Origin of the sequence: Vampirovibrio chlorellavorus (assembly GCF_003149375.1) — a bacterium.
GTDB classification, from domain to species: Bacteria; Cyanobacteriota; Vampirovibrionia; order Vampirovibrionales; family Vampirovibrionaceae; genus Vampirovibrio; species Vampirovibrio chlorellavorus_B.
In genome coordinates this window covers 57,672-115,342 of the sequence record NZ_QFWH01000005.1, presented here as the reverse complement: position 1 = coordinate 115,342, position 57,671 = coordinate 57,672, and the positions used below count along the sequence as shown (strand labels likewise).

Sequence of the window (57,671 nt, the reverse complement as noted above, 5' to 3'; positions counted from 1 at the left end):
TGATGGTCTGGCAAAACGCTTTGAGACTGAGTTTCTGGATGTGCCGCACCGACTTCGCCCAATCCGTGGGCCACTGCATGGCCGCCAGCCAACTGTGGGGCATGGACAAGGGGAAGTCCATGGCCGCCACCCAGGGGCCATCGGTGCTTAAAAACTGCTCAAATTGCTCGAAATCGGTCAATTTCAGGCATTGCCGCAGGGTCAGGGTTTGATGGTGAAAGGCACAGTCGGCCACCACAATGGGTTTTTTGGGGCTGGGGGCGCTGGTGAAGTCCACCCCGTAAATGGTCATGGGTTCGCTGGGTTTGCTCATGCTGACATTGAAGCACTTCCAGCTTGGTGCGCATAGTCCTGACTGGGGCGAGTTGACCTTATTGGGCCAGCGCTTTGTGTATAATAATGCGGCGGTCAGGTTGGAGAATGCCCCCTCATCTGTCCCTTGCCGCTTTCCGTTGCTTGTGTGTGTGAGAGCTTGAATTCATGAATGACGCCCTGATCAGTCGCCAAATTGCCCGGGAATTACAAGTGCAGGAGCGTCAGGTCAGCGCGGTGCTGAAGCTGCTGGAAGAAGGGGCCACCATTCCCTTTATCGCCCGTTACCGCAAGGAGGCCACCGGCGGGCTGGATGACGCGCAACTGCGCACCCTGGATGAGCGTTTGCAGTACTTACGGGATTTATCCAAGCGCCGGGAAGCCATTTTAGAGAGCGTGGCGGAGCAGGGCAAGCTGACCGATGAATTAAAGCAGGCTTTTGAAGCGGCCCAAACCAAGGCCCAGCTGGAAGATTTGTACCTACCCTTCAAACCCAAGCGTCGCACCAAGGCCCAAATGGCCCGAGAGGCGGGCTTGGCCCCCCTGGCCGAGCGGTTGTTTCAAAACCCCAACCAAGAGCCAGAAGCGGCCGCAAAATCTTTCGTGAACCCGGAAGCGGGCATCCCCGATGTGAAAGCCGCTCTGGAAGGGGCTTCTCATATTCTGGTGGAGCAGTTTTCAGAGTCTCCGCCTCTAATCGGGGCCTTGCGGGAATTGTTGTGGAACAGCGGGGTGGTGATTTCCACGGTGGTCAAAGCCAAACAGGCCGAAGCAGCCAAGTTCAGCGATTATTTCGATTACGTGGAACCCATTCGGGCCATTCCCTCCCATCGGGCCTTGGCCCTGTTTCGGGGCAAGCAGGAAGGCTTCTTGCGGGTCGCTTTAAAACCAGCCGCTCAAAAAGCGGATGTAGAACGAGCCACCGAGCAAATCGTGGGCCGCATTGCCCGGCATTTTAACTGGCGGCCGCAAAACCGCCTGGCCGACGACTGGCTGGCAGACTGTTTTCAAGCGGCCTGGAGTGATAAGTTGCTCCCCCATCTGGAAAGCGATTTAATGGCCCAACTGCGGGAGCAGGCGGAAGCGGAAGCCATTCAGGTATTTACCCGAAATCTGCGGGATCTGTTGCTGGCTGCGCCGGCGGGGCATCAGGTGGCCTTGGGGCTGGACCCGGGCTTGCGGACCGGGGTGAAAGTGGCCGTGGTGGACGCTACCGGCAAAGTGCTGGCCACGTCGGTGATTTATCCGCATCCGCCTCAAAATCAGGAGCAGGCCAGCATAGACGCGCTGGTGGCCTTAATCCGCCAGCATGCGGTGACCTTGGTCAGCATCGGCAACGGTACCGGCTCTCGGGAAACCGATCGGCTGGTGAGTACCCTGATGAAGCGGCACCCGGAGCTGAAACTGACCAAGGCCCTGGTCTCGGAAGCGGGGGCCTCGGTCTATTCCGCCTCGGCCTTGGCCTCTCAGGAACTGCCTGACATGGATGTTTCCCTGCGGGGGGCGGTGTCCATCGCCCGCCGTTTGCAAGATCCCTTGGCCGAGTTGGTCAAAATCGAGCCCAAGGCCATTGGGGTGGGCCAGTATCAGCACGATGTCAACCAAACTCGCCTGGAGCGGGGGCTGGATGCCGTGGTGCAGGATTGCGTGAACGCCGTGGGCGTGGATGTGAATACAGCCTCACCCGCCTTGCTGCGCTATGTGGCGGGCTTGTCTCCCAGTTTGGCCCAGTCCATTGTGGACTATCGCAATCAGAAAGGCGCTTTTGCCAACCGGGCGGCCCTTAAAAAAGTACCCCGACTGGGGCCCAAGGCCTTTGAGCAGGCCGCTGGCTTTTTGCGCGTCACCAATGGGGACAATCCGCTGGACGCCTCGGCGGTACACCCGGAGGCCTATCCGGTGGTGCAGAAAATCCTGAAGCAATCCGGGCGGGAGTTGCGGGCTGTGATTGGGGATAAGGCCTTTTTATCCAGCCTGAAGCCCACTGAGTTTACCGATGATCAATTTGGGTTGCCCACGGTGCGGGACATTCTGGCGGAACTGGAAAAGCCGGGCCGAGACCCCCGGCCAGCCTTTCAAACGGCCATTTTTGCCGAGGGTGTGGAAACCCTGAACGATTTAAAGCCGGGCATGCAGCTGGAAGGCGTGGTGACCAACGTGACCAACTTTGGGGCGTTTGTGGACATCGGGGTGCATCAGGATGGGCTGGTGCATATCTCCATGCTGGCCGATCGCTTTGTGAAAGACCCGCACAGCGTGGTGAAAGCGGGCGATGTGGTTAAGGTCAGCGTGGTGGAAGTGGACATTCCCAGAAAGCGCATTGCCCTGTCCATGCGGCAATCGTCATAAGCGCAGGTCTAGCGGCAAAGGTTGACAGCTTTGTGCTGACTAATCCTGATCGTGATTGAGCAGCAAGCCCAGCATGGCCCCGTGAATGGCGGCTAGCGTCCCCAGAATGGGGATGAGAAACACTTTTTCGCTTTGCCCGTTAATGGCCGAAATGGTGACCGGAATGGCCGTCAGCGCAGCGGTCAACATGGCCGAGAAACAAGAGGTTTTGGCCACAGAGACCCGTTTTTTTTCTTTCAGGTGCAGGAAGCGAGAAGAGGCCATGGTGGTCTGGAAGTCAATAAAATCCGATAAAGCGGAAGAGACGGTCGGGGTGTAGGGCTGGGGCATGGATTTTGCCGTGGAAACTGGCAGGCCCCGACTGGCGACGGGTAAAGGAGCGACTGAGAAAGGGGCTCCGGGTGACGACGACCGATAAGTCCCCGCAGGCAGTGGCGCTACCGGGGATGGCAAGGTATTGGGCAAGGGAAGCATCGGCAGGGGGCCCATCGGGAAACCTCGTGACCAGCACAAAAAAATCGGAAGTACTCATACTAACGCCGGGCAATATCTTTTTTTGCCCCTGCCTGATTAATGGCTTGACTAACCGATTGGCAGGCAGCGTGGTGGAAAGCCTGCCTCAGGCGGGGGCTTGTGTCCTTTCCGGCAAGCGATCCCGGAAGGTGAGTTCCGAAACGCCCGATTTGTCCAGATCGCCCAGCCCCAGCGCCATCATGCGCTCGTACTGCTGTTTGGTGGCCGCCGCCAAGGGGAGATTCAAGCCGTAAGCCTGTCCCAGAGCCAGGGCAATGCCGCTGTCCTTGGCCGCATGGGCCGCGGAAAAATACGTGTCATGCTCCCGGTTTTGCATGTCTTCCCCGTCGGTTTCCAGCACCCGGGAATTGGCCCCGGTTTGGGAAAAGACCTGACGCACCAGATTGAGATCCAGCCCCAGCGCATGGGCCAGACCCAAGCCTTCCGCCAGCCCTGCCGTGTTGATGTTCATGACCATATTGACCAGGGCTTTGAGTTGGGCCGCCGTGCCGGGCGGGCCGGTGTAAATGCTGGAGGCGCTCAGGGCCTTCAGGATGGGTTGAGCCTCCTGATAGACGCTTTCATCGCCCGCGCACATCAGGTACAGGGTACCTGTGCGGGCCTGACTGATGCTGGAGGCCATGGGACATTCCAGGGTATTGGCGCCCACTTTCAGGGCTTGAGCATGCAGGGCAATATGCACTTCCGGGCTGATGGTGGCGCAGTTGATAAACAGTTTGCCCGCAGCGTTCATGAACAGATGATCATCCGGGTTGTGGAAAATAAAGCGCATGGCGGCGTCATCGGTGACCACGGTGATGATGACATCCGACCGATGGGTCACTTCCGAGAGACTTTGGCAGGCCGTGGCGGAAAGCTCCCGGGCCATTTCTTGGGCCAAAGCGGTGTGCGCATCGTACACGGCGACGATGGAAAAGCCTTGCTCTCTCAGACGTCGGGCCATGTTGGAGCCCATTCGGCCCACCCCCACGATGCCAATCTTTTGAAACGTCATCAGCGTGATCTCCCCTGCTGCAATACGGTTAATGCTAAACGCCCGGCTTATTTGGTTTCCGGGAAAAACGGGTTGTGGGCTTTTTCCTCACCCACCGTGGTCATGGGGCCATGGCCGGGACAAATAAGGGTTCGCTCCGGCAAGGTCAGTATTTTGGTCAGATTGTTGCGGCGGGCCTCCTGATAGGCGTAAGGGGCCCCGCCCATGGAACTGGCAAACAGGGCATCGCCCACCACCACCACCGGCTGGCTCAGGCCTTCCACCCAGTAACTCAGGCCGCCGGGGGTGTGCCCGGAGGTGCCCAGTACCCGGATGCTGAGGCTGCCCACCATCAACCCATCGCCTTCAATCAGGGGCTTGAGGCCCAGGGGGTTGTCCACCGCAGAGCCGTAACAGACGGCGGCGGGATGCTCTCCAGACAGCCGGGCCAGATCGGCCAGATGATCCATGTGGGTGTGGGTGATAAAGATTTTTTTCAGGGAGAGTCCGTTACTTTCTATAAAATCCAGCATTTGCTGGCAGTTGGCCCCCGTATCGAAGGAGGCCGCCTCGTTGCTTTGCGCGTCCCACAGCAGGTAGGCGTTGACGGTCATATCTCCGTACCAGGTGGTGAATTGCCGCAAGCCTGTCATCTGCGGCAAGGGTTCGGGTTGCCATTGGTTCTGGGCCATGGTCAGCAGGGACGGCCCGTGCAAATTCAGGGTGAAGGCCAGTTTCAGCAGCGTCGATTCGTCTACTTGTCCTTGAAAAGCGGCTTCCACCTGTTCGGTGGGTAGGCCGGTGCGTTCGGCCAACGTCTCCGTAGAGAGCTTGAGGCCTTTGCGGGCTTTGCCCAACACATCCGTAAATCCGTCTTCCAGGGGTAAAACGGCGGGAATGGTTTCGGTCATGCTCATGGGCGACTGGCTCCTCTGACACTGCGCCGCCATTGTACTATTCTTGCCCTGAGGGCTCAATGGTGTGAGTCCCTGAATTACCAGCTAAACCAGGGCGGATCAAAACTGCCCGGCCCATAAGGCCCACCCAGTGAGGTATAGCTGTTGGGGCGGGCGAAAGCCCGGGAGGTGATAAAGCCATCGTAATACAGCACCATCTGAACCGCCCTCACGGGGTTGGTGGTGCCGGAATAGCCGGGTTCCGGGTCTACAAAAAAATTAAGCATGTTGGTGGTAGCGGTGCCTCCAAATTGTGAGGGCGCATTGAATAGTATCGTTGTCCCATTCGCCAGCTTTGCGCAGGGGTATGTCGTGTTACAAGCCTGGGAGGTTGACCCCTGTACATGGTCGATGAGCGTTCCACTGGTATCCCAGGCCAGATAATTCAGGTATGGGGAAAGATCTGACACATCGGAATTACTGTTGATGCTCCCATCCAGTTTGGCTTGCTGGTAGGCTGCTGCCAGCGTTGCTGCGGCCTCTTTGACTTTAGCCACATTGGCGCTGTTTTGGGTACTGCTCAACACTTTGGGAATGGTAAAGGTGGCAATCAGCCCCAAAATGGCCAGCGAAATAAGCAACTCAGCCAGTGTAAAGCCGAATGAAGGCGGTTTGTCGCGCTTCAGGGTGCTGTGCATCAGGGATGTCCTTTTAGACAGAAGAGGGTGTTTCCCCTACAGACGATTCGTGGACGAACGCTCGCTTCCATTCGCTTATCGGCAGATGGAGGCAGGTCTTGAGAAATTACAAAAGGTCGCTTTTACATTTCTTAATACTACTCATCAACCTTATCACTCGTTTGTACCCAGCTGACATTCTGCCCGTCATAGCGGGGTTCCGAGTATTTGAGGATCAGCCAAAGCGCTACAAACAGACCGGCTGCGGACCGCCTTGACCCAGTGTCCTGCCCAAAACGGGCCGAGGAATCTGCTTCCCCAGCCCGTTCACTGCTTTTGACAAAAGTTTTCCCTAGTTACTGGCCGTGCTTTGTTGTGGCCCGTAAGGTTTTCCATCAACCTGATTGTTAAAGTAGCTGACATTACTGGAGGCTGAACTGTAGCCAATGTATTTTTTATTGGCGATGTTGCTGAGCTTGTTGCCGGTAATGGTCAGCCCCTTGATGGCCCCGTTGACCTGGGCGATGGCTGGCAGGCCACTGGTATCGCTGACCTTATCCAGGCTGTTGTTGGTAAAAGTAACGTTACTGGGGGTGAGCAGGGTGCCATCGGCGTAAGGCTCGGTGCTAAAACGAATGCCCCGACCCACCGTGTTAATCAGGTTATCGGCGATGATGAAATTATTGCCCCAGTTAAAGGACTGGCTGGCCCGGGGGTTGTTGTAGATGTTGATGGCAAATTCCTTCAGGTTTTGCAGGCTGTTACCCCGAATTTCCATATCATCGTAATTGTTGATTTCAAAAGCGTAGTGATCGCCGCCGTTGACCTTGTTGTTCAGGATCTTCACGTTTTTGGCCCCGGCGGTGCGAGAGGCGAATTTAATGGAGCCCCGCAGGTTGTAGAACACGTTGTTTTGCAAAACGTAATTGCTGCTGCCGCCATGAATTTCATCGTTGGGGGTGGTGGAAATCTGGTAGATGTTGTTGAACAGGTTATTGGTCACCACGGTGTTGAAGCTGTTCACCCCGGGCACGGGATCCCGTTCAGTGGTGGTGACCCGCAGGGCGGCGTTGCCAAAGTTATAAAAGCCATTATTCTGAACCGTTACCCCGTTGCAGGAGCCAAAATAAACCCCCTGATCCGGCCAGACCGGATCCAGACTGGCGGTAAAGGGGGTTTGTCCGTAAAACTGCATTCCACTGACCGAAAGGTTTTTGCCAAACTGAAAGTTCAGTAAATACTCTCCGGCGGTGGCGCTGTTGAAGGTTTTGTCCTTAATCAGCTTGGCCGGTTTGTTCATATCGCTCTGCAGGGCGGTATTTTCCAGGTTGCGAATGGGAATTTGACTGACCACATAGTAGTTACCGGGGGCGAATTTGACCGTCCACTGGCTGGTTTTATCACTGCGATTGATCAGGTAATTGAAGACGCCTTTGAGATCGTTGGTGGTTTCGGCAGGACTGGCCCCGGGGGTTACGTTAAGGGTTCGGTTGGGGGCATCCACCTGGTAGGCATGGGCGGGCGTCGCGGACAAGGCCATGACCGACACGGCGCAAGCCGTCAGAACGGGCAAGGAATTGGGGTGAAAAAGAGGGTTCCGAAGCATTGTTGAATTCTCTCCCTATCGTGCTGAGTGTATGGTTGAGGGCGGTTGTAAAGTCTATTGCCCGGACGGGCGCCAGATTTCAGATTGCGATGTTCAAAATAGTGGTGTTCAAACAGACGCTGGCGAGTCTTGGGCAGGCCTTGCCGGAGTGACCTTCCGGGCAAGGACAGAGCAAGCCCCCCGGCTTTGCGGAAGGAGGCTGCGCTGAAACCGTCCACGCTTTTAATCCAGAACAGCACAGATTCAAAACCGGTTTAAAAATGGATCGTGTTGAGGGCTTGTGATTTATGAGGCTTTCATCCTATCACCGCTTTTAACAGGGGGCAAACTCAACCATAGCAAGGGTTGGCGCTCAATGCGGGATTCCACTTCCGCCAAGCGGTCTGGAATCTCGTATAATGAAATGGGCGTCGGCAAGTCGTTCAGGAGAGCGCAGGAAGAATTTCAATGAGTCAACAGGCGAGTCAATCGATTAAGGGCGTCGGCATCCAGTGGGACTGGTTCCCCACAGGGACGGCATTACAAGGCATCGGGTTGGCCATCATGGCCGGTGGTATGCTGGCGCTGGGTGCTTTTACCGCTCCCACCGTGTTTCACACCCTGCCCCGTGAGGAAGCCGCTCCCCTGATGGCCCAGATTTTTACCCGCTTTGATACGGTATTGCAAATGGCCCTGGGCCTGGCTCTACTGGGAGAAGCCCTGCGTCGGGCTGCCCGGCCATCGCTGTGGATTCAGGGCCTTGGGGGCAGGTTGCGCTTGGTAATTCTGGCCTTGTTGACGGTTACTTTGCTGTACGCCACAGTGGTGGTCAATCCGCAAATTACGGAGCTGAACCGGGCCGGGGTCCAGCGAAATTTGACCACAGCCCAAGGCCAGCGGTTTGAGCGGGTTCATCGGCTTTCGGAAAATTTGTACAAGCTAGACCTGTTGCTGGTGTTACTGCTCTTGATCCTGACCCCCTTTGTGGACGCCCGCCCTCAGGAAAAATCAGACTCGAAAAAATCAGACACAAACAATTCAGACCCATCCTTACAGCCCACGGATGCCGGGTAAGATATGTTTTATCGCGTCATCAGTTTTTTGTTGTTTTTGGGGATTGTGGCTACGGTGGCCTTCAACTTTAAGGCCCTGTTGAGCTACGGTCGGGCCAACGAAATTGAGCGGGCGGCCCAAAAGGCTTTGGCGGCCCACAACTGGGAACAAGGCATCGAACTGTACGAGGCTGGTCACAAGCAATACCCGGATAACGTGGAAATTAGCATGCGACTGGCATGGTGGTACCTGAAAAACAATCAGCCCGCTCCGGCGGAAGCACTGTATCGAGGGATTTTGCGGCAGGACCCCGAACATCTGGAGGCCCGGATTGGGTTGGCCAATTTACTCAAGCAGCAGCCCAGTCGGGTTAATGAGAGTATTACCGAATTGCGTCAATCTTTGAAGCGCTATCCCCATAACCCCCGTCTGCTGGCCACTCTGGGGGGCGTTTACAAAACGGCGGCGGAAAATCCTCAGGAAACTCGGGAGTCGGTGCGAAAGTGGCTTCATACCCAAGCCCGTTATTATTTTCAGGAGTCACTAAAGTTGGATGCTGGGCAATTCCAGACTCAGTTTAATTTAGGTGTGGCCTATCAAAATCTGGGGGATGGCACCGCTGCGGCCAAAACATACTGTAAGGCCCTTCAGTTGCGCCCCGATAGCTACCAGAGCCGTTACAACCTGGGGCTGGTTCTCAGTGAGTTGAACTTTCAGGATGAGGCTTATCGTCAACTGGCCCGGGCGGTGCAAATTCTCAGTGAGCGCAACGAAATGGCCGCCGCCCAGAAGCTGGCCTTGCAGGTTCAGGCGGTGAAAAATACGGTCTTTAACAGTAATCGCCGCACCTTGAGCGACCCGGGGGTGCCCCCTTTCCTGGAAAAAGACTGCCTGTTGCAGTCCGTCTCCCCGCCGGAATAGCGGCCCAGGAGCCTGCCGCTGTCCACCGCCGGGAGCGCTGTTAGCCAAGGCCAACGCTTTGGGTTAAGGGGACGGGTTGGGGTAGCGGGTGTGAATGGCCTCGATCTCGGCCAGCAACGCAGGCGATAAGGTCAGTTCAGCGCTGTCGATGTTCTCCTGCAACTGGGCCAGACTGGTGGCTCCGATGATGTTGCTGGTCACAAAGGGCTGCTGATTGACGAAGGCCAGACACATCCGGGCCGGACTCAGGCCGTGTTTCTCAGCCAGCTCAATGTAGGCATCGGCGGCGGACAGGGCTTGCGGGTTGGAATAACGATCAAAGTAATCGCCAAACAGGGCCATGCGGGAACCAGCCGGTGTTTGCCCGTTTCGATACTTCCCGCTAAGCAGGCCAAAGGCCATGGGAGAATAGGCCAACAGACCCACCTGCTCCCGAATGGCCATTTCCGCCAGACCGATTTCAAAGGTGCGGTTCAACAAGCTGTAAGGGTTCTGGATGCTGACCACCCGGGGCAGATTCAACTGCTCGGCCACTTTTAAAAACTGGGCCACGCCCCAGGGGGTTTCGTTGGACAAACCGATTGCCCGCACTTTGCCCGCCTGCACAAATTCCTGCAGCACAGACAAGGTTTCCGCCACCGGGGTGAAGGTTTCGTCCGGTTGATGTTTATAGCCCAATTGCCCGAAAAAGTTGGTGCTGCGCTCCGGCCAGTGGAGTTGATACAGATCCAGGTAATCCGTCTGCAGACGCTTCAGGCTATCATGCAGGGCTTTTTCCATATTCTTTCGATCAAAGCGCAGGTTGCCATCCCGAATATAGGTCAGCCGCTGGGTGGGGCCGGCCACTTTGGAGGCCAACACGATTTTATCCCGGCAGCGGCGGGAGGCCAGCCAGGTGCCAATACAGGTTTCGGTAATGCCGTAGGTTTCCCCCCGAATGGGCACCGGGTACACTTCCGCCGTATCCCAGAAGTTCACCCCCCGCTCCAGGGCGAAATCCATTTGGGCGTGGGCTTCCGCTTCCGTGTTCTGCTGACCCCAGGTCATGGTGCCCAGGGCAATCACGCTGACCTTCACATCGGTGTTTCCCAATACGCGCATTTCCATGGCACAGTCCCTCGCCAGTCAACAGAATTGGGCCTATTTTATCAGGCTTGCCAGCCATTCCCTATGAGAAAAAGAAAAAGCCATGCCCGCAAACAAGAGGCATGGCAGTTCAAAACCTTGAACTAAATTGTTAAAGTCATAGTGTATATTACGCAATCCATTCAAATAATTGATAAAAATTGAAAAAACTGTAAATAATCGTTACATTTTTCAGACTGCTTTAATAAATCGCATTCCGGCAGTCTCAGGGGAATGTACAGAAAAACAGTCCCATCCCCCGTTTCAGCCCTCGGCTCTTTTTCTTGCGTTTTGGAAATCAGTATTTAAAAACCAGCACCCGCCCCTGTATGGGTGGAGCCACCTTCCACCCTCAACAGCGCTCTGAATAATTTGTCTGAATGGCTGCGCTGAAGTGAATGAATCCTCCCCCCAAGCCCAGGAATTTCCGCTACAATCAAAATCAGCCTGAAAAATTCAGCCCGAATCATTGAGTTACTGTAACCACAACCGGAACAAAGAGAGTCCAGATGAACGTCCCGACGCATGGGTGCAGCCAGCGCTGCCCAAAGCCGATTCATCTATTGGGACTGCTGGCTTTGGCAGTCATCCTTTGCGGAGAGGCTCAGGCGACCCCCCCACCGGTGCCTGCCCAGCTTCCCGATGCCAGCCCGGCCATTCAGGCATTGCAGGGACCGCCCATGCAGGCGTTACCGGGAAATACTCAACCCTCCCCACCACCCAACACCATTGCCAGCGTGCAGCTGGTGAACGACGAATTACGGCTAATCAGCCCGCCCGGCACTCAGCTACTGGTTAAAAACCGTTTTGTACTGGCCAGTCCCACCCGGCTGGTGGTGGATATCGATCAAAGCCTGCTCCCGGAGAAAGCCATTCAACTGCCCAGTGGCAATTTAGGCCCCATGCCCTACACCACCATCCGGCTGGGGCAGTTTGATGCCACCACCGTGCGACTGGTCATTGAGTCGCCGCAGGCGGATAAACTGAATATCAGCCTGGGACGAGGCACCAACCACGTCCTGCGGGTTTATGCCCCGGAAGCGCCCGGACGGGCCAGTCGTTTTTTTCATCGCATGTTTGGCCGCCCGGCGTCTCCACCGCCCCAGTTGGCCTATACCGGCCCCATCAGCCCCTACAGCCCCAGACCAGACGTCCCCCCCACCTTTGGCCCGCCTCCGGTTTCCTATCAGGCCACCCCGCTTAACCGCATGAAAATTGTGGACGTGGCCCGCTCCCAGTTGGGCATCAGCAAGGCGGAAGCCAGGGATTACGTCAACAACACCTACAGTATGGGGAAAGATCAGGCCTGGTGCGCCGATTTCGTATCCACCGTGCTGAACTGGGCCGGGGGCTCTCCCTGGGGGCACACCTCGCTGGTGCGAGATATTTATGACTGGGGGCTGACCCACCAACGCCTCAAGCCGTTCCCGGAACCGGGCGACATCGCCATCTTTCGCTTTGGCGTATCCGGTTTTGATCACACCGCCATTGTGGAAAGCCTTCTGCCAGACCAGAGTTTCACCACCATTGGCGGCAACGAGGGCACCCGATCCGGGAACGCCCCCGGCGGCATGGTGCAGCGCAACCGTTACCCGGTGGGCGATCCCCGCATCATCGGCTATATCGCCCCCCTTTAGTATTGTCTTCAGTAGTTTGCAAACCGCTTTGCCCGGCGCCACAGTGCATTGAGACAGCCGAACCCCTCAGGGCGTATAATAAAATCTGTAGAGGCAGGTGAGGGCCGTTTGCGCTGGCAGGCAAATACCGCTCTCGCCCTGTGGCATTTTGCCTTCGTCGTAGTGGTTACCGGCCTGGAAAGCACCATAAAGGAAAGCACCGCACAGATGTGGCCGTTTTTGGAAACCCTGACCGTGGGAAACCCTCACTTTAACGTACTGGCCTTTTACACGGCGCTGGTGCTATCCCTGTATGCCATTCTGGGGGCCTTCATCTGGTTAAAACCGCTGGAAGTGGCCAAAAAGCCCTACCTGACCTGGGCCATCATGATCCCTCTGCTGATGCTGCCCCTGTGGCTGGGCCCGGTGTTCTGGATTCTCACCGTGCTGCTGATTTCCATTTACGGCTTCAAGGAATTCGCCAAAGGCACCGGACTGTACGCACAAAAAGCGCATTGCCTGACCGTCTATGTTGTCATGATCGCCATGGCCGTCTGTGCCATGATCAACGATTACGGCCTGTTTATGGTGGCCCCCATCTGGGGGGTGGTGGCCCTGAGCACCATTCCCGTCTTCCAGAATCGTTTTGAAAACGCCATCCAGAATATGGCCCTGTCCGTGGTGGGGCTGGTTTATTTTGGGTGGTTTTTAGGGCATCTGGGCTTTCTGGTGCGTTCCGAATACGGGTTGGGCTATCTGCTGTTTGTGCTGATTTTTACCCAGTTCAACGACGCCATGTGCTTTTTGTGGGGCAAGCTCTTCGGCAAAACCCATTTTACGGCCATCTCCCCCAAAAAGACTATTGAAGGCTCCGTGCTGGCACTGCTCAGTAGTATGGTTATCGCCTTTTTGAACTGGCCCATCGCGTTTCCGCATTTTGAATGGTGGCTGGTGGCCATGGCCGGATTTGCGGTCAGTTTTGGCGGCCAGATGGGCGATTTGGTCATGTCCACCTTCAAACGGGATTTGGGAGTGAAGGACTTCGGCACCCTGTTACCCGGTCACGGGGGCATTCTGGATCGGGTGGACAGTCTGGTGTGGGTGTCGCCCCTGTTTTTCCACATGGCCCGTTACTTTCATTCCGGGTTTGGCTGCTAATGGGGAACGTTCGGGAAGCCAGCGTGACGGACCGCTATCGGGTGGAGACCCCCAATCCGGTCACCCACGCCGTGCGGCGGGTCATCCTGAAGCAAACCGAGCATGGCCCACCCCTGCGGCCCGAACCCCTCATCCACCGACCGGGGGCCCCGTTGTGAAATTTGAGTATCAGCGCACCCGGGACTTTGGGCAACCCCTGCGGCAACGGCTGGGGAACTATCCCCGCGTCCCCGATTTAAGCTGGGACTTTTTGCGCTGGCTGGGCAGCTGGCTGAGTGTATTGTTCATTCGTACCCAATTCCCCTTAAGCGTGGTGGGGCGCTTGCCAGACAGCGATCGGCTGGCCATTGTGGCCAACCATCAATCCCACCTGGATACGGCCACCCTGTTGGCCGCCCTGCCCTACGCCCGCAGACAACAAACCGTGGTGCTGGCCGCTCAGGATTACTTTTTCAACAACGCCCCCAAAGCCATGGCCGCTTCCCTGCTCTGTCAGGCCGTAGCCTTTGATCGACTTCACTGGACCGCCGTGCGGGCCTGGTATCAGCACCTCAAAAATCTGGAGCGGGGCTGGTTGCTGTTTTATCCCAGTGGCAGTCGGCATTCTACAAGCATACAGGCCGGATTATTGAAGATACTGCTGAAAGAAGGCTGGCAGATTCTGCCCGCCCGACTGGAAGGGGCCGATGCGGCCTGGCCCAGCCATGCCCCTCTGTGGCGTCCCTTTCGTCGTTTAAAAGTTACTTTTTATGAGCCTTTTCAAGGGCATGACATAGACTGTTTAATAGAGAAACTGGAACGAGAGTTGTACCCGCATGAGTAAGCAAGCCCCCGCCGATCCCGTCATCAAGCCCGATTTGGGCTTGTACCAGACCAAGTACCTGTTACGCAAGGTGCTACGCACCCTCCCGGGCATTGGCAAACTCTCCCCCAATTTGCTTTCCATCGCCGGGTTGGGACCGGGACTGCTGGCTGCCGTGTTTTTGTTTGAGGGCGAGTGGCTGGGGGCCCTGCTGAGCATTGCCGGACGCATGATCATCAATACCCTGGACGGGCTGGTGGCCGAAGAGTTCGATAAAAAAACGCACATCGGCGGCTACCTGAACCGCCTGCCCGGCGAGTTCACCGACGTCCTGATTGTATTGGCCCTGTACCCGCATGCCCCCATGCACTGGATACTGCCCCTGATCATCCTGACCGGCTGGGTGCAAGTATTCGGATTGCTAGGGCTGGCCGCCGGGGGCTCCACCCAGTCCGTGGGCCCCTGTGGGCAAACCGATCGCCTGGCCATTTTAATGCTGGGCTGCCTGCTGGCCCTTTTTAAGGTAAACGTCTGGCCGACATTGGTTCCCCTGATGTGCGCCGGGTGCGCCCTGACCATTGGCCTGCGGGTTTATCGTTCCATTCGGGAAATTTACGGTCTGGATCTGAGTGCGGCTTCCTCCCAAACAACGGGCTCTCCCCAATGATTTACATGAACTACGCGGGTATGGCCCCGTTACGCTTCGGCGCTTACCTGAACGGCCTGCTGGCCCCGGAACTGTTCGGTAATGTCCGCCTGCCCCAGTGGTTTGCCCAGGCGGAACGCTTGCGGGATAAAGTGGCCCACTGGCTGGGCTGCCACGCCGATCAGGTGGCCTTTGTGCCCTCTACCAGCATGGCCTTGTACAGCGCCGCTTACAGCCTGAACTGGCAACCGGGCGATGGGGTGCTTTACAACCCCCACGATTTTCCGGCCAACGTGCTGCCCTGGGAAAAACTGGCCCGCTTCGGGGTGAACCCGGTGGCCGTGGACAACTGGCAGGAGTCCTGGCCCAGCCGCACCCGCATGGTTAGCATCTCCAGCGTCAATTACGCCACCGGCATCGAGCAACCCTGGCGAGAGGTGATTCTGCAAGCGCAGGCCCGGAGCATCTGGACCTGCGTAGACGCCATTCAATCGGCGGGGGTGCTGCCCAGCTGGCACCCGGATATTGATTTCTGGTGCGCGGGCACCCAAAAATGGCTGGTCTCCGGCACCGGTCTGGCCATTTTGGTGCTGAGCCCCCGGGTGCTGAAGCAGTTACAGCCGCCGTTTCCCAACTGGCTGAGCCTGAAAGAAACGGGCAAAGTAGACTCGGGATTGCTGGAGACCGCCCGGGCCTGGGAATGCGGCTGGATCAGTCAGGCGGCCCTGGCCCGACTGGAGAGTAATCTGGATTATTTTTCCAAAGTCGGCTGGGAAAGCATTACGGAAAAAGTCAAACAGCGCCGCAACTACCTGCATGAGCGTCTGCTGGATATGGGCTGGCACGTGGTTTCCTGCCCCAAGCGCTGGTCCGGCATTGTGTCCATCGATCCGGGGCCGGGGCGGGCGGAACTACTGGTGAAAAACGCCCAAAGTCGCAAAATTATCGTCACCCAGCGGGGCGATTACGTGCGGCTGTCTCCCCATGTCTTTAACCCCATGGGACAGCTTAAAACCGTGACTCAATGGCTGGCAGAGAGTTATACGGCCCTCTAACGGCGGGGCCCCGATTCAGGAATTTTTTAAAAGATTTTTTCAGAGGACTAAACCTTGAAATATCGGCTCACCCGCATCCTGTTGCAAACCGTCGGTCGCCTGAGTGAAGGCATTCGGCTGGGCTGGCGCACCGGCTTTGACTCCGGGGTCATGCTGGAGTACATTTACGAAAACCAGCCCCGAGGCACCACGCCCCTGGGCGTTTGGGTGGATCGTCAATTCATTTCTCACCCGGTGTGGGACGGGGTGCGCTCCCGCCGGACTCTGCTGATTGGCCAACTGGAGGAGGCTTTAACCCGTTATGCTAACCCTGTTGTGTTTGATTTCGCTGCGGGCGTTGGCTCGTATCTGTTTGCCCTGCCGCCCAACCAAGCCCAAATCATCGCCGGAGATTTCGCCCCGGAAGCGGTAGCCCAGGGCCAGCAAAAGGCCCAAACACTGGGACGAACCGATATCAGCTTCCAGCAAAGCAATGCCTTTGAGGCGAACGAACTGGCCTGCCAGCAGGCTGATATTCTGGTCAGCTCCGGTTTTTTTGACATTCTGGTGAAAGAGGAAGAGATCCTGAAAGTGCTGGAAAACGGCTCCAGAATCACTCAGCCGGGGGCCCGCTGGGTATTCACCATTCAGGAGCATCACCCTGATTTGCGTCTGCTGAAGGAAACCATGGTCGATCTGCATCAGCAGCGCTGGGAACTGGTGCCTCGTCCCGCCGAGCAGTTGGCCGACTGGGCCAAAGCGCATGGCTGGACGCTGGAGAAACTGGAACGCAATGACTTTTTCGCCGTGGGCACCCTAGTACGCCAATAGTTAGTCCGCCAATAAATTCCTGATAACCCCAACATGAGTTTGCCTGTTTATGCCAACCAAGCCAAATCTTTATCACAATCCGGGAATCGCCTGGGTCAGCGGAGCCAGTGGATACTGGGGCCGCAAAACGGTTATGACTCTGCTGCGCCTGAACTGGCAGGTCATCGCCCTCAGTCGGCAGGAGCCCAAAGATCTGCCGGAGTGGGCCATGGCCCAGCAAAAAAGTCTGTTTTGGCAGCCCTTTGATCTGGAATCTGAGGACTGGCCCAGTATCCTGAGCGAGGTGCCAGCGCCGCAAGCGGTGTTTCATTGCGTGGGTATTTACGATGAGGACTTTGAGCGCATGTTGCGGGTCAACGTGGTGCAATCCACCCGGTTCCTGCAAGAAGCCTGCGCCCGAATGGAACAACAGGAGGCAGGCTGTGTGGGGGTCTATCTGGGGCAAAATGGGCGGCTCGGCTTGCCCGGATTGGGCCCCTTCAGCGCCAGTCAGGGGGCCCTGTGGACCTGGTGCGAAGCGCAGGCCCGAGCCTTCAAGCAACAGAAATCGGCTCTCTCTATGAGTCTGGTCTTTCCACAGCGGGCTCCCTCTCACCTGCAGGCGGAACTGGCCAAACGGCTGGATCGCAAAGTCAAGCTCAGCCCGCCGGAAACCGCCGATGATCTGGTGGCCGGGGTCTTAAAAGGGAAAAATCGGGTGGGTCGCTCCCCGTGGCTGGCCGGTTTATCCACATTGTTGACCTAGCGCCGGGGCAAAGGGCACCGCAAGCGTCGTTTTGACTTTTCCGAAGTGAGAAAACCATGCAAACAGCAGCACTGGCTGGGGAGCAAAATCCCCGGATCCGGCTTTCTTTGTAAAGAAATATAAAGCGCTGGCCAGACTCTGTAAAACAAAGCCCAAAAACAAACGTCATGCGCTTTAACGTCGTGTAACGGCTGAGACAAATCGTTTCCATTTTGGGGAAAAGCTGGGAGATTTCAATCTCAAACAGCAGAAGGCCTAAAGTTTTGGGGAAGGGGACCGACTAAACATGTTGGATTCATCTTTTTGGATTTTTGAAAACGGATGGCTGATGGGGCATGGGATGCCAGGACTCAGCCACGCCTGCCTCTCCAAAAACAAACGAGTCTTACGCCAAACCCGATTCAGCACACGACCTGACTAACATGAAAGTGGGAAGTGCCATCATGCCTAGCAATCTTTCGCCCATCCACGCCTTCTACAAACTGCTGGTGTACACGGTCATGGCCCCCCTGCGGGATCAGGCCTTTCAGGGCACCCGGAAGGCCAAGATCTCCGATACCGAAAAAGAGGCGCTGGCCTCCGGCTCCGTGGGCTTTGAGCGAGAAATCCTGAGTGGGCACCCGGACTGGCGCAAGCTGCTGGATCTGCCCAAACCGCACCTGAACGAAATCGAGCAGGCCTTTCTGGATGGGCCGGTGGAACAACTGTGCGCCCTGCTGGATGACTGGAAAATCAGGACGGAACTGTATGACTTACCGCCCGAGGCCTGGGCCTTTTTGAAAGAAAAAGGCTTCTTCGGCATGATCATTCCCAAGGAGTATGGCGGACTGGGTTTTTCCGCTCGGGCTCATTCGGAGGTGGTCTTGAAGCTGGCCAGCCGCAGCACCACCGCCTGTGTGACCACCATGGTGCCCAATTCGCTGGGCCCGGCGGAGTTGCTGATTCGGTATGGCACGGACGAACAAAAAAATCATTACCTGCCCCGTTTGGCCAAAGGGGAAGAGATCCCCTCCTTTGCCCTGACCGAACCCGAGGCCGGCTCCGACGCCTCCAGCATGACCGCCCACGGCATAGTCACGGAGCGGGATGGTCAACTGGGCATTGTGCTGAACTGGGACAAACGCTACATCACCCTTAGCCCCATTGCCACCCTGTTGGGGGTGGCCTTTAAACTGCGAGACCCAGACTGCCTACTGGGCCAGAAAAAAGAGCTGGGCATCACCCTGGCCCTCATCCCCACCCACGCCCCGGGCGTGGAAATTGGCCGCCGTCACAACCCGCTGGGCATTCCCTTTATGAACGGCCCCACCCACGGCAAAGACGTGTGGATCTCGCTGGATCAAATCATCGGGGGCCGGGAATACGCCGGGCAAGGCTGGCGCATGCTGATGGAGTGCCTCTCGGTGGGGCGCTGTATTTCCCTGCCCGCCCTGTCAGTGGGATCGGTCAAACTGGTCAGCCGCCTGACCGGGGCTTACAGCCGGGTTCGCAAGCAATTCAAGGTATCCATCAACCAGTTTGAAGGCGTGGAAGAGCTACTGGCCCGCATGGCAGGCACTACCTACCTCATGGAAGCCTGCCGCATCGCCACCCTGCAAATGCTGGATCGGGGGGAACATCCCACCATTTTGTCGGCCATCCTGAAGTACCACATGACCGAGTACGGGCGCAAAATCGTCAACGACGGCATGGACGTGCTGGGCGGAAAAGCCATTTGTGATGGGCCGGATAACCTGATCGCCCCCCTCTATCACGGCATTCCCATCGGCATTACCGTGGAAGGGGCCAATATTCTGACCCGCAACATGATCATCTTCGGGCAAGGCTCGGTGCGCTCGCATCCCTACCTGCTCAAGGAAATCGAGGCGGCCCGTCTGGAGAATGAACAGGAGGCCCGGGCCCAGTTCAGCGATCTGATGGCCCAACATGTGCGGCACAGCGTGGAAAACACGGTCCGCAGCCTGATTTTTGGTCTGACCAACGGACACGGCAGCGGGGTGCCCAACGCCGATCAAACCGAGGCCTATTACTTCCGGCACATCAACCGCCTCAGCGCCGCCTACGCCACGTTGGCCGATAACATCCTGATGCTGCTGGGTGATAGCGTCAAACGCAAGGAGCGCATTTCCGCCCTGCTGGGTGATGCCATGAGCTACCTGTTTATGGCCTCCGCCGTCTTACGGCACTATCAGGCTCACGGGCGCCTTCAGGATGAACGGCCGCTGGTGCATTGGGCTTGCCAGACTTTGCTGCACCAAGCGGAAGAGGCCATGGATCGCCTGTTGCAAAACTTCCCCAACCCGATACTGGGAGCCTTACTGCGACCCATCATTTTCCCGCTGGGTCGACGCATTCAGCTGCCCAGCCACCGTCAGGATCGCAAGCTGGCCCAAATGCTGGTCACCCCCGGCATGCTACGGGATCGACTCACTCAGGGCATTTACTTACCCACCAGCGAACACGAACCTCTGGCCCAACTGGAGCAGTGCATGGGCATGGCCGTGCAAGCCGACGTGCTGGAAGCCACCATTCGCCAAGCCAAAAAGGAAGGCCGCCTGAGCGCCCAAACGCCAGAGACCTTGCTGGAGGAAGCCGCCGCCCAGAAAATCATCAGCGCCCAGGAACGGGCCTTGCTCAAGCAGGTGGAAGTGTTACGAAAACAGGTCTTGGCCGTTGATGATTTTGACCTTCACTTCAACCTCCTGGAAAAAAAAACGGCATTTGTCGGCGGGAGCCAGCTAAAGACGGTGTATCCACTGGGAACCCGCTGGGATCTTGAGCTGCCCAACCAAAATCTGGTCGAATTATTTGAAGCCGCCGTGGATCGATACCGGCATTTGCCCTGCATGGATTCCCTGGGTAAAAAGTACGATTACGGGGAAATGGGCAGTCTGGTGAACCGGGCCGCCGCCGGGCTGCAAGGTCTGGGCATTCAAAAGGGCGATCGCATCGGCCTGTACATGCCCAACACCCCATATTATCCCATCCTGTTTTTTGCCGCCCTGAAAGTGGGAGCCGTGGTGGTGAACGTCTGCCCCATGCACACCCTGAGCGAATTGCGGGAGCAAGTGGCGGACAGCGGTACGAAAACCCTGATTACCCTGGATCTGAAGGATGCCTTCAACAAAACGGCCCAACTGCTGGATGAAGGTCTGCTGTCCCGAATGATCGTATGCAAAATGGAAGCGGTGCTGCCCTTCTTCAAGTCACACGCTTACCGGCTGTTCCGCAGTTCGCACATTGTCCGCGCGGACGCATGGGAAAAAAGCGGCAAAGCGGGCAAAGGCGATCAGGAAGTCGGAGCGGGAGTTTCCGCCTCCGGCCTGCGACTGGGCTTTCGGGATCTCATCCACAGCAAGCACAAGCTACAGCCCGTGCCTATTGATCCCCAGGATGTGGCCTTGTTGCAGTATACCGGCGGGACCACTGGCACGCCCAAAGGGGCCATGCTGACGCATGCCAATCTGGTAGCCAATATTTGCCAGATTGAGGAGTTCTTTGGCTTCTCCGCCAACAAACCCCAGTGTGAAGCCTTGCTCCGGCCGGGACAAGAGCGGGTGTTGGCCACCATCCCCTACTTCCATATTTTCGGGCTGACCGTGGCCATGCTCTCCAGCCTGAAAATGGGCGCGGAGCTGATCATCCTGCCTGATCCGCGTAACATTACGGAAACCCTGAAGACCATTCACGAGAAAAAGCCCACCCTGTTCCCGGCGGTTCCCCGGCTGCTTCAGGCCATTTGTGAGCATCCCAAACTGCGCCAATATGACCTCAGCAGTCTGCAAACGGTCATCTCCGGGGGGGCGGCCATTCCCCTGGCTGTCCATCAGGCCTTTGAGCAGGTGACCGGCAAGCCGGGACTGATTAAGCAGGGCTACGGACTCACGGAAACGGCCCCGGTGGCGGCGGCCAATCCGCCCTTTGGCATCAACAAACCGGAATCCATTGGACTGCCCCTGCCCCAAACCCGCATTCAAATCGTGGATCCCCAGGATCCGGATCGGGTGCTGGCCATGGGCGAAGTGGGAGAAATCTGCATCAGCGGCCCACAGGTGATGAAAGGCTACTATCAACGCCCGGAGGAAACCGAGCAGAGCCTGAGAAACGGCTGGTTCTTCACCGGTGATTTGGGGTATCTGGATGCTGATCATTATCTGCACATCGTGGACCGCAAAAAGCGCCTGATTCTGGTGAATGGCTTTAACGTCTACCCCACCCAGCTGGAGCAGGCCATTGCCCGGCATCCGGCGGTGGCCGAGTGTATGGTCATCAGTGTGCCCGATCCTCGATCCGGGGAGGCGGCCAAGGCTTTCGTCCGACTCAAGCACGGCCAGCACCTGAACGCCCAACAGCTGAAAGACTTTCTGGGCGAATACCTCAGCCGCATTGAGCTACCCCGGCACGTGGAATTTGTCCCGTTCGAACTTCCCAAAACCCCGGTGGGCAAGCCCGACTGGCGGGCCATGCAGGAACGGGAAAAGCTGACTGAATTTCCGCACGGAGAACACGTGATTACCGATATCAACGAAGGGCTGGATATGGAGCAGGCATCATGAAGCAGGCCGTCATTGTCGATTATTTGCGCACCCCCTTTGCCAAGGCCGTGGAACCCACCTCCGGCAGCCCCAAACAGGGAAAGTTCGCCAGTTTATTACCGGATGACATGGTGGCCGCCCTCATTGCCGAAAGCCTCAAACGCACCGGTATCAATCCCAATCATGTGGAAGCCCTGCTGCTGGGCTGTGTGCATCAGGAGGCCGAGCAAGGGCTGAATCTGGCCCGCATGATTGTGCTGAACCCGGAGGCCGGGTTGCCGCACAGCGTAGGCGGGATCAGTGTGGATCGTTTTTGTGGATCGTCCATGCACATTATCGCCGATGCCAAAAACGCCATCGGGGCCGGAGAAGCAGAAGTCATGCTGTGCGCCGGGGTGCAGTCCATCAGCCGCATTCCCATGGCCGGGTGGAACCCCATGCTCAACCCCAAAGTCTATGGGGGCAACGCCAAAGGCTTTATGAACATGGGCATCACCGCCGAGAATCTGGCCGCCCAATTCCAGATTGACCGGGCCGCTCAGGAAGCCTTTGCCTTGCAGTCCCATCAAAAAGCGGCCCAAGCCCAACAGCAAGGGCATTTTGACGATGAAATCATGCCTCTGGCAGGGTTGTCCTTGGATGACAGCGTGCGCCCCGATAGCTCGCTGGAGCAGTTGCAAAAGCTGAAACCGGCCTTTTTGCAGGATGGCACAGTGACCGCCGGAACCTCCTCTCCGCATACTGATGGGGCCTCGCTGGTGGTGCTGGCCTCTCAGGAATACGCCCAAGAACATCAACTGCCAATTTTGGCCCGCATCAAGGCCTTTGCCGGGTCTGGCTGCGAACCGGAAATTATGGGCATTGGCCCGGTCAATGCCATCCAGAAAGCGCTACAACGCGCCGGATTAAGCATGCAAGACATCGGCGTGGTGGAGTTGAACGAGGCCTTCGCCGTACAGACTCTGGCCGTCTTGCAGGAACTGGATCGGCTGGGTTTAGCGGTGGATGCAAACAAACTCAATCGGGATGGCGGGGCCATTGCCTTGGGTCATCCACTGGGAGCCTCCGGGGCCCGCATTACCGGTAAGGTAGCCCGACTGCTGCAACGCACCGGCCAACGCTACGGCTTAGCCGCCATGTGTATCGGCGGCGGCCAGGGGGTGGCTATCGTGCTGGAAAACCCCAACATCAGCTAGAATGCGCAGCTCACAACAAATCACTGAAAGGATAGGACTGGCTATGGCGGAAACACCGTTCATTCGAAAAGCGGCGGTTCTGGGCGCGGGAGCCATGGGTTCCGGTATTGCCGCCCAACTAGCCAACGCCGGAGTGCAGGTGTATCTGCTGGATATTGTGCCGCCCAATGCCCCCAGTGGAGATACAGCTGCCCGAAACGCCATCGCCAACAACGCCATCCAGCGCATGCTGAAAGCCACCCCGGCAACCGATCCACTGAACGCTGGCTTCATGCACCCGGACAATGCCAAACGCATTACCCCCGGCAATCTGGAGGATCATCTGGCCGAAGCGGTGGCCGAGGCCGACTGGGTAGTGGAAGTGATCATCGAGAATCTGGACATCAAACGGGCCCTTTACGCCCGACTGGAAACCCTGTGCAAACCTACGGCGGTAATCGCCTCCAACACCTCCACCATTCCGCTGGAAACGCTCATTGAAGGACGCTCGGAGGCCTTTAGAAAACGCTTTATCATCACCCATTTTTTCAACCCGCCTCGCTTTATGCACCTGCTGGAAATCGTCAGCGGCCCGGACACCGATGCGGACATTGCCCCGAGAATGCAAGCCTTCGGCGATGTGCATCTGGGTAAAAACGTGATTATCTGCAAAGATACCCCGGCCTTTCTGGCCAATCGCATCGGCATTTACTTCATGTTTCGGGCCATTACGGAGGCCATTGAGCAGGACATGCCCATTGAAAGGGTGGACGCCATTCTGGGCAAGCCCATCGGCTACCCCAAGGAGGGCATATTCGGTCTGCTGGATCTGGTGGGCATCGGCATTATTCCGCTGGTGACGGAAAGCCTGCTGAAAACCCTGCCCGCCGATGACGCCTTCCGCAAATTTGATCATGAAAAAGGGCTAAGCCTGGTAGGGAATTTGCTGAAAGCGGGCTGTACAGGACGCAACGCCCCCCACGGCGGATTTTACCGGATGCGAAAAAACCCGGACGGCAGCAAACAAAAATTGGCCGTGCGCCTGAGCGACGGGGACTATTATCCGGTGGAAAAACCCAGGCTGGCCTGCGTAAAAGCCGCTCGTAAGCAGGGCCCCAAAGCCATGTTTGAAACGGACGATCGCTATGGGCGCTTCGCCTGGGTGGTGGTGCGGGATACCCTGCTGTATGCGGCCACGCTGATTCCCGAAATCGCCGATGATATTGCCGATGTGGACGCCGCCCTGCGGGGTGGGTACAACGCCCACTGGGGACCCTTTGAGCAAATTGATCAGGTGGGGGTGGACTGGTTTTGTCAGCGGGTACAAGCCGATGGCATTGCGCTGCCGCCGGTCCTGAAACTGGCTGAAAATCGCCCGTTTTACAAAACGATGGACGGCAAACTATCCCGGCTGGTGTTTGATTTTGAGCGCCAGCAGGCCGACTACGCTCCCTTACCGGATCAACCGGGCTGCCTGAACTTTGGGGAAATCAAGCACAGCCGAAACGTTTTAGCCCACCATCATTCCGCCAGCCTGTGGGATTTGGGCGATGGGGTGACCTGTCTGGAATTTCATTCCAAAATGAACACCCTGGACCCGTCCGTGCTGCACGTGATCAATGACAGCGTGCGATTCATGAGCGACAATGCCAGCCGCTACAAGGCCATGGTCATTTATAACGCGGAAAAAAACTTCTCGTTGGGGGCCAATCTGGGCCTCATCGACGCTGGCTTTCAGCTCATTCGCCATCCGTTCATGCGGAAAACCGGCTTGGGTCAACTGTTTGGGGCGGGGCTGTATAAGGCCGTGGAGCTATTGGTGTACCAGGGGCAAAGCGTGTTCAGCGCCCTGCGCTATGCCCCCTTCCCGGTGGTGGGGGCCCCCAACGGCATGGCCATTGGCGGCGGCTGCGAAATTTTGCTGCATTGCGATGCCCTGCAACTCAACGCCGAAACCTACATGGGGCTCGTGGAAAGCGGCGTGGGACTCATCCCCGGTTGGGGGGGCTGCGCTCGCTATCTGGCCCGGTGTCAGGAAGAAGCAAACCGCAAAGGTGGGGTGATCCCCCCGGTGCGCAAAGCCTTTCAGGCCATTCTCATGCCCCAGTTGGCCGTGTCCACTTCGGCGCAGGACGCCCAAAGCAAGCTGTGGGGTAACCCGACAGACGGCATCAGTATGAACCCGGATCGGGTGCTGGCCGATGCCAAGGCCAAAGCGCTTTCGCTGGTCCCCAATTACCAGCCGCCCAAGCCCGGCACCTATCGCTTGCCTGGGCCCAGTGGCAAGGCGGCCCTGCGAATGGCCATTGATGATTTCTATGCCAAAGGGGATGCCACCTGGCACGATGTGGTGGTGGCCGACGCCCTGGCTGAGGTATTAACCGGCGGACAAACCAGTAGCGCCCGGCCCGTCTCTGAAAACGACCTGCTGCAACTGGAGCGGGAACAATTTTTATCGCTGATTCAAACCCGGCAAACCCAAAAACGCATTGCCCACACCCTGAAAAGCGGCAAGCCCCTGCGAGAAGATCCCAGCCGTGTGAGCGATTCGCTGGATGACTTGAGACAGGCGCGCCGCACTCCAAAACTGGCCAAACGGGTGATTTCCGGGCAGCCCCTGACTGGACTGGATGCCCTGCAACTGCGCTGGATGGCTGATTTTACAGCGATTGTACTGAAGCGATTCGCTCCCTAGGGTAACCCACTAAAAAACCGTCGTAGGCCAGCCAGCCTTGCATGTCCCTGGGCGGGCGATTGGATTGATCCCGAGGGACATAGCGTTGCAAGGCTTTCTCCAGCGAGACGAATCCCAATTGCTTGTAGTCTTTTCTTTGCTGGGCGGATTCCGGCTTGATTAGCAAGCGTAAATTGGCCTTGCGGGCTTGCTGCATGGCCTCCTGCAACAGATACTCCGCAATGGCCTCTCCTGTGTCCGTATGCCGGATGGCGTAAGGAACATCGAGATCCAGCGCATAAAAGGTTACTGGCACAGTGTTGCCAATTCTTTGCGGGGCACGGGACCGGCCCAAAGTACCCAGAGTCAGGCCGATTACGTTTTTCAGCCAAAAAGCCCCATGCTCACTTAAATTGCCATATTGGGACAACTCCAGCTCATGCCCGTTGGACTCATCGACCACCGCCACTTTTTTTTCAAGATTAATACGCTGGGGAATGGGAATCTGCCGGGTTTTGTACAGAGTGGGCGCGCCAAAACGAAGCGGGTTTGCGTTCCGAGAAACGGGCTTCCGGGAGGCTGGCCCCAGGGGCAGCAACATCAGCTCCGTTACAGACGCCTTCTTTTTAAGACCCATCGCCGAAAGACGACGGTTTAGCGCCTGCCACAGCGATTGCAACTTCTGCCGAAGCAGGGTGCTACAACGCGCCTCCTTCTCCTCCGGGGAACCCAGTGGCAAGGGCGCGGTTGTGGGCCAGTCAGGGTAACGCTCCTCAATACTCCGTGGCCGCATGGCTCGGCTCATTCCTGGCAGTGGACATTGAATTCCGGAAAATCCTGCTCCATACATAAGAGAACCCCTCCGTATTACGGCCTTCATACAAGCAATACAATGAGACGACAGTGAGAACAAGTACCTATATCTACAATAAATAACCTCTGAAATAAAGACGCCTTTTTATCCCCTGGAGCAGGCGCTGGCAGTGTCTGGGCTCCCGGTAAGGCCCATCATTCGCAAGGGAGTGGGAACCCGGCAAATGAAAAGAAATGTAAAAAAGAATGAAAAATACTGTAGATTTACCACCAATAAGTCGAAATCAGGAAAAGAGACCGCCAAAAACAAAGACGCCCCTCCCCCTCGATCAGGCAACAACCAGGTCGCCACAAGGCAAAGGAAGAAAACCCGATGTCGAATCGCTCCGCTAAAACCAGACTGGGCCGCCCGCTGGCAGGAAATGCCTTGAGCGAGTACGGCCTGATTGCGGCCATTGTGCTGGGGGCCTCCTGCGTCGCTTTGGCCAATCTTGGCGATAACGTCTCTACCCTGTTTAAAAATATGCTGGGCTCCAAACCGGCGCAAACCACCGGCGGAACCAGCACCCCATCCTCTCCCACGGGCGGGGTAACCGGGGCTCCGCTGCAACCGGGAGAGATTCAAATCACCCTGTCGAATGGAACCACCATCCGACTGCCCGATCATCCCCAGGATCTTTCCACCTCAATCCTCACCGCAGGGGCCAATGGAACCACGCATTCACTGGCCAATACCCTCAAGTCCATAGCCCAACAACTGCTTGAGAAAGGCGCTATAAGCCAGTCTGAATTCAACACCCTGATAGCGCTATCCAACCAGGGCCACCGCATTGCCGAGATTCAAAAAGCCATTGAAACCGTGGCTCTGAACTCCAGAAGGCCATCAGAGTTCAGCGCCAGTATGTTTGAATTCAACGGAAAATTTTACACCCTGGATGGCATTACATCGCTAATTGGGTATGACAACGCCTCTATGGACCCCAACGCGGTGACAGATCCCCTCACCGATCCGACCGCCTGCCCGGAGATCGCCGCCTTCCAGAAACTGTTCGCCTCCGCCGAGCGAACCGGGGCATTGAACGATCCGGTACTGCGCAATGTAGTGCAGATCTTATCGGAGCAGATCCTCTCGGTCAGCGACCTGACCAACATCGCGGCCTACAATATTGCCGATTACAACGCGCCTACCAGCAGCATGGCTGAAAACATCATCAGCAATCTCACCGACTACAAAGCGGAAGGGATCTGCGGCGCGGGCAACGGCGTGGATTCCGGCGTACAGTGCGCCGCCGGTTAAACGCTTGGCCACAGGCCTATCCACCCTGATACGACCTAGCCAAACGAGCAATCCAAAGTAACAGGCAAAAGACTATAATAATAGGCAATTCCCCAGCCTCTCGTCAGGAGATACGTGAAAAAAGGAGGCTCCTGATGGTCTCTCCGTCTCTGCTGGATTGCTCGTTGCTCAACAACAGTCTACGATCCAAAACCGCCTCGCAAACCCGACCGGTCAAGGCGGATGTGGTGGCATGGCGGCTGGAAAAGCTGATTCAATGCTTTGGCCGCGGCTATCCGCCCTCCATTCAGATCCCATCGGTGATCGATCTGGCTGCGCTTTACCAATGCGAAATTCTGTCCTTGCTGGCCAGCCTGAAGCGCCTGCATCAAAATGCCTACGACTACCGCATGAACAGTCTGGACTTACCGCTGGTGCTTCTGGACCCGCTTGCGCGCTTTCGCTGCAGGAAAGCACTGCTGCGCCGCCAAAAACAACGGACCTCCCGGGGCAGGAGACCAACCGGGCAGCCCACAGGCCGCTCTGGTCGGCAATCGCCAAAGCCAGCCCCTGATGATGAGTGTGAACTGTGAATAATGAGGAGGAGAGAGACTGACCATGAGGATTCTGCTGCCCATTGATGGTTCTGCCTGTTCCAATCATACGCTGGAGTGGGTGGTGCAAACCTTTAACCCGCAAAGCACCGAATACCATTTGCTGTTTGTCATACCTGTCCTGCCAGACCTGAATACGGTGGAATTTGACATCGTGGAAGCCACCGCCCTGCTGCGCAAAGCCAGAAACTACCTGGAGCGGCAGCACTGCACGGTGGCCAGTTCGGATTACGCGCTGGGTGACACCGTGGATCAGATTTGCCGATACGCGGATGACATCAACGCCGATCAAATCGTGCTGGGCTCACACGGGCGCACCGGTTTGACCAAACTGTTCATGGGCAGCACCAGCACTCAGGTGTTGGAACGCAGTCGTAAACCGGTGACCATTCACCATCCCGTCTCCGCCAGTGACAAAACCCGGGAGGCCAGCCACACGCAAGAGGAGCCCCTGAGAACCTGAAGCACCGACATTGTCCACAAAGCGTACACAAGACCCTCCGAACAACCCGTCCGTCAAACGGATAATCTTGGAGCCAACGGCTTAAGCCCTCTTTTGAGCCAATTTTGATCCAACAGGATCAAGCCGGACACCCTGGCTGACCAAACGCCTCCCCCCAGACAGGGGCCCATTCATCCGCATGCAAAACCGTCGCATTCAAAACCGTCATGATGGACGCACACCAAAATAATCGGCGTGGCAAGTGTCCCTTGCCACCAGAAACACACCCAGAAACTACCCAACTGGTTAGGTATGATTACCGGCCATTTTGCATACAATAAGCAGTGTTCAAAGTCTGTGACCGACCAAGGTCAAGACTTTTTTCATGACCCCGGATTTTACGTTTGAAATGGTTATTTAGCCGTGGAAAAGGACAGCGTTTGATTAAACCCTTTAGCTTCATGCGCCATTTTCTTTGAAACTAAGAGAATGGCCAGCAGATCTTAGCGTGGTCACAGTACATCATTCCTAGCCCCTCCTGGCTTTGCTGAGGGGTTTTTTCATATCCTGAGCAAAAGGTGTAATAGAAAAAAGATGAAAAAGATGAAACTGAAAAAATCGGGCGAGGCTGCCTACTATTTTTGAGGAAAGCGACGGTAACGGGGCAGCGAACGTTTTTGACGCTCCACCGACAAGGGGCTATTTCCATTGGCGCTCAGTCCCGTCACCCCCGGACGCAGCAATGGCTTCTGATTGTAAAGCTGCCCCTTGAATTCCAGTATATCCACCGCCCCTTGTCGGGCCTTTTGCTCCGTGCGAGGGACGTTGACAGTGCGCAATAAGCGCATCACCTGCTGTGTGCCGGCCAGTTCCGCCGGTATGCGCACGGTCGATCTGGCAAAACCCGGCCCCGTCAGCACGAACAGGGTCAGAAGCAATCCAGCCAGGGAAGCAGTCAATCGATTCATCTTCGGATACCTCACCAGAACTAATTTCATTTTCATCCTGCCGCAAAGCGGACATTAAATGGACAGGGGCACATCAGAGTTGACAACTCAAAAACAAAAAGTACACCGCAATTGCTATTCCTTGGCACTGCCCTTTATAGGATACAAAAACCATCCCTGCAAGACATCCCCGATTTACAGGGGCCAGACTGCGGCTTACGGGCCAAGAACTTCTCCCGCCCGAGTTTACTGACATTACGGAAACATTGAAATTACTGAAACGGACATCCTCGATCATGAGGATGCCCGTATTCCAGTGGAATTCAAAACAGAGGCTAGGCGGTCACAGCCTTTTTGGCTTCCATTTCGGCCAGAAGATCCTTGTTTTCCACGCCAGCCAGTTCCTGCAGCAAGCGCCAGTTTAACTGACGATCGACCTTGGCGTTCTGGATATCCTGAGTGGTTGGATTCCCGTCTTTATCAAAGTGCTTTTTGAAGCGGCCTTCGGTTTTGGCCCAGTCGATAAAGGTCAGTTCCTGCATTTCGCCGTTTGGCCCTTTGACCCAGGCCCAGTCCCGATCCGGGTTGGGGTTCCCAGTCAGGTTAAAGCGGCTTTTCATGGTCGGGCCAGCCTCTGGATCGTAGATGAACAGGGGGAAGGCGCGACTTTGTACAGCCAACTTGGCCTGATGAGCGGCCATGTTATCGGCCACACCATGCTCGGGTTGGCAGGTGGTGTAGACGTTAATCACCGCGGGACCCTTGAACTCCAAAGCCCGGTTAATGACCTTGAAGAAGTGAGTGGAATTAGAGCCAATGGTTTGGGCCACGAACACGTTGGGGTGCATCACGCAGATTTGGCCCAACTCTTTACGGCGCTCGATTTTACCGTGATGAGATTTCCCGTAGGCCCCCATCTTGGATTCCTGACCGGTGTAAGAAGAGGTGGATTGCTGCCCGCCGGTGTTGGAATACACTTGGGTATCCAGAACCAGCACCTTGATGTTCATGCCAGACATCAACATCCGGCTGAGAGCCTGGAATCCGATGTCCAACATGGCGCCATCGCCGCCCATGTTCCAAAGTACCCAGTCCTCGTGACCATTTTGATCCCAGTAGGCCCGAACGCCCATGGCATCGGTGGGGCCGTTTTCAAACAGGGAATTGGTCCACGGCACCGTGTAGGGGTTGTAAGGGTAGGTGGAGCCGTACACGGTGTTGCAACCGGTAGAGGCCACGATACCGAAGCGATCGCCCACTTTTTCGTGCGTGGCGGCCAGCATTTGGCGGATAACCGAGGCTTCACCGCAACCCATGCAAGAACCAGCGCCGCCCTTGTACATGTTCAGGTTGCCCAGTTTCAGCATCAAGTCACGCATATCGGACTTGTTGATGTGGGTAAACGGGGACTCTGGCAGTGATTTATAGAAACCGTAGGTTTCCAGATAGGTGGGTAGATTTTCCGGGGTTTTCTTGATCATCTTCAAGGCGTCGTGGTTGCCGCAGACTTCCACGCATTCGCCGCAGCCCTTGCACTTGGTGGGATCAATAAAAATCCCGAACAGGGCGCCTTCCGGCTGGGAGGGGTCCTTGGCCCGCTTTTTCTCAAACTGCCCGTGGTATTTCACGGTGGTGGCAAACTGCTTGCGGAGGTACTCCTTGTGAGACTCATCCGTGACGTTGGCCAGTTCCTTTTCCAAATCTTCCGGCTTCACGATTTTGCCCAGAATAGCGGTATCCGGGCAGTTATTGACGCAATCCATGCAACCGACGCAATTTTCCGCCAAATACTCCGGCAATTCCGGGGCGATGTAGCTGAAATCGCGGGCACCACCGGTACCGGCAGGTAAAACGCTTTGGGCCACGAATTCATCAGCGGGCTGACTGGAGCCAGCACCCTTGTTATAGGCGTCAACCACTTCTTCCGCGCGCTGGTAGTCGTACCAGTGTTTGCTCTTTTCTTGTGCACTCATGGGGATAAAACTCCTTTATTCGCAAGTTTTAAAACATTGGCGGCCTGTCAGCCAGAAACCGAGGGCTAGATAAAGAACGCGTTGGTGTCTTTACCTTTGGCTTCCCACTCCTGACGGCCTTTTTCCAGCACATCAGCCGAAGTGTTTTCAATCACGGAACGGGGCACCTCAAATACCTGATTAAAGCCTTTGCGGGCCGCTTCCAGGTTATCCCTTACCACGTCAGCCCCTTTGCGGCCAAAGTATTTCTCAATGGGAATGCGCACCCGATCGAACAATTCGTCGTCACTCAGGCCAGCGTCTTTCTGGAACGGCGTGAGGCGCAGGAATACGCCCAGCAACACAATCCCCTGGAAGCGCTGCACCAGCGAATCATCAGATTTGCAGCTCTCCTGAGCAATACGGATGGTATCAACACCGTAGAAGCGAATGTTATTTTCTTTAATAAAGTACTTGGCCCAATCCGGCACGGAATTCCACAGCAACTGCGGATCTTCGGTGGGGGTGTGCTGGAACAGGGTGCAACCGGGCTGTAAGCCAACCAGGGGGTTGCCCATATTCCAGGTATTGGGGTCCATCAAGGGCACAAACTCGACCTGAATCAGCTCACTGTGAGTGCCGATTTTTCCAGACTTGGTGGTGGTCAGGTACGTGTTGGTGGGCAGACCCTTTTTCTCGGAACCATATTTGGGAGAAGCCTGCACCTTGAATCCGAAGATGTCGCCCAGGCAGGTCGCGATAATTTTGTTGGTGGTCACCGAACCGTAACCGCCCACCGAGTGGCCGCGAATAGAGAAGGCCCCGGCAGGACGCACATCCGGCTCGTCTTTCACTTCCAGCGCGCTGGCGTGATCAATGCCCAAGCTGAAGAATCGCTTGTTGAGACCTTTTTCAGTCATATTTTCAACGGTAGCCACCATTTGCCCCGGGGTTACATCACGGCTCCCCAGACCGGCCACGCCGGAGTAGATCACCGGAATACGATCGATTTTTGGATAACCGGGCGTGCCCATGGCCGCTTTGGCGAAGGCCGCTTCAATTTCAGCGGTTAAGGGGTTGGAAACACCCAAGGGGTTGTCCATACGCTCAATGACCGCAAAGGCTTTCAGGTGCTTCAGCGCCTCTACCACTTGCGGGCCGGGGAAAGGACGGAAAGAGGTGATGGTCAGGCTGCCGGTCTTGTGGCCCAGACTACGCAGGTGATCCAGGGAGACGGAAGCGGTTTCCGCGGTGGAACCCATCGCCACAATCCCGTACTCGGCATCTTCCAGCTGGAAAGGCACCGTTAAGGAATAACGACGGCCCGTCAGCTTGTAGAATTCCTCCATAGCCTCTTCCAGAGCAGCAGGGATTTGATCGTAGAAGATGCGCTGGGCGATTTTACCCGCCATGTAGCTGTCCTGGTTCTGGACCACACCACTCATCAGAGGGAAGTTGGGATCAAACAGCTTGCGAAGTTTCTCTTCCGGGGCGCCCAGGTACTCCCGAACCAGTTCGTCTTCCGGGAACAAGACGTTCTCAATGGTGTGCGTGGTCAAAAAGCCGTCCTGAATGTTCATAAACGGCGTCTTGGTTTTTTCAGCCACCCGACGGGAGATCAGGCACAAATCGCCAGCCTCCTGAGCGTTTTGGGCAAACAACATACCCCAACCCACGTCAGTCACAGACATAACGTCATCGTGCCCGGCGTGTACGTTTAGAGAGTGGGAGGTCAAGGCGCGAGCGCCAATGTTAAACACAACCCCCAAACGCTTCCCGGAGATGGTGTAGAGGACTTCCTTCATCAACACCAAACCCTGGCCGGAGGTGAAGTTGGTCACCCGACCACCCGCCACGGCATACCCCTCGGAGGCAGAGGCCGAACTATGCTCGGACTCTGGCTGGAGCCACATAATATCTTTGCCCCAAACGTTTTTCATCCCGTTGGAATAAGCGGTTTGGTAGCCAACCCCCATGCTGGTGGAAGGGGTGATGGGGTAGGCAATACCAGCCTCACAGGCCCGTGTTTCCACGTGTACCACCATCGCGGAACCGTCAGCGGTGCCCGGGATACCGGGATATTTGAACTTCTGGGCTGACACGTTAGATTCTTCCTGTGTTTTAGGCGGTTGGGCAAGAGCCATAAACGCTTCTCCTATATCAGTATGAAAAAGTGGTCGAAAAAACTTCAGTTGAGCGGTTCGAGTCATCAGCAAGACAGCCAGCGGCGCTATGACTCTTGTTTCAGGGTGACGAAACCATTGAAACACCCATGAGTCAGTAAGGGCCTGAACCGTTAAACCGGGGGTGAGGATCTCAAACTGCCATCTATTGTACAGAAAATGCCGTATTTTCAAAGCGCTGTTTTCAATCCTTCGGGGTGGCGTCGCCCAAAGTGAATCTCTCAAAATGCCTGCCCAAGGCGCTTTAGCCCCTTTGTTAACTTTATCGAATTTTTTTTCGAATTATCGCTTGCCTTTTTGCCAAGGAAGAGTATCATAGAATTTACGTTCGATAGAAAAAGCGTTCGAGATAAATCAACCCACGCTATCAAACCCGTTACTGTCAAATAACAGTCGCTCTCCGGTAAAAGGCACAAGCCAGCAAGCAAGATGGACATGAATGCAATGAAAAGTGATTTGACCGCCAAACAACGAGAAGTGCTGAACCAGCTGCTGGCTTTTGTTCTGGAGAACAACTACCCGCCCTCCATTCAACAATTATGCCAGTTGTGCGGGGTCAGCTCCACGTCCACCATTCACTTTCATCTCAGCGCCCTGAAAAAGAAAGGGCTCATCGACTGGAACCCTTCTGAAAAGCGAGCCATCAGCATTCGGGAAGATCTCCGGGACGAGTACCGATCGTCCCAACACCGTGCTGAGGACACCGAATCCCCGGAAGCCTTCAGTCCCGAAACCACTAGAAATGGCGTTCTCCCGCTTTTGGGCTCTATCGCGGCGGGTTCTCCCCTGCAAACCTTAAATGACACGGTAGAACGGATCGATTTAAGCGAAGATCTCTGCCCGCCGGGCTGTTATGCCTTGAAGGTTCGAGGCACCAGCATGATTGAAGATCACATTATGGATGAGGATGTGGTCATCATTAACCCCAAGGCCCGGGTGCGGGAGGGGGATGTGGTGGTGGCCCTGATTGATCAGGAAATGGCCACCCTCAAACGCTTTTACCGGGAGAAAGATCGGATTCGTCTGCAGCCCGCCAATTCCGAGATGGAACCTATTTTTGTCAAAGACGTCCATATCCAGGGAAGGGTTGAGGCCGTCATCCGCAAATACTAACCCCTGTCGCATAAACCAGCTTCAGAAACGATGTTTATGGTCACTGTTCCTTCAGTGAGCCATTAGTTAATAGCGAATTGATTAGACAACCCAACTGAAAGAACAAGGAGCTTATCCCTATGAGTATCCGTCGCTTGTTACGTGATGTTTTTTACGGCGCTTTGCTGGTCTGGCCCTACTTTTTCATTCCGGGCAACGCCTAGAGCCCCCGCTTTCCAGATATGTCCTACCCCTAAACAGGGAACTTTATTTTTTAAACACTTCTAACTCTATCTGTACACACTCCACTCTTTATCCCACAAATCTCACCGAGGCAAATCTATTTGCCTCTTTTTCTTTTATTATTAGAAACACCACTTTTACCCGGGGCGACTCAAGGCCCACCAACGAAAGTACTTTCCATGATCAACACCCCTTTACCCACCGCTCCCGAAGCCACCCAGACAAGCCCCCTCCCCTTGCCCAGTGAGGGCAAACCGGCGCTCATCGGCATGACGCTGCCCGAATTGCGCGCCCTGGTTCAGGAAATGGAGGAGCCCACCTTCCGGGCGGACCAGCTCCACCACTGGCTGTATGTCAAGTGCGTGCGGCATTTTGATGACATGAGCAATCTGAAAAAGACCTTCCGGGACAAACTGGCCGAGCGCTTTCAGGTGGGTTCGCTGGTGATTGATCAAAAAGAGGTCAGTCAGGACGGCACGGTGAAGTACCTGTTTCGCCTGCCGGACGGTAAAGTGGTGGAGTCGGTGCTGATGTACTTTGAGGAGCGCGGCTCTTACGCCATTTGCCTGAGTACACAGGTAGGCTGCGCCGTCAATTGCGGTTTTTGCGCCACAGCCAAACTGGGATTTATGAGAAATTTAAGCGTCGGGGAAATCGCAGAACAGTACCTTTACGTCCAGTCCGATAGCGGCAAAGAAATCCGTAACATCGTGTTCATGGGCCAAGGGGAGCCCCTGTTGAACTACGATAACCTGATGCAGAGCATTCAAATCCTGAACCAGTCGGCAGAAGTGGGTATTCGGCACATCACCATTTCAACCTCCGGCATTGTGCCCCGCATCTACGATCTGGCCCGGGAAAACCGGCAATTAACGCTGGCCGTCTCGCTGCATGCCCCGGACGATGAAACCCGGGAGGCCATTATGCCCATCAACCGTAAATGGCCGCTGGATCAACTGATGCCAGCGCTTCATCACTATGTGGACACCACCGGCAAGCGCCTGACCATTGAATACATTCTGCTGGCCGGTGTCAACGATCAACCCGGCCACGCCCACGCCCTGGGAGAACTGCTAAAAGGGCTCAAGTGCAACGTGAACCTCATTCCCTACAACCCCATCGGTGATGGCTATGGGTACAAGCGGCCCTCCGGAAACGCCACCCACCGCTTCCGGGAAGTGGTGAGCAGTTATGGCAAAAAAGTGACCATTCGGGTGGAGCGTGGTGTGGACATCGCCGCGGCCTGCGGACAGCTGGCCAATAAAGTTCAGACCGGGCTTTCCTAGCTCGGCTAAGCCCACAAATCCAGACGTCTGGCGGCATCCGAGGTCACCCAGACGGCCTGGGGCTCTTCCAGCCCGGCCAGATACGACAGGCCGTTCACCCCCAGCAAAATGGGGATGGTCATCAGCATGCCCATCTGCTCCAGGGCGGTTTGTCTTGGGGGTTGTGCTTTTCGCCCCGCTGAGGGACTTTTACCCGTAAAAGCGGGGTTGTTCAAATGTTGACCGAAATTTTGGGGGGTGGCAGTATCCACAGCCCGGCTGCGTAGTGAAATCATGACGAACCCGCCTCTTTTATAGCAAATTTTTGAGTCGAACAATTAAGGAAAATGGATGTTGGGAAACCCTAAGAACCATTCATTCGTATTCAAGATGACTGAGAAATGTCTAACCTTGTTCCAGAGGTTGAAGATCCGGAAAACTGTTTTTGATGGTTTTTGAGTTTTGGCTCAACCATTCAAAAAGTCTTGCCATTATAGATGGTTTTTCCTGAATAGAAAAGTACTCCATCGAGTGATAGACAAGAGCAAAGCGCAAGTGTGAATTTTTTTGAAGCGCCCTGAATCTTTTTTTCAGAGGATTGTTTCCGGCGGGGTAATGCGCTGAAAAGCATTGATTTGAGCGCCAAAGGACGATTTCAGGAATGTCACCCGTCAAAGCATGGGACACGGAAATCGCCATCCGTGCTCTCCTTACCAAAACGCCCAAACGCAGAACAGACGGCACTCTCGAACAATCCGGCCCCGTTGGCGAACTGGCACGCCTCTATCATCCCCATCCGGCAAACACAAAGCTTTTTAGTTTGCTTTCGGTGCTTTTTTCATATCATGGTCACAAAGTTTTGTTGCAATTAGTACAAACGAGCAACTTTCCTCCTTCACCGTTATTGATAGCAATATCAAGCTCGTTAGCTACTAGGGTGTTATGGTAACGACAACGCTAAACAGTATTACCTTGCCGTCCAGATGGTCCAAAGGGAATTCTATCCCCCTGCGCTTTGGATCTGGAGGCACTGGCCTTGCCAAAGTGGCCAGGTCAGAGGTACCGCAGGAGGCGGTGGTTCGAGGGTACCGTTTTGCCAGCTTCGTCAAAAATCGTTTGTTGGCGGGCAAGCTGTTTAACAACGACATCCGCTGGGGCGGTTTATCCCTGGAGGATATGGCCAGTCGGGTGCAAACCCTGTTGGGCGTTTACTTGCTGCAAGGCTATTACGCCATCAAGGACGACAAGCACCCCTGGGAAACCAATGGCCGAAACGCGGTAATCTGGATGATGACCCTGCTGCTGCAAAACCTGGCCAAAAGTGAGAATTACGGGGTGAATACCCTGCTCTTCAACCCGTTTATGCGGCAGAAAGGGTATCTCTCCTCGGAAATGTCCGGGCTGCAAAAATTCCTGGATCACGGGCGCATGGACGTGGATTACCTGGATATCCTGCAAGATGCCGGTATCAAAATCAGCAATGACGAGCTGAAAGGCGCCCGAAAGGGTAAAAAAGCGCTGTGGGCGTCCTCCTGGCTGGACGCCAATAAAACCGATCTCATTAAAAAGCGATATCGAGACCTTCATCACAAGATACAGGAAAACGCCAAGGCCATTGCCGACAACAAGCCCCTTCCCCACATCCTGACCCCGATGGAAGAGGCCATCGAAAAAGAGATCCCCCGGTTTTTCAAACGAATAAATGGCTGGAACCTTTTATCTACAGGGCTTGTCGTTGGAGCCACCATTTATTTCATCGGCGGGGTGGCCATGGATATCGTCAACAAAGTCATCTCTCCGTTAGACAAGGACTTTGAAGGCAACAAGAACCTTCCTCCCGATCAAATTCACAAAAACCCCATCCTGGCCAAAACCCACCCCCCTCAGAGTCCCTTCACCAACAGTTCCCTTCCCTCCAACCCAAGTAGCATCACCACTCCCCCCATCCAATTTTTTCAGAGTTATGTGAGTCACCGCCGCCATAGCAACCCATCCGCCCTTCCCGGCGCCACGCTTCCCGGAGGGCTCCACTGATGGGTATGCTTCCCATGGCTATGCAGCTGAATCCCTGGGCCCAACGGGCGCTGGCCCAGTCAGTCAACCTGGGCTACGCGGGCCGGGGTGCCTATCGGGTTCATGAAACCAACCCCGAGCGCAAAGGGGACTATTGGTTCCGGGACTTCGGCATGGTCATGGCCTGCACCTATATGACCGAAATGGGCTTCCGGGGAACCGAGCGGTTTTACACCATGCCCCTGCTGACCAACGCCCTGGAGCTGCATGCCCTGAACACCAAGCTGGGGCAGAAGCGGGTCATCCCCACCTTTGACACGGTGGAAATCCGGAATGAGACGGCCCCCGCCCGGAATGGGGTCGCCGCCGCGCGAACTGAAACGGCCCAACTGCTGAATTCCACCGCGTTATACCCACGGGCCTGGAACTATGCCGAGCTGCCCGAAGCGCTGCGTGAAAAGATGATGGGCACCCTGATCCGCAACAGCGCCGAGCTGGTGCCTCAAGTACTGCAGGAAGAAGCCCTGAATGAAATCAAGGCGCTCCAGGACAAGAATTCTCCGCTCTATGACACCCTGCGCCAGCTCATCACCCATCCGCTCAACCCGGAGAATGGCTCTCAGGTGGAAGCGTTTATTGCGGAAACGGCCAAACTGGGTAACCATCGGGCTGATTTGGAACGCATCGCCAAAATTGACAACAAAGCCCTGGCCAAGGCGGAAACGCAAACGCTCTTTCAAAAGCTCTCCGCCGGTCACCCGGACAAACAAACACTGAAAACCCACATCCACCAATCCGTTCAATTACTCAAAACGGAGCAGTTGGGTATTCTCATCAACCACCTGGATCGCAACCTGAACTTTCAGCACTATCTGGAAAGCAACTTTTTAAAACCCAAAGCGGAAGTCCTGAAGCCCAAAGGCCTCATTGAACCTCGAAACTTCCAGTTGCCGGAAGCCCTGGCCCCAAAGAATCCCTTCAGCGCCGTGGATGAAATGTCCGACATTGTGTCCGATCGCATGCGCTTCTATATCAACAAGCTCCATGGCCTGCAGCACAAAGGAAAAGCCGATTTACGCAATCTGGCTGAAAAAGTGCGCAGGCTGCCTCTGGATCAGCGGGAAAAAGCCTTTACCAAGGGCATTCAGGAAATCGAGAACTTGCAGTTTCTCTACAAAAAAGAGTCCCTGACCGACTTTTGGCATGCCTCCACCAACCAGGATATTTTGAAACGGATGCAGGAAGAAGGGCTGGATCATAACGCCATTCAGGATCGCATCAAACGGGATAACCTGACGCTGCAAACCATCCTGCAGGGCATCCATAAAAGCAAAAAGCAGCAGGGCAATCAGGATCAAAAGCTGAAGTTTCAGGAAGAATGGGCGAAAGAAAACGAAAAAGTATGGCGCAACTGGGAAGATGAATTCCGAAATGAAAAAGGCCGGTTGCAAGCCTTCCTGACCAATCCAGGCGAGCGGCCCCACAAGCCCCGGGGATATATTTCCATGAACCAGCTGAACAAAAAGCTGGGACATTTTGAAAGCTGGTTTGAAACCATTTCCAAAAGCCTCCAGATCAAAAATATGATGCTGGACAGCCTTTGGCAGCATTTGGGCGCCGATTTGCTACTGCAGGTCAAGAAGAAAGTAAAAACCGCGTTTGAGGACGTCAACAAATTACCTTATGAACACTTGCCCCGCTACACCGACGGCCCCCTCAAAGGTCAGCCCGTGGAGAAATGGAAACTGCTGGAAGCCCGCTTGCAGGATATGGGCTTGCGCCACTGGCTGGATGATGGCGAAATCAGGCATTTAAGCCAGGATTTGGGTCAGCATTTACCCAAAATGTCCAGCGCCACCGGGGCGGTCAAGGATCTGGAACAACACAGCGTGGAATCGGTGATGGGCAAGGTCAAAAAGACCATTTGGGCGCATCTGACCGGTGATATGGATTACAGCCACCTGAACGACTCGTTCTGTCCGAACCTGAAAGCCCAACTGGACAGCAAACTGGCCGCGCTCAGCCCGGAAGAGCAACTCGCCCTGAAAGCCGGAAAAATCCGGGGCAAGCTGTTTCGACAACTCACCAACACCGATGCCTTCGGCAACCCGCTCGCCAACCCGAAAGAAGAGGGCCTGGAAACCCTGCTGAAAAAAGTACTGAACGAAAAGAATCTGCACACCATTGAGAATCAGCTGGGCCAAAAGGTTAAAAGCGCGGAATGGACCATTAAAAGCCTGATCACCGATGGCCTGCAAAGCCACATGGTCAAGTCCGCGGTGAATAAAATCCAGAGAAACGGCACCTGGCCCAAAATTCTGACCACGGTTGGGCTTAACTTCATCTTCTACGGCTGGCTGGCCAGTCGCTTTGACAACAAAGTCCTGCAACCCTACCAGGAAAAGCTGGTGGCTCAAAAAGGCACAGCGCAGGATATTGTCAACGCTGGCTATCTGGGTACTTTGCCAGCACTGGCCGTTCTATCCCAGGCCTGGGACAAAACCACCCTGCCATTCCTGAAAGGCCTGAGACACATGAACCACTTCAGCCGCTTTGCCACCGTCGGCGGTGTGGCGCTGGGCGTGTTTGCGGGATCTTCCTATGGTCTGCTGAAAGTGCTGGAGAAAAAATCCGCGCCTCAGCCCGGCTACCCCAAAAAACCGGCTCCCGCCCCAGCAGGGCCCAAACCATCACCCGCCCTGCAGCCGACTTTCAACGCCCTGTCTAAACCGGCCAGCAGTGCTGTACCAGCCTTCACGCCGGTAAGCCCCTTCAGCACTCAGGCTCCACCCAAGAGCTTTCCCTTTCAGCCCTACCGGCCCCAGCCACCCGGATTCACACCCCCTGCGGCACTGAACCGGCCAAACCCGGGCTCGCATATCCCCTATCCCCAAGGCGTTAAAGCGCAACCGACCCCTTAAAAGGCCAGACCTCCCGGACCAGGGGGTCCAGACTATGGACTAGGACTGCGCTGCGCGCACCTGACTGATGGCCTGCGCCTCAGATTCCCAGATATCCAGCACCCGATCCATGTGGGTTATTTCCATGAGATTGGACACTTGCTTATTCAACCCGAACAGGGTCAAATTGCCTTTGATTTCCCGGCAGAGCTTCAGCAAGGAAATTAAAACGGCAATACCAAAACTGTCCAGCGTCTGCACCTGTGACAAATTTAGCACCACATGCCGGTGACCTTCCATAAGCAACTTGGCGACATGGTTTTTCAAGACCATGGTCTTGGGATAGCCGAACTTATCGTCTATCACGTCCACCACAACGCAGTCCGGCAAAAAACGATTGGACAAATCCATCCAACAACTCCCGTCAGGCAACATTTTCTATCATACCATTTTTGCCCGATCCGATTGGCCAGTGCGGCCTCCGCTTTCAGCAACAAAACACACCACAAGAGGCTCCTCTCCCGGCTCGCAGGCCCTTCTCCTGAGTCGCAATCTCCATTTTCGCTTCCAGGGTACCCCAGCGTCCCAGTTCGCTGGGTCCGGCCTTGAGCATTCCGTTTTTTGGATTCCTCGAAATAGGGGAGCAATCCATTCCCCAAAACGGGCATAATAAGTTAAATTGGGATTGTCAAGAAATAACAGACTTTCTTTGCTTTAAAGGCGCCTGACCCCGCATCTGTGTTTTTGCTCCGTAGTGCCACAGTCAGCGCCGCTGAAGACCCTCAACACTCCACGCAATGAACGTGCCAATTGAGAACAGCCCATGATTGAACGGATATTTGCCGCCCCCAAAGGCCCAGCGCTTGAAGCCGGAATTCAATTCGCCCTGACTCACGGGCTGGACTATGAAATTCCGACCTTTTACCACGTGGAAAACCTGGACAACCGACACCAGGAGATCCTCCGTTATCGTCATCTGCTGAAGGATTTTCGGGGCATTCTCTCCATGCACGGCCCTATTTTTGACACCAACGTGGTCAGCCTGGACCCGGAAATCCTGAAAGTGTCCCGGCATCGCTACAAACAGGCCATTGAGGTGGCTAAGGCGCTGGATGTGCGCTATCTGGTCTTTCACTCCCAGTGGACCCCCATTTACAGGGCCGCCAATGCCACTTACATGTGGCTGAACAAGGTGACTGACTTTTGGGAAAGGCTATTAGAGGAAGAGGTTCGGGACACCAACCTGACCATTGTGATTGAAAACTTTCTTGATGACAGTCCCGAGTCCATTCACGCCCTGCTCAGCCGGATTAACTCGCCCCATCTCAAGGCCTGCGTGGATATCGGGCACATTAATATTTTTTCCAAACTCTCTCCCATTGACTGGCTGCAAGAACTGGGGAGTCAGGTGGCCTACATCCACGCCCACAACAACGGGGGAGCGCTGGATAGCCATGATTCCTTTGAAAAAGGCCTGATTGACATGCCCGGGTTCCTGAACCATCTGGCCCTACTGCCCCAAAAGATCCATCTGGCCATTGAAACCTCCACCCTGGAAGGCTTGGCCAGTAGCTACGCCATGATAGCCCCTCATCTTGCCGTCCAGAAAGAGCAATTCGGAGCCAAGAGCTTCCTGATCTAGGGCTCGGGGATTGAAACTGCCAACCGGAGCAGCCAGGGCAGACCAAAATCCCGGGGCAAGCCAAAATCAGGGCTGATTGAAACCGGCTCAGGGGGGACGCTCTTCTCTGCCGTCTATGCCAAGCAGGGGCTTTACTGGATTTGGGCCCTATTTACTTTGGGTTTAATTTACTTTGGACTCTATTTACTTTTCCAGCCCGATATAGCGCCCCAGATGGATAGCCCAATGGGAGCGACACCCATAAGCGCGGCGATGGGCAGTAAGGGATGGATAATCAAGCCGAAAAGACCGACCACCAGACTCAGTGGCCACAAAAGAACCCCTGTGGCCAGACCGCCCGTGCCGAACGCCATAGCCTTACCGCCACCACCGAACTGCACAGGCTTAGTGCGGGCATTCGGGGCAGGCAAACGCGTGAACTGGTCGTCGCCCGATGGGGCAGCGTTCCGGGACAATGGGCCAAGCATTGGCTGAACCCCTCTCGCGGGGCGGGGAAACGATGAGTCCGCCAAGGGGCGGGGAATGTTGGACGGTAATACGGACAGCATAATGACTGGCCTTTCTGGCAAAGCAATTTGCAGGCTTGGAAATGGACAAGTACTGGTATAAAACCGCAACACGAATTTTGTTGCTAGCCAAAAACGGATGACGGCAATCTGTCCTACTCCAATCTACCTTACTACAACCTGCCTTACTACAATCTCTCTAAACTTCAATCCTTCCACGATCCCGCTTGCTCATACTTTTTACCACATTGTCTATGTGTGTAATTTATTTTTGACACAACCTTGTTAAAATCAGTGAAATTGATTATAACTAGGCAGCAAGTGGTTAGTCGTTTAATTATGAAATGAGTAGAGTTTAACCGTGATTATCCCACCAGTGTATGAGTCCGGGTCCTTGCTTGACGCCATTTTCAGGCAAAGTTGCGCAGGTGTGGGACTGGTAGATACCAGTGGCTATTTTGTCAGTGTCAATCCCCGACTTTGCCAAATTACCGGCTATACCGAATCTGAACTGTTGCAGCGCACGTTCGGCAGTATTACCCATCCGGATGATCTGGCCGTTGATGATCAGCAGGCCGCACGGCTCTTTAAGGGCGAAATCGAGAACTATGAGCTGGAAAAGCGTTATATCCGAAAATCGGGAGATTGGGTCTGGGTTTATATTTCCTGTTCACTGGTTAAACCGCCCACCCACACCGAGGCGGACCATGCCACGGAATCCCCGCTGGGGTTGGCCGTGATCCAGGATATTACGCAGCTAAAACAGAAAGAAGCCGAATTGATTGAAAGCCAGAAGAGGCTGGAGACCAGTGAGGCCCACTTTCGCTTCGTCACCGATAGCGTTCCTGTCATGATCTGGCTGACGGACGCCAGCCTGAACACGACTTATCTTAATCAGGCCTGGCAAGAATTTACCGGCCTCACCCCGGAAGAACTCCTGTCATCAGGCTGGCTGACCCAAATTCACCCGGAAGAGCGAGAGAGTGTGCGACAGGCATTCCTGCAGGCCGCTGACCAGCGTGCGCAAATCTCGCTGGAGTATCGGTTAAAACGAAAAGATGGTGAGTACCGCTACATGTCCGAAGCTGGCATTCCTTTGACCACTGACAACGGAGATTTTCAGGGTTATATCGGGTATGTCATCGACATCACCGAGCGCAAGCAGGCAGAGTTTGTTATCACCCAAAATGAGTCCACCTGGCGGGCGCTGGCCAATTCCATTCCCCAGCAAGCATGGATGGCCGACGCCGAAGGCTACCGATTCTGGCTGAATCAACCGTACCTGGACTACACCGGCTCGACCATGGAGGCGTCTCAAGGCTGGGGGTGGACTTCGTTCATTCGGGAAGATCAGGCCGAGGCGCTGGTGGAGAACATCCGGCTTGCCAGCCATACCAAAGCCCCGTTTGAGGCGACTGTGGCCATACGGGCTAAAAATGGACAGTATCGATGGTTTCTGTCCCGCGCGATGCCCATTGAAAATGCTGACGGAGAGATCATACGCTGGTTTGGCACCAATACGGACATCCACGAGCTGCAGGAGATGCAAGAGGCTCTGGAGCGCAGCCAAAGGCAACTGGCCATCAGCAACCGGGATTTGGAACAATTCGCCGCCATTGCCTCCCATGACTTGCAGGCGCCCCTGAGAAAAGCCAAGAGCTTTTGCGAAATGATCCGGCCCCGCCTGCAGGTCCAGCTCGACCCGGAAACCTACAGCCTGATGGGTCGGATTCATGCATCGCTGGAAAGCATGCAAAGTCTGGTTTCAGATTTATTATCGCTGTCGCAGGTGTCCACTGAGGCCCAGGCCTTTGATTTGATTGATCTTTCCCCCATTTTAAAACGCGTTATCACCACGCTATCGGATTTAATCGAGGAAACAGGGGCCGTCATCCAAATCAAGCAACTCGTTCAGGTCTATGGGGATGGGGAACAGCTGACCCTGCTAATCCAGAATCTGCTGGAAAACGCCATTAAATACCAGCCGCCCGGACAGAAGCCGCAGGTTGAAATTGAGGCCATCAATCCCGAGCGCCACTTGTGCCAGATATCCGTGCGTGATAACGGCATTGGCTTTTCTCAAAGTCAGGCGGAACGAATATTTCGACCCTTTGAGCGCCTGCACGGGAAGTCCAGCGCTTATCACGGCAACGGCATTGGTCTGGCCATATGCCACCGGATTGTGGAACGACACAACGGCCACATCTGGGCCACCAGCAGCCCGGGCCAAGGCTCGGTGTTTGTAATTCAGCTGCCCGTACCCACCCTGGCGGCCAGATAGTCACTGGCGGGTTCGTCCGATCCACGCCCGCTCCCCAAAGAAAGTCCGCAGGGCTTCATCTTCAAATGCAACAATGTTAAAATAAAGCGTTAAAATAAAACGCTATAAAAATAGAGCGTGCCCCAAAATCGCAAAAATCGTCTGGCCAGCAATCTTGCGGCATGGCGATACCAGAGCGCCCCGGTGGCAGCCCTTCCATGGCGTGTTTCCCCTGCGCCGTGCTTACCCTGCAGCGACTGGCCCATCATCCCCCCAAAAAAAGTTCGACTTCAAGCGAAAGGATTCCCGCTTTGCCATCAGCCTCTCCCGATTCCACGTCCCGAATAAACAGTATCGACATCGTGCGAGGGCTGGCCATCACCCTGATGACCGTGGATCACGCCCGTGAGTTTTTCTTTAAACGGATTTCCCTGTCTGATCCGCTGTGCGTGGGCTGCCTGCCCCCCGAAGTCTTTTTTACCCGCTGGCTGACCCATTTTTGCGCCCCCACCTTTGTCTTTCTGGCCGGGGTCTCCGCTTATCTATACAGCCAAAAACCGGGCCTCAGCAAAAAAGACTTGTGCCAGTTCCTCATCACACGGGGTTTTATTCTCATCTTGCTGGAAATCACCCTCATCAACGTTTCCTGGACGTTTATCGTCCCCCCCACCACCTTGTACCTGCAGGTCATCTGGGCCATCGGAATGAGCATGATCGCCCTGGCAGGAATGATATGGCTCCCTCGCCCCCTGCAGATCCTGATCACCGCTTTGCTGATTGCCGCTCATCCGTTGCTGGACAACGTTCATTTTATGGAAGGCACCCCGCAACACGTTCTCTGCTCCATCCTGCATGAGCGCAACCTGATTCCCATTACCGACACTTTCAAAATACGGACCTCCTATCCCCTGATTCCCTGGATTGGCATGATGAGCGCCGGTTTTTTGACGGGTCCCTTGTTTAATAAAACCATCCCCGCCCGGCAACGAAAGCGTTGGCTGCTTTGGGGAGGGACTGCGCTGCTATTGGGGTTTGCCATCCTCCGGTGGGGCAACCTCTACGGAGAAGCAGGTCTGTTTACCCCGGCTGCGGGCCAGCCGCTGCAAACCCTGATGTCTTTTGTCAACCTGACCAAATACCCGCCCTCCTTTTTATTCACCCTGATGACAGTGGGTGGAACCTGCCTGGCGCTGGGCTGGCTGGAAGGCCCCCGAAACGCTGTCACAACCGTGCTACTCCAGTTTGGGCGTGTGTCCATGTTTTACTACCTGCTGCATTTGTACCTCCTGCACGGGGCAGCCTTCATAGCAGCCCGACTGTGGCCACCTTCTGCTGGGGAAAAGTTCAGTGTGCCGGACATTGGATGGGTGTGGCTAATTGCCGCAGCTTGCCTGCTCATGTCTTACCCTTTGATTCAGCAATACGCCGCCCTGAAAAAACGGCATCCCAACAGCTGGCTGCGCTTCTTCTAACAATTACCGTTAGTAGTCACAGTCCGAGAAAAAGCCGTCTTCACAGCATCCCAAGCCAAAACCCGGTCTGATAAACCAGGAAAGGGAAGGGAGACGGCACAACAGGCTGTCACCATAGCGGGGCCCGAAAATTCCTATTTATAACTTGCCTTCTAATTTGTCTGTTTTTAATTGCTTATTTTCCAATACGCATAAATGGATGTTTAACAGTTGCGCAAATATGTTACACCTGTTACATTAACCATTGTCCCAGCTCTGCGCAAAATTTTCGTGCTGCAAAAGTAAGGTCTCTCCTAAGGAGTCTCACGATGAAATGGCTCGTTTTTTCCTACTCATTGCCTTCCAATCTCACGGCAGCCTCCAGGGTTCGCATTTGGCGAAAATTACGCAAGTCGGGTGCCATTTCCCCCAAGCTGGGTGTTCATGTTTTACCCTACAACGATGACTGCGTGGAGACGGTTCGCTGGCTAGCCGCCGAAGTGGAGCAGGAAAGCGGTGAAGCCATTGTCATGCAGGTCGATCGGTTTGAAAATCTGCCGGATGACAAGGTAATCGATATTTTTCGGAATGAGCGCATGGCGGATTACCGGCAAATTGAAGCGTTCATCAGTGAATTGGAAGCGCTGCTTGAAACACAACACGCTGAGCAGGCCAAGGATCCGAATAAAGTGGTCTCCATTAAGCGGGATATCCGCAAGGCCAAAAAAAATATTGATGAAGTCGCTCGGGTGGATTTCTTTAAAATCTATGATAAACGGCGTTTGCTGGATCGGTTGCACCATCTCCAAAAAACCTTGCTAACCGGCAATTTAATCCTGATGTTCTTCTTTTCCATGGGCGGGCTCAACGCATCGACCCTGCGGGAAATGATGGATGAACTTCAAGGTGAGCAAATGGAAGTCTCTCAAAATAACGACGTTAAACTTAAGCGACCCCAGGTAAAATAATCTCAATTCTTATCAGTTCTAAACTCTCGATATTTATCCTCAGTCAATTAAAGATATAGAGCGGTCACTATGCAAAGACACCGGCTCTTTGCTTTGGCCTGCGTTTTTACACTCAGGCAATCCAGTCTATTTGCACAAAAAATCTCGCAGGGCGCAGGCTCACCTTGCAAATCTGATTTAAATACCGAAACAAGGAACAACTGGCATGAACCTGATCAAGAAATCCATTTTTATTCACTGTGCCCTAATCACGTTGTTTTTAACGGGCTGTCAGGCGCCTCATGAAAGCAAGGAGCCAGAATACACCTATCAGGTGAGCAAGCCTCTGGTAAAGGATATGAAGCTGAATGACGAATATGTTTGCCAGATTCGAGCCATTCAACATATTGAGCTGCGCTCGCTGGAAAAGGGGTATTTGCAAAAAAAATTCGTAGACGAAGGACAACTGGTTCGGCAGGGACAACTGCTCTTTCAGATCAAGCCGAATGTTTACAAAGCCGATGTTGATAAATCCGAGGCTGAAGTGGATCTGGCTGAAATTGAGCTAAAGAACAACAAGGCATTGGTGGAAAAAGATATTATTTCCAAAAGTGAAGCGGCCATGTCTGCCGCCAAATTAGCCAAAGCCTCGGCGGAACTGGAGATGGCCCAGACGCATCTGGGTTTTACTGAAATTCGGGCCCCTTTCAGTGGGTTGATTGGCAGGTTCGGAGACATCCGGATTGGCAGTTTGCTGGATGAGGGAGATCTGCTGACCACGTTGAGTGATAACCACAGAATGTGGGTGTATTTCAACGTTCCTGAAGCCCGTTACCTGGACTATATGAAACGCAGACGGAACAATATTGCCCAGACCGTTCAATTGAAGCTGGCCAACAATGACCTGTACCCTGAAGCCGGAACGATCGAAACGATTGAGTCCGATTTTAACAATACATCGGGAAACATTGCATTTCGAGCGAGTTTCAACAATCCCCGTACACTCTTGCGTCACGGAGAAACCGGGACTATCCTGTGGCCAAAGTTAATCAAACACGCTGTCATTATTCCCCAGAAATCAACATTCGAAATATTAGACAAAAAATTTGTACTGGTAGTCGATAAAAATGGCGTCCTCCACGAGCGCGAGATTGAAGTGGCCGAGGAGGCCCCCAATATCTTCATTCTCAAGTCGGGTCTTAGCCCGGACGAAATGTTCTTGCTTGAAAGACAAAGCAAAATCTACAAAGGGGACAAAATTAAATACAGGATGATAGACCCCAAAGCTGTCATCAATCACCTGGAATTGTATGCCAATTAACTGAGATTTTTATCACGATGTTTCAGAATATACTTAAAAGACCGGTTTTAGGTCTGGTCATCTCAATATTTATCGTATTTTTGGGCTGTCTTTCCATTCAGCAACTGCCTATCTCACAGTTTCCACAAATCGCGCCCACAGTGGTCAACGTCTTCATTGCCTATCCGGGCGCCAGTGCGGATGTCCTGACAAAATCCACCTTAATTCCGCTAGAGGCGGCCATTAACGGCGTTCCGGGCATGCGTTATATGGCCTCCGACGCGACCAGTGCCGGTGAGGCGACGCTGAGACTGGTTTTTGAACCCGGAACCGATTCAAACCAGGCCGTGGTCAACGTGAAAACACGGGTGGATAGGGTCATGACCTCTCTGCCCGAGTTGGTGCAACGAGAGGGTGTCATCTTATTACCGCTCCAACCCTCCATGTTGATGTACATCGATTTATATTCTGAATCCAAAAATATCGATCAAAAATACCTTTTTAATTACGCCTACACCAAGCTGATTCCCGAAATTCAACGCATAAACGGGGTGGCCAACGCCAGCTTGCTGGGTACCCGGACCTACTCCATGAGAATTTGGTTAAAGCCAGACAGGTTGAGGGCTTACAGCATCTCTCCGGAAGAAGTGGTCAAGGCGATTAGCGAACAAAGTATTATTGCCCGTCCCGGCAGGTTGGGTCAAAGTTCCGGGAAAAAAGCCCAGGCAACGGAGTACGTTCTTGACTATGAGGGTCGCTACAATGAGCCCAAGCAATACGAGAACATCATTATCAAAAGTTCCGAGTTTGGAGAAATGGTCAAGCTCAAGGATGTCGCCGAAGTTGAACTGGGAAGCGAATTTTATGACATCTATAACACGCTGGATGGCAAGCCGTCCGCCTCGCTCATACTGAAGCAAACACCCAACAGCAATGGGGCGGCCGTCATCAAAAATATCAAGGAAAAGATCAAAGAGCTTGAAAAAGATTTTCCAGACGGCATCAAAGTCAAATACAGTTACGATGTTTCCAAATTTCTGGACGCTTCAATTGAGCAGGTAGTGGATACCATCAGAGACGCGTTTATTTTGGTAACCCTGGTGGTATTTTTATTCCTGGGGGATTGGCGATCTACCATCATTCCCATTATCGCGGTACCCATTTCCCTGATTGGCGCCTTTTTCGTGCTGCTTCTATTTGGAATGTCCATCAACCTGATTACCCTGTTTGCGGTGGTTCTGGCAATCGGGATTGTGGTAGACGATGCCATTGTGGTGGTAGAAGCCGTCCACAGTAAAATGGAGGAAGATCCCACACTCTCTCCCTACGCTGCCACCCAAAAAGCCATGAAGGAACTGGGGGGAGCCATTATTGCCATCACCCTGGTTATGATTTCCGTATTCTGTCCGATTGCCTTTATGAGTGGCCCTGTGGGCGTATTTTACAGGCAATTTTCCATTACCATGGCCAGTTCCATTATCATTTCGGGGTTAGTGGCGCTCACCCTGACGCCTGTACTGTGCGCGATGGTTCTCAGAAATCATGGCAGCCACGGCAATCATGACAGTCACGGCGAACACGCCAGCCACAAAAAATCCAGGAATTTATTGAAACGCGGGATCGATCAATTCAATGTGCTTTTCGATAAATTGACGCAACGCTACATGTGGCTTCTGGATAAAATTGTCACCAAGCGTGTCATCACCTTCGGGGTTATCGTATTATTTGCAATCGGGATTTTTATTTTTAACAAAATCGTCTCCTCAGGCTTTGTACCCAGTGAAGATCAAGGCACCATTTACGCGATTGTGCAAACGCCCCCCGGCTCGACCCTGGAATATACCAACCAGGTCGTGAGTCAGTTACAAAAAATTTCCGAAAAAGTAGAGGGGGTCGAATCCGTCACCTCAATGGTGGGCTATGAGATTATGACGGAAGGTAGGGGCTCCAACGCCGGCACCTGCCTGATCAACCTGAAAAGCTGGGAAGAAAGAAAAGAGAGTGTGCATGACATCATTGAGGCGCTGGAGAAAAAATCCGAGGCCCTGGGCGCCAAGGTGGAATTTTTTGAACCACCTGCCATTCCCGGCTTCGGTACCTCTGGCGGGTTTTCCTTGCGCCTTCTCGACAAATCGGGTGAAACCAATTACCAGGAACTTGAAAAAGTCACTCAGGAGTTTATGCGCAATCTGGAAAAACGAAAAGAAATTCGAGGCCTGTTTACTTTTTACAACGCCACATACCCGCAATACAAAATCAAAATAGATAACCAATTGGCCATGCAAAAGGGCGTATCCATCAACAACGCCATGGAAAATTTGAATATTCTCATCAGCGGTTCCTACGAGCAGGGCTTTATCCGGTTTGGACGCTTTTTCAAAGTGTTCACCCAGGCCGCACCGGAGTACAGAAGGAATCTGGATGACCTGAACAATTATTTTGTCAAGAACGATCACGGCGAAATGGTTCCATACAGCTCCTTTATGACCACTGAGAAAACACAGGGGGCCAATGAAATTACCCGCTATAACCTCTATAACTCGGCGGTCATTCGGGGCTTTCCCGGCAATAACTTCACCTCGGGCGATGCCATTGACGCCATAAAAGACGTGGCGCTGAAAACCCTCCCCAGAGGCTACGATATTGCCTGGGAGGATCTCTCATACGATCAGGCCAAGCGAGGAAATGAATTTGCCGTTATCTCCCTGATCGTGGTGCTATTTGTTTACTTGGTCTTGGCGGCTCAGTACGAGAGCTTTGTATTACCCCTGGCCGTGCTATTATCCCTGCCCATCGGGATTTTTGGGTCTTACTTCATGCTCAAGCTCATGGGGTTGGCAAACGATGTCTACGCACAGATCGCGATCATCACGCTGATCGGGCTTTTGGGTAAAAACGCGGTGTTGATTGTCGAGTTTGCGGTGCAAAAGCGCAATGAAGGCTTATCCATACTGGAGGCTGCGCTTGAAGGGGCAAAAATGCGTTTCAGGCCGATCTTGATGACCTCCTTCGCCTTTATAGCCGGACTCCTGCCACTGGTCTTGTCGCACGGCGCGGGCGCGGTGGGAAACAGAACGCTGGGCTCTTCCGCCATGGGCGGCATGATTTCCGGGACCCTGATTGGCATCGTCATCATCCCCGGATTGTATTTTGCGTTTGCAACCCTGGTCGACGGAAAAAAGCTACTGCAGGATGAAACGCAGACCACCTTGACAGAAGCAATCGTCGGCAAAAAAGCCAGGAACAAGACACAGTTCAAAATACTCAGGCTGATGTTCAGGCGACTCATTCGCAAACTGAGAACCTCCCGGCAAATCAGCAAACCGGATTAAACAGTAGAAAACACGGAACCAGAAAAATCAGGAAAACCCTATGAAGTTCATAAAAATAATTGGCTTTCTATCGGCACTAACGCTCCTTGTATTGAACACGCAAGAGCCTGTGCTTGCGCGATCCTGGTTTCACCCCCTCAATCTGGTTCAAAAAGAGCCCAAATTTAACGTTCCTGACAAGTATCGCTACAGTCAGTCCAGCGATTCCCAGAACCCGGACGGCTTTGAGAGTGTAGGAGTGGAGAACGCCGCTCATATCAGCTGGCGGGAATTTTTCTCCGATCCCTACCTGATTCGTCTCATCGAAACAGCCCTGTCAAACAACCAGGAATTCAATATCTTTTTGCAGGATATCGAGATTGCCCGGAATGAGGTGAAGGAGAAACAAGCCGAATACTTGCCCAAAGTGGGCCTGGGGATGGGCATTGAAAACTATGCTGTGTCAAAAAACACACGGGATGGGGTGCTAGACAAAATTATTGACAGGAACGATCTGAATTCCCGCAATCTGGGTTTGAACATAGGCCCCAACATGACCTGGGAAGTGGATATATGGAAAAAGTTACAGAACGCCAAAGACGCGGCCAGAATGCGTTTAATGGCCCAATACGAAGGCCGGAACTATCTTATCTCACGATTGGTCGCTGAAATCGCCCGCTGTTATTATGAATTGATGGCCCTGGATAATTCCTTGAAGATAGTGGATGCAAACATTCAAATTCAGGAAAAAGCCTTTCTTAAAATGAAGTTGCTGAAGGAATATGCCAAAGCCAATAACCTGGCAGTGAACCGGTTTGAAGCACAGTTGCTGAAAACCAAAAGCCAACGGTTTGAAATCAGTCAAAAGATCGTTGAAAAAAAGAATCGCCTCAAGTTTTTATCGGGCTTGTATGATGGTGCCCCCATTCCCAGAAACTCCGAAAAATTAATGACCATGCAGGTTGACGAATTACAGGTCGGTGTTCCCACGCAACTGTTAGAAAACAGGCCCGATATTCGTCAGGCCGAATTTGCCATCAAGGCGGCGAAACTGGATCTAAAAAGTGTCCAGGCCAATTTGTATCCCAGCCTGAGTATTAACGCCAAGTCTGGCTTTTCAGCGTTTGGCTCCGCATTGCTATTCAATCCAAAATCCCTGGTCTACAATTTAATGGGGGATTTAACGGCTCCTGTTATCAACAGAAAGGCCATCATCGCCCGAATCGCCATTGCGGACTCCTATCAAACACAGGTGGTGCTGAACTACGAGCAAACCCTGCTACAGGCTTATACCGAAGTGCTGAATCAAATGTTAAACATCAAGAACATACAACAAAGCTACGAGACAAAACAAAGAGAAGTGCGCTTACTGGATGACTCGGTCACTATTGCCAATAATTTATTTCAATACGCAAAGGCCGATTATGTGGAAGTGTTGCTGACACAAGAAGAAAAACTCAATGCCGAAAAGGAACTGGTGGAGCTGAAAATGAATTTAATCGGCTCCAAAGTGGATCTGTATCGCGCGCTGGGAGGGGGCTGGCGTTAACCGCGCAGGGTCTTGCAGCGGATCAAGTCCTTGGGGTGATGATTTTGACCGGGGCCACTTCATAAATTCTTTTGCTCACATTGTCGGCCAAAAACAGGCGATGGAGCGCCGCATCATACGTCAACCCAAACTGGCCAGCGGTTCCGGTGGCCGTACTGCCCAAATCGGTCAGGTTGATTGATAAATAAGGAGCCATGGCCAGACTGTAGCTGCCAGTGCGAGGAATGCGGTAGAGATCCAGATAGTTATTGCCACCGGCCGCATAGACCTGATCGCGCACAACTAAAAAATCACCCGTGGTCGGCTCAATTTCAAAGCCGCCTATTTGAGAAGAAGTTGCGATGGCGCTGGGCAATTGCCACTTGTTACCCGTTTCGGTCTGGGGCGCGGTAGAGTCCGGGCCGTTCAACTCCACGATTTTGAAAAATCCGTCATTATCCACCCGGGTAATGTAAAGGCGTCGGTTCTTGGGATCAAAAGCCATAAAAAGCCTGCTGGACTGCGCCGTTACAAAGGTGGCGCTGGCCCCGCCCGCCACTTCGGTCAGGGGGCTGATACTGTTCAGGTTATAGCGATGATAGCGTTCACTGGTGGTATTGCTAATGGCGTGAAGCGTGTTACCGTCGTCTTCAATGGCCACTCCTCGGGCTGTATATTTGCCGTCATTCAGGGCGTAAGGCTGATTAATAAACACCCCGTTGCGCTCGGTGGTGTAAAGAATTGAATGCGAGTCACTGCCGATAATTAATCGATCATGGGCGGCGTCCCAGGCCAAATCCACGGTGTTGAAGCCAGCGGGCCACATGTTATTGACCGTACTGTCAAAGGAAAAAGACTGGACCAGTTGGGTGTCTTTCACCCCCGGGGACACCGCCGCCAGATTGCTGCGCACCGGGCCGGGCGGGGCAGCGATAAAAATATACTGGGGCAGGGTTCGCAGGGTCTCGGGCCTTCCGGTGCCCGTGGTGAAGTTAAAGTTGTTCAATATCACTTTACTGGCGTAAGTAGGGTTTAAGGAATTGGCGGTCGCCCCGAACCATGAGTTTGCAGCGGTGCCACAGCTCACCTGAGTCTGGGTGGTGTCGCCGCTTCCCAGCACCCCGTTGGCGTTATTATCCACGTAATCAATACAATTGTTGGCAGACTGGGCAAACAAAAACCGGGGCCCACTGGCATTAACCAGCCGGTACTTGTTAAAGCCGGAAATGCGGTAAGGAGAGCCCCAGGTGGCCCCGCCATCGTCGGAACGTTTGATGTAGGGGAACGTGCCCCCCGACTGCTGCAAGGGACAGCTGGTATCGGTGCTGGCCGTTTGCACGCTGCTGTAATAACAGATGCCGTAGACTTTTTTGACCGCATCCCCGGTACTGGAATCGTAGGTGGTGTATTCCAACCGGTTGCGGAAAGAATTGGGACTGATGTAGGCCCCCCGGTGCAAATCCTCCCGAATGTCATCGATCAGGCTATGCACTTCGCTGGCCAGCTTGAACCGCTCGTTGAGGGAGACGGAGCGGAGATTGGCCCCAAAGAGCAAGTTCCCCATGGAAAGCACCACAAAGCCCATCAGGGCCATGGCAATCAGCATTTCCACCAGGGTTAAGCCGGGCAGTCTTTTTTGAACCGTCAAACGCTGAAAGCAGGCCATGGGGTTAAGTCCTTTTCTTAATGGAAAGCGCCTGAATATAGGGATCGTCATTGACCGTGTTACTGTTGGGAGATATGGTGATGTCCAGATTGCCATCGGTTACCATCACGTCAAACATTTGCACGTTGGCGCAAAAACTCTGGCTGCCACAATATGGGGGGGCAAAATATGGATTACCCGGATTCATTAACTTTCCTTCCATCACAATATCCATGAGTCGTGTTGATGCGACTGAATTATCAGCAAAGTACAACTTGACCGTGTATAACCCTGTGGAAACCGGGGCGCTATAGGTGATTGATGCACCGTTACGATACCAGCCCCCCCGGTAAATATCGGCATCCCGGTGAGAGGGCAGGTTAGTGATGGCCTGGGCTGGATAATTGGTATACACGCTGCTGGCGTTATTAATGCCGGGCACCATGGCAGCCCCATTGTAGAGAACCCAGGGGTTCCACCACTGCCCGGAGGAGTCCATGTAGCCTGCTTGTAGAGAGTCAAAACGAACCCGCAGGGTGTTTCGGGTCTGGATAACTTTGGTACTGTAGCGGGGGGCATTGGCCGCATCGGCAGCGGTGTTGTACAGGTAATAAAACACGGTTTTCTGGAAGCTGTCCGAAGCCCCGGCATTGGTCACATCCACCACGGAGCGCCAGGGAATGACCTGCCCGGATTCGCTGGTGTCGGTATTCATACCAACAGACGTGTAGGCATAATTATTCCGATCGACAGTCTGTTCGTCCTGCAGGCTGTTGAGTAGAATGCTGCGGGTGGACTGCAAGTACACATCGCGGGCGTTTTGGCCGGTTCGGGTCAGCATGAGGGCGCAGGGCAGAATGGTGGCCGAAAGCAGGGTGATCATCAGCAGCACTTCCAGCAGGGAAAGCCCCCTGCCAGCCCTTTTGAGTGGCTTTGCCTGCTTGAGCGGCGTCTCGACGTCCATTGGCTGCTTGTCCTCACGACTCCGGTTAAAGGGCTTGATGGTGAAGATCTCCTGAGGTGTCAGGGGGTACCATAGTAACTGCGCTGATCCTGCTCCAGCTGCGCCAATGGGACCGCGTTCATGGCGTTGGGATAGAGAAGAATCTCGCTGACCCCACCGGCCCAGAGATCCCCCAGAAAGAGAAAAGGCGCGCCGCCCAGCCAGAGCTGGTTGATGCCAAAGGAGCCGCTGCTGGCTACAGAGGTACCATTGACTCCATTAACGCGAATTTGATGGGAACTGCCATTAAAAACAGAGGTGGCCTGAAAGGGCTGGTTCAGGGTAAAGGCCGGAGATATGCCCAGCGTGGCGTTATTTCGGTAACTAAACAGTTGATTGGTAGCGCCGTAACGGCGCAGGAAGGAAACCGATTCAGGCGTGGCGTAATCGTAGACGTCCGAATTTTTTTTACCACCAAACAACCTGCCAGCACTACCAGTAGAACCGTCCATACTGGCCACCACCAGTGCCCGGGCATTGGTACCGGTAAAGTTGAGGGTGGTGCCGGTGGCCATGTAATTGTTTAAGCCATTAAACTGAATGGTGGGGCGGCCCGTTTTGCTATCCAGCCGAATCACCGGCTGTAATTCCCGCTCGCCTTGCATAAAATTGAAACCATTGCCGCTTTGGTCGTACCAGGTGGTCACAAAACCGGTGTCCGGCTCCTGATTGTTGATGTTGTAATAGGCCATTTGAT

The 57,671-nt window shown here is 54.4% G+C and carries 46 protein-coding genes (2 of these 46 cut by a window edge); 28 read left to right on the top strand and 18 right to left on the bottom strand.

The window, feature by feature from the left end; all coding sequences use genetic code 11:
* Positions 1 to 313: the beginning of a DUF429 domain-containing protein gene (locus DF283_RS08060; RefSeq protein WP_303674247.1), read on the bottom strand. The gene continues 623 nt to the left of window position 1, outside the view; the window shows 313 of its 936 coding nt (coding positions 1-313); it begins with the start codon at positions 311 to 313; the stop codon falls past the left edge of the window.
* A 167-nt stretch (positions 314 to 480) separates the two neighbouring features.
* On the opposite strand from DF283_RS08060, the gene DF283_RS08055 reads away from it, so the two are divergent.
* On the top strand, positions 481 to 2,661 hold the full coding sequence (locus DF283_RS08055; RefSeq protein ID WP_303674246.1) for a Tex family protein: 2,181 nt from the start codon (positions 481 to 483) through the stop codon (positions 2,659 to 2,661).
* A 39-nt stretch (positions 2,662 to 2,700) separates the two neighbouring features.
* On the opposite strand, the gene DF283_RS08050 is transcribed toward DF283_RS08055, so the two are convergent.
* The 5 genes from DF283_RS08050 to DF283_RS08030 all read right to left on the bottom strand — a co-directional run bounded on the left by DF283_RS08050 (position 2,701) and on the right by DF283_RS08030 (position 7,347).
* Positions 2,701 to 3,150: a hypothetical protein gene (locus DF283_RS08050; protein ID WP_303674245.1), complete on the bottom strand. Its 450-nt coding sequence runs from the start codon at positions 3,148 to 3,150 to the stop codon at positions 2,701 to 2,703.
* Positions 3,151 to 3,280: 130 nt separating this feature from the next.
* Positions 3,281 to 4,189 carry an NAD(P)-dependent oxidoreductase gene (locus DF283_RS08045; protein ID WP_303674244.1) on the bottom strand — a complete coding sequence of 303 codons (909 nt, stop codon included), beginning with the start codon at positions 4,187 to 4,189 and terminating at the stop codon, positions 3,281 to 3,283.
* Positions 4,190 to 4,236: 47 nt separating this feature from the next.
* A complete protein-coding gene (locus DF283_RS08040) occupies positions 4,237 to 5,085 on the bottom strand; it encodes an MBL fold metallo-hydrolase (protein ID WP_303674243.1) in 849 nt (282 codons plus the stop codon).
* A 77-nt stretch (positions 5,086 to 5,162) separates the two neighbouring features.
* Positions 5,163 to 5,762 carry a type II secretion system protein gene (locus DF283_RS08035; protein WP_303674242.1) on the bottom strand — a complete coding sequence of 200 codons (600 nt, stop codon included), beginning with the start codon at positions 5,760 to 5,762 and terminating at the stop codon, positions 5,163 to 5,165.
* A gap of 331 nt (positions 5,763 to 6,093) precedes the next feature.
* Positions 6,094 to 7,347, bottom strand: coding sequence for a right-handed parallel beta-helix repeat-containing protein (locus tag DF283_RS08030; RefSeq protein ID WP_303674241.1), 1,254 nt, complete (start codon positions 7,345 to 7,347; stop codon positions 6,094 to 6,096).
* A gap of 447 nt (positions 7,348 to 7,794) precedes the next feature.
* On the opposite strand from DF283_RS08030, the gene DF283_RS08025 reads away from it, so the two are divergent.
* Positions 7,795 to 8,400, top strand: coding sequence for a DUF4149 domain-containing protein (locus DF283_RS08025; RefSeq protein WP_303674240.1), 606 nt, complete (start codon positions 7,795 to 7,797; stop codon positions 8,398 to 8,400).
* 3 nt (positions 8,401 to 8,403) lie between these two features.
* The gene (locus DF283_RS08020; protein ID WP_303674239.1) at positions 8,404 to 9,300 is read left to right on the top strand and encodes a tetratricopeptide repeat protein; all 897 of its coding nucleotides are present in this window, start codon (positions 8,404 to 8,406) and stop codon (positions 9,298 to 9,300) included.
* Between the two features lie 63 nt (positions 9,301 to 9,363).
* Here DF283_RS08020 and DF283_RS08015 read toward each other — a convergent pair whose 3' ends face one another.
* The gene (locus tag DF283_RS08015; protein ID WP_443083005.1) at positions 9,364 to 10,407 is read right to left on the bottom strand and encodes an NADP(H)-dependent aldo-keto reductase; all 1,044 of its coding nucleotides are present in this window, start codon (positions 10,405 to 10,407) and stop codon (positions 9,364 to 9,366) included.
* A gap of 527 nt (positions 10,408 to 10,934) precedes the next feature.
* On the opposite strand from DF283_RS08015, the gene DF283_RS08010 reads away from it, so the two are divergent.
* From DF283_RS08010 to DF283_RS07960, 11 genes are all read left to right on the top strand, one after another.
* On the top strand, positions 10,935 to 12,062 hold the full coding sequence (locus DF283_RS08010) for a CHAP domain-containing protein (protein ID WP_303674237.1): 1,128 nt from the start codon (positions 10,935 to 10,937) through the stop codon (positions 12,060 to 12,062).
* Positions 12,063 to 12,170: 108 nt separating this feature from the next.
* Positions 12,171 to 13,199 carry a phosphatidate cytidylyltransferase gene (locus tag DF283_RS08005; RefSeq protein ID WP_303674236.1) on the top strand — a complete coding sequence of 343 codons (1,029 nt, stop codon included), beginning with the start codon at positions 12,171 to 12,173 and terminating at the stop codon, positions 13,197 to 13,199.
* Complete coding sequence (locus DF283_RS08000) at positions 13,199 to 13,357, top strand: hypothetical protein (RefSeq protein ID WP_303674235.1); 159 nt, start codon at positions 13,199 to 13,201, stop codon at positions 13,355 to 13,357. The genes DF283_RS08005 and DF283_RS08000 overlap by 1 nt, the downstream gene beginning before the upstream one ends.
* Positions 13,354 to 14,022 carry a lysophospholipid acyltransferase family protein gene (locus tag DF283_RS07995; protein WP_303674234.1) on the top strand — a complete coding sequence of 223 codons (669 nt, stop codon included), beginning with the start codon at positions 13,354 to 13,356 and terminating at the stop codon, positions 14,020 to 14,022. Before DF283_RS08000 ends, DF283_RS07995 begins: the two co-directional genes overlap by 4 nt.
* Positions 14,015 to 14,668 (top strand): CDP-alcohol phosphatidyltransferase family protein, encoded by a 654-nt coding sequence (locus DF283_RS07990; RefSeq protein WP_303674233.1) that lies wholly within the window; start codon positions 14,015 to 14,017, stop codon positions 14,666 to 14,668. Before DF283_RS07995 ends, DF283_RS07990 begins: the two co-directional genes overlap by 8 nt.
* On the top strand, positions 14,665 to 15,702 hold the full coding sequence (locus DF283_RS07985; RefSeq protein ID WP_303674232.1) for an aminotransferase class V-fold PLP-dependent enzyme: 1,038 nt from the start codon (positions 14,665 to 14,667) through the stop codon (positions 15,700 to 15,702). The genes DF283_RS07990 and DF283_RS07985 overlap by 4 nt, the downstream gene beginning before the upstream one ends.
* A 54-nt stretch (positions 15,703 to 15,756) precedes the next feature.
* A complete protein-coding gene (locus DF283_RS07980) occupies positions 15,757 to 16,512 on the top strand; it encodes a class I SAM-dependent methyltransferase family protein (RefSeq protein ID WP_303674231.1) in 756 nt (251 codons plus the stop codon).
* A gap of 49 nt (positions 16,513 to 16,561) precedes the next feature.
* Positions 16,562 to 17,257, top strand: coding sequence for an SDR family NAD(P)-dependent oxidoreductase (locus DF283_RS07975; RefSeq protein ID WP_303674230.1), 696 nt, complete (start codon positions 16,562 to 16,564; stop codon positions 17,255 to 17,257).
* A 443-nt stretch (positions 17,258 to 17,700) separates the two neighbouring features.
* Positions 17,701 to 21,813 carry an acyl-CoA dehydrogenase gene (locus DF283_RS07970; protein WP_303674229.1) on the top strand — a complete coding sequence of 1,371 codons (4,113 nt, stop codon included), beginning with the start codon at positions 17,701 to 17,703 and terminating at the stop codon, positions 21,811 to 21,813.
* Complete coding sequence (locus DF283_RS07965; RefSeq protein WP_303674228.1) at positions 21,810 to 22,988, top strand: thiolase family protein; 1,179 nt, start codon at positions 21,810 to 21,812, stop codon at positions 22,986 to 22,988. The genes DF283_RS07970 and DF283_RS07965 overlap by 4 nt, the downstream gene beginning before the upstream one ends.
* A gap of 43 nt (positions 22,989 to 23,031) precedes the next feature.
* The gene (locus tag DF283_RS07960; protein ID WP_303674227.1) at positions 23,032 to 25,662 is read left to right on the top strand and encodes a 3-hydroxyacyl-CoA dehydrogenase/enoyl-CoA hydratase family protein; all 2,631 of its coding nucleotides are present in this window, start codon (positions 23,032 to 23,034) and stop codon (positions 25,660 to 25,662) included.
* Here DF283_RS07960 and DF283_RS07955 read toward each other — a convergent pair.
* Complete coding sequence (locus DF283_RS07955) at positions 25,628 to 26,434, bottom strand: hypothetical protein (RefSeq protein ID WP_303674226.1); 807 nt, start codon at positions 26,432 to 26,434, stop codon at positions 25,628 to 25,630. The two genes, DF283_RS07960 and DF283_RS07955, sit on opposite strands and share 35 nt — an antisense overlap.
* A gap of 393 nt (positions 26,435 to 26,827) precedes the next feature.
* Between DF283_RS07955 and DF283_RS07950 the strand changes: the two genes are divergently transcribed.
* The 3 genes from DF283_RS07950 to DF283_RS07940 all read left to right on the top strand — a co-directional run bounded on the left by DF283_RS07950 (position 26,828) and on the right by DF283_RS07940 (position 28,807).
* The gene (locus DF283_RS07950) at positions 26,828 to 27,751 is read left to right on the top strand and encodes a hypothetical protein (protein WP_303674225.1); all 924 of its coding nucleotides are present in this window, start codon (positions 26,828 to 26,830) and stop codon (positions 27,749 to 27,751) included.
* Positions 27,752 to 27,885: 134 nt separating this feature from the next.
* Positions 27,886 to 28,323, top strand: coding sequence for a hypothetical protein (locus tag DF283_RS07945; RefSeq protein WP_303674224.1), 438 nt, complete (start codon positions 27,886 to 27,888; stop codon positions 28,321 to 28,323).
* A gap of 25 nt (positions 28,324 to 28,348) precedes the next feature.
* A complete protein-coding gene (locus DF283_RS07940) occupies positions 28,349 to 28,807 on the top strand; it encodes a universal stress protein (RefSeq protein ID WP_303674223.1) in 459 nt (152 codons plus the stop codon).
* 614 nt (positions 28,808 to 29,421) lie between these two features.
* Here DF283_RS07940 and DF283_RS07935 read toward each other — a convergent pair.
* The 3 genes from DF283_RS07935 to DF283_RS07925 all read right to left on the bottom strand — a co-directional run bounded on the left by DF283_RS07935 (position 29,422) and on the right by DF283_RS07925 (position 33,829).
* Complete coding sequence (locus DF283_RS07935; protein ID WP_303674222.1) at positions 29,422 to 29,754, bottom strand: hypothetical protein; 333 nt, start codon at positions 29,752 to 29,754, stop codon at positions 29,422 to 29,424.
* Positions 29,755 to 30,068: 314 nt separating this feature from the next.
* Complete coding sequence (locus DF283_RS07930) at positions 30,069 to 31,706, bottom strand: thiamine pyrophosphate-dependent enzyme (protein WP_303674221.1); 1,638 nt, start codon at positions 31,704 to 31,706, stop codon at positions 30,069 to 30,071.
* 65 nt (positions 31,707 to 31,771) lie between these two features.
* Entirely contained in the window at positions 31,772 to 33,829 is a 2,058-nt protein-coding gene (locus DF283_RS07925; protein WP_303674220.1) for a 2-oxoacid:acceptor oxidoreductase family protein, read from the bottom strand.
* A gap of 474 nt (positions 33,830 to 34,303) precedes the next feature.
* Here DF283_RS07925 and lexA point away from each other — a divergent pair, with 474 nt between their 5' ends.
* Positions 34,304 to 34,981 carry a transcriptional repressor LexA gene (gene lexA, locus DF283_RS07920; RefSeq protein WP_303674219.1) on the top strand — a complete coding sequence of 226 codons (678 nt, stop codon included), beginning with the start codon at positions 34,304 to 34,306 and terminating at the stop codon, positions 34,979 to 34,981.
* A 401-nt stretch (positions 34,982 to 35,382) separates the two neighbouring features.
* A complete protein-coding gene (gene rlmN / locus DF283_RS07915; RefSeq protein WP_303674218.1) occupies positions 35,383 to 36,489 on the top strand; it encodes a dual-specificity RNA methyltransferase RlmN in 1,107 nt (368 codons plus the stop codon).
* Between the two features lie 5 nt (positions 36,490 to 36,494).
* On the opposite strand, the gene DF283_RS07910 is transcribed toward rlmN, so the two are convergent.
* Both DF283_RS07910 and DF283_RS07905 read right to left on the bottom strand, forming a co-directional pair.
* Complete coding sequence (locus tag DF283_RS07910) at positions 36,495 to 36,764, bottom strand: hypothetical protein (RefSeq protein ID WP_303674217.1); 270 nt, start codon at positions 36,762 to 36,764, stop codon at positions 36,495 to 36,497.
* A 109-nt stretch (positions 36,765 to 36,873) separates the two neighbouring features.
* Positions 36,874 to 37,167 (bottom strand): hypothetical protein, encoded by a 294-nt coding sequence (locus DF283_RS07905; protein ID WP_303674216.1) that lies wholly within the window; start codon positions 37,165 to 37,167, stop codon positions 36,874 to 36,876.
* A gap of 345 nt (positions 37,168 to 37,512) precedes the next feature.
* Between DF283_RS07905 and DF283_RS07900 the strand changes: the two genes are divergently transcribed.
* Both DF283_RS07900 and DF283_RS07895 read left to right on the top strand, forming a co-directional pair.
* Positions 37,513 to 38,502, top strand: coding sequence for a hypothetical protein (locus DF283_RS07900; protein WP_303674215.1), 990 nt, complete (start codon positions 37,513 to 37,515; stop codon positions 38,500 to 38,502).
* Positions 38,503 to 38,516: 14 nt separating this feature from the next.
* A complete protein-coding gene (locus tag DF283_RS07895; protein ID WP_303674214.1) occupies positions 38,517 to 41,402 on the top strand; it encodes a hypothetical protein in 2,886 nt (961 codons plus the stop codon).
* A 39-nt stretch (positions 41,403 to 41,441) separates the two neighbouring features.
* Here the strand turns inward: DF283_RS07895 and DF283_RS07890 are convergent, their stop codons facing one another.
* Positions 41,442 to 41,792: an STAS domain-containing protein gene (locus tag DF283_RS07890; protein ID WP_303674213.1), complete on the bottom strand. Its 351-nt coding sequence runs from the start codon at positions 41,790 to 41,792 to the stop codon at positions 41,442 to 41,444.
* A gap of 412 nt (positions 41,793 to 42,204) precedes the next feature.
* On the opposite strand from DF283_RS07890, the gene DF283_RS07885 reads away from it, so the two are divergent.
* Entirely contained in the window at positions 42,205 to 43,023 is an 819-nt protein-coding gene (locus DF283_RS07885) for a sugar phosphate isomerase/epimerase family protein (RefSeq protein ID WP_303674212.1), read from the top strand.
* A gap of 179 nt (positions 43,024 to 43,202) precedes the next feature.
* On the opposite strand, the gene DF283_RS07880 is transcribed toward DF283_RS07885, so the two are convergent.
* The gene (locus DF283_RS07880; protein WP_303674211.1) at positions 43,203 to 43,490 is read right to left on the bottom strand and encodes a hypothetical protein; all 288 of its coding nucleotides are present in this window, start codon (positions 43,488 to 43,490) and stop codon (positions 43,203 to 43,205) included.
* A 400-nt stretch (positions 43,491 to 43,890) separates the two neighbouring features.
* On the opposite strand from DF283_RS07880, the gene DF283_RS07875 reads away from it, so the two are divergent.
* From DF283_RS07875 to DF283_RS07850, 6 genes are all read left to right on the top strand, one after another.
* Entirely contained in the window at positions 43,891 to 45,810 is a 1,920-nt protein-coding gene (locus DF283_RS07875) for a PAS domain S-box protein (RefSeq protein ID WP_303674210.1), read from the top strand.
* A gap of 290 nt (positions 45,811 to 46,100) precedes the next feature.
* Positions 46,101 to 47,261: an acetyltransferase domain-containing protein gene (locus DF283_RS07870; protein WP_303674209.1), complete on the top strand. Its 1,161-nt coding sequence runs from the start codon at positions 46,101 to 46,103 to the stop codon at positions 47,259 to 47,261.
* A 308-nt stretch (positions 47,262 to 47,569) separates the two neighbouring features.
* Positions 47,570 to 48,208: a Chromate resistance protein ChrB gene (locus tag DF283_RS07865; protein ID WP_303674208.1), complete on the top strand. Its 639-nt coding sequence runs from the start codon at positions 47,570 to 47,572 to the stop codon at positions 48,206 to 48,208.
* A gap of 205 nt (positions 48,209 to 48,413) precedes the next feature.
* Positions 48,414 to 49,508, top strand: coding sequence for an efflux RND transporter periplasmic adaptor subunit (locus tag DF283_RS07860; RefSeq protein WP_303674207.1), 1,095 nt, complete (start codon positions 48,414 to 48,416; stop codon positions 49,506 to 49,508).
* Positions 49,509 to 49,525: 17 nt separating this feature from the next.
* Complete coding sequence (locus tag DF283_RS07855) at positions 49,526 to 52,819, top strand: efflux RND transporter permease subunit (protein ID WP_303674205.1); 3,294 nt, start codon at positions 49,526 to 49,528, stop codon at positions 52,817 to 52,819.
* Between the two features lie 109 nt (positions 52,820 to 52,928).
* Positions 52,929 to 54,347, top strand: coding sequence for a TolC family protein (locus DF283_RS07850; protein WP_303674203.1), 1,419 nt, complete (start codon positions 52,929 to 52,931; stop codon positions 54,345 to 54,347).
* Positions 54,348 to 54,369: 22 nt separating this feature from the next.
* On the opposite strand, the gene DF283_RS07845 is transcribed toward DF283_RS07850, so the two are convergent.
* The 3 genes in view from DF283_RS07845 to DF283_RS07835 are tightly spaced (at most 59 nt apart) and all read right to left on the bottom strand, a layout consistent with a single transcriptional unit that may run on beyond the window.
* A complete protein-coding gene (locus tag DF283_RS07845) occupies positions 54,370 to 55,992 on the bottom strand; it encodes a prepilin-type N-terminal cleavage/methylation domain-containing protein (protein WP_303674202.1) in 1,623 nt (540 codons plus the stop codon).
* A 4-nt stretch (positions 55,993 to 55,996) separates the two neighbouring features.
* Positions 55,997 to 56,935, bottom strand: coding sequence for a malectin domain-containing carbohydrate-binding protein (locus DF283_RS07840; protein ID WP_303674201.1), 939 nt, complete (start codon positions 56,933 to 56,935; stop codon positions 55,997 to 55,999).
* Between the two features lie 59 nt (positions 56,936 to 56,994).
* A protein-coding gene (locus tag DF283_RS07835; RefSeq protein WP_303674200.1) for an arabinofuranosidase catalytic domain-containing protein crosses the window boundary here: on the bottom strand, positions 56,995 to 57,671 show its end. 2,302 nt of this gene lie beyond the right edge of the window; 677 of the gene's 2,979 nt are visible here — the last part of the coding sequence; its start codon lies beyond the right edge, outside the window; it ends in the stop codon at positions 56,995 to 56,997.

Bases quoted from the DNA above. Each gene is read 5' to 3' on its own strand.
- DF283_RS08030 (WP_303674241.1), bottom strand. From the start codon at position 7,347: ATGCTTCGGAACCCTCTTTTTCACCCCAATTCCTTGCCCGTTCTGACG.
- DF283_RS08035 (WP_303674242.1), bottom strand. From the start codon at position 5,762: ATGCACAGCACCCTGAAGCGCGACAAACCGCCTTCATTCGGCTTTACA.
- DF283_RS07985 (WP_303674232.1), top strand. From the start codon at position 14,665: ATGATTTACATGAACTACGCGGGTATGGCCCCGTTACGCTTCGGCGCT.
- DF283_RS08020 (WP_303674239.1), top strand. From the start codon at position 8,404: ATGTTTTATCGCGTCATCAGTTTTTTGTTGTTTTTGGGGATTGTGGCT.
- DF283_RS07860 (WP_303674207.1), top strand. From the start codon at position 48,414: ATGAACCTGATCAAGAAATCCATTTTTATTCACTGTGCCCTAATCACG.
- DF283_RS07865 (WP_303674208.1), top strand. From the start codon at position 47,570: ATGAAATGGCTCGTTTTTTCCTACTCATTGCCTTCCAATCTCACGGCA.
- DF283_RS08015 (WP_443083005.1), bottom strand. From the start codon at position 10,407: ATGGAAATGCGCGTATTGGGAAACACCGATGTGAAGGTCAGCGTGATT.
- DF283_RS07935 (WP_303674222.1), bottom strand. From the start codon at position 29,754: ATGAATCGATTGACTGCTTCCCTGGCTGGATTGCTTCTGACCCTGTTC.
- rlmN (WP_303674218.1), top strand. From the start codon at position 35,383: ATGATCAACACCCCTTTACCCACCGCTCCCGAAGCCACCCAGACAAGC.
- DF283_RS08055 (WP_303674246.1), top strand. From the start codon at position 481: ATGAATGACGCCCTGATCAGTCGCCAAATTGCCCGGGAATTACAAGTG.
- DF283_RS07905 (WP_303674216.1), bottom strand. From the start codon at position 37,167: ATGGCGATTTCCGTGTCCCATGCTTTGACGGGTGACATTCCTGAAATC.
- DF283_RS07885 (WP_303674212.1), top strand. From the start codon at position 42,205: ATGATTGAACGGATATTTGCCGCCCCCAAAGGCCCAGCGCTTGAAGCC.
- DF283_RS08045 (WP_303674244.1), bottom strand. From the start codon at position 4,189: ATGACGTTTCAAAAGATTGGCATCGTGGGGGTGGGCCGAATGGGCTCC.
- DF283_RS07965 (WP_303674228.1), top strand. From the start codon at position 21,810: ATGAAGCAGGCCGTCATTGTCGATTATTTGCGCACCCCCTTTGCCAAG.
- DF283_RS07930 (WP_303674221.1), bottom strand. From the start codon at position 31,706: ATGAGTGCACAAGAAAAGAGCAAACACTGGTACGACTACCAGCGCGCG.
- DF283_RS07910 (WP_303674217.1), bottom strand. From the start codon at position 36,764: ATGATTTCACTACGCAGCCGGGCTGTGGATACTGCCACCCCCCAAAAT.
- DF283_RS08025 (WP_303674240.1), top strand. From the start codon at position 7,795: ATGAGTCAACAGGCGAGTCAATCGATTAAGGGCGTCGGCATCCAGTGG.
- DF283_RS07970 (WP_303674229.1), top strand. From the start codon at position 17,701: ATGCCTAGCAATCTTTCGCCCATCCACGCCTTCTACAAACTGCTGGTG.
- DF283_RS07840 (WP_303674201.1), bottom strand. From the start codon at position 56,935: ATGGACGTCGAGACGCCGCTCAAGCAGGCAAAGCCACTCAAAAGGGCT.
- DF283_RS07960 (WP_303674227.1), top strand. From the start codon at position 23,032: ATGGCGGAAACACCGTTCATTCGAAAAGCGGCGGTTCTGGGCGCGGGA.
- DF283_RS07950 (WP_303674225.1), top strand. From the start codon at position 26,828: ATGTCGAATCGCTCCGCTAAAACCAGACTGGGCCGCCCGCTGGCAGGA.
- DF283_RS07945 (WP_303674224.1), top strand. From the start codon at position 27,886: ATGGTCTCTCCGTCTCTGCTGGATTGCTCGTTGCTCAACAACAGTCTA.
- DF283_RS07975 (WP_303674230.1), top strand. From the start codon at position 16,562: ATGCCAACCAAGCCAAATCTTTATCACAATCCGGGAATCGCCTGGGTC.
- DF283_RS08010 (WP_303674237.1), top strand. From the start codon at position 10,935: ATGAACGTCCCGACGCATGGGTGCAGCCAGCGCTGCCCAAAGCCGATT.
- DF283_RS07990 (WP_303674233.1), top strand. From the start codon at position 14,015: ATGAGTAAGCAAGCCCCCGCCGATCCCGTCATCAAGCCCGATTTGGGC.
- DF283_RS07880 (WP_303674211.1), bottom strand. From the start codon at position 43,490: ATGCTTGGCCCATTGTCCCGGAACGCTGCCCCATCGGGCGACGACCAG.
- DF283_RS07855 (WP_303674205.1), top strand. From the start codon at position 49,526: ATGTTTCAGAATATACTTAAAAGACCGGTTTTAGGTCTGGTCATCTCA.
- DF283_RS07895 (WP_303674214.1), top strand. From the start codon at position 38,517: ATGGCTATGCAGCTGAATCCCTGGGCCCAACGGGCGCTGGCCCAGTCA.
- DF283_RS08000 (WP_303674235.1), top strand. From the start codon at position 13,199: ATGGGGAACGTTCGGGAAGCCAGCGTGACGGACCGCTATCGGGTGGAG.
- DF283_RS07845 (WP_303674202.1), bottom strand. From the start codon at position 55,992: ATGGCCTGCTTTCAGCGTTTGACGGTTCAAAAAAGACTGCCCGGCTTA.
- DF283_RS08050 (WP_303674245.1), bottom strand. From the start codon at position 3,150: ATGGGCCCCCTGCCGATGCTTCCCTTGCCCAATACCTTGCCATCCCCG.
- DF283_RS08040 (WP_303674243.1), bottom strand. From the start codon at position 5,085: ATGAGCATGACCGAAACCATTCCCGCCGTTTTACCCCTGGAAGACGGA.
- lexA (WP_303674219.1), top strand. From the start codon at position 34,304: ATGAATGCAATGAAAAGTGATTTGACCGCCAAACAACGAGAAGTGCTG.
- DF283_RS07955 (WP_303674226.1), bottom strand. From the start codon at position 26,434: ATGCGGCCACGGAGTATTGAGGAGCGTTACCCTGACTGGCCCACAACC.
- DF283_RS07890 (WP_303674213.1), bottom strand. From the start codon at position 41,792: ATGGATTTGTCCAATCGTTTTTTGCCGGACTGCGTTGTGGTGGACGTG.
- DF283_RS07940 (WP_303674223.1), top strand. From the start codon at position 28,349: ATGAGGATTCTGCTGCCCATTGATGGTTCTGCCTGTTCCAATCATACG.
- DF283_RS07925 (WP_303674220.1), bottom strand. From the start codon at position 33,829: ATGGCTCTTGCCCAACCGCCTAAAACACAGGAAGAATCTAACGTGTCA.